Below are 45,684 nucleotides of genomic sequence, written 5' to 3'. Positions count from 1 at the left end.
TTGCTCATGCCTGAAGAAGCTTGCTCTTCTAAAAGTTGCGCCATCTCTTCGGCGCGGCCATTGTTTTTCATCTCTTGCCTTTTTCGACAAAGGTCGCGCTTGCGACTGGCGCAGGCAATACGGGGTTGCTCGGACGTTTACCCTGAAACGATTGAAATCTATGAAACTACCGGTATCACGCTCTAAAAAATAGGCCCCAAAAAATCCACCAACCCTTCTTTCCACTGCGGCTCACCGAGTGGTTTGACCATCAGGGAATGCTTGACCGAGTGGCGGGTGAGCCCCAAGGACTGCTCCCCGGTGATCATCATCCAAACGCAGGGGTTGCTGACCAGTTGGAAACCATTGTCGAGGTAAAGCTGATGCTGACTGGCCAGGAGGACGAGAAAGTCAATCCGATGAGCCTGCCCCAGGTCAGTGAGCTCGTCCAGCAGGTAGCTGGCAATGCGGCGGCGCTGGAAAAGCGGGTCTACGCAGAGGTCCATCACGCCAAAGACCGGGTACAACTGACCTGCATTGTGCAGCAGCCGGTGCTCCACAGCCATGTGGGCCATGAGTTGCTCCCCCTGAAAGCCCAGGTAGCGGAAATCCGGCAGCTGCCGGTAAAAGGTACGGTCCGGATAGCCCGGAAAAGCGGTCTTCAGCAGCTGTTGTATGCTGAGCTGCCGGTGCTCAGTCAGGGCAAATTCCTCCACCCGTTCCACATGAAGCCCCTCAGGTAATTTAGTAATACTCACTTAGTAAAGATTTCAGTTCCTGCTCATCAAGTTTGCGGCGAAGCTCGCCTTCTGCCGCAATGGATATATAGCCGGTCTCTTCAGATACAATAAAAGCCGCCACATTGGCCCGCTCGGTAATGCCTACTGCTGCCCGGTGGCGCAAACCGGCGCTGCTGGGCAGATTGGGGTTTTCAGAAACGGGCAGTACGCAGCTGGCGGATTGTATGCGCCCGTTGCTGATGATGACGGCCCCGTCGTGCAGAGGGCTGTGTTTATTAAAAATACTTTCCAACAGCGGCTCCGTGATGTCGGCGTCCATCGCTACCCCGGAGCTGACCAGCCCGTCGAGGTCCAGGTTGCCGGCCAGAACAATCAGGGCACCGGTTTGGCGCTTGCTCATGCGTACAATAGCCGACCGCAGTGCCCGCAATTGCCGGACCTTTTCTTCTGTGTTTTCCAGGTTGCGGTCCAGGATGCGCCCCAGGAAATTGGAACGCTGCCGCAGCGTGGTATTGCCCAGGAACAACAGGAAGCGCCGTACTTCCGGCTGGAAAATGATAATAATAATAATCACACCAACGCTTACAAACTGATCGAGCACGGCCGATAGCAGGTCCATCTCCAGTTGGTTCACCAGCCACCACACCACGTAGAGCGTCAGTACCCCCACAAAGATATTGAAGGCGATATTGCCACGCAGCAGCTTGTAAATCTGATACATGAGGTACCCGACAATGATGATGTCGAGTACATCCCAGATTCTGACCGGCAAAAAACCAATATCAAAAAGGTAGATCATGTATGCTGCGTTGGCTTTTAATACTCCCCTCGGTCACGAGAGGTGAAATTTTTGACGACTTTATTTTTGTGGCCTGCAAGGTAAAACCACGATGGCACTCGCTGTGCAGAGCAAAGTAGACGCGAAGCGAACCGCAGGCATAGCCCGGCTACGGGGAGCATTTTTAACGCCGCAGGGCGCAAAAAGAAAAAGTCAAAAATCACTTATTGTGCCCGAGGGGAGTATAATCCTTTACGGGCGTTTTCAAATGGTACAATAGAAACGCCATGACATCTGCTCCTGTTCTACCGAAGGGCTGTGCTTGTGGTACCGGATAGACGAGCACGGGGGCGTTGCCGCTTTGCTGATGTTGCAAGACTGCCCCCATTTTCCAGGTGTGCACGGGCATGACGGCATCGCTGCCCTGATGGGCCAGCAGCATCGTTGCCGGGTACTGGTCTGTCGTTAGTTTTTGCACAGGAGAGTAGGCGAAGATGTGGTCAAACTGCTTGGGGTCGGCGGGATCGCCAAACTCGGGCAGCCATTTCCAGCCGGAGCCTAACTCCGGATAGCGCAGCAGGTCGTACATGCCATCCGCCCCCGCTACCGCACCAAACAGGTCGGGGCGCTGCGCCAGGCTGGCTGCTGCAATCAGTGCGCCGTGCCCTTCTCCGTACACGGCAATCTTTGCGGCCTTGGTGTAATCATTGGCGATAAGGTATTCGGCGGCAGCCTGAAAGTCGTCAAAGGTGTTTTGCTTGTACTCCCGCTGACCTGCCCGCCGTTTGGCCGTTTGCAGTGCGCTGCCGCCCCGAAGAGCAGGGATCGCACAGATACCGCCCTGCTCCAGCATGAGCTGAGCCAACAGCCGCTCCGTGGTCTGATGCATGGGCGCAAATGGCCCGTCCTTACGCCCTCCGGCAAACAACAGGACCGGCTGTTTACCGTTGAGCTTGGTGCCTATTTTGCGGGCGATATACATGGAGAGCTCAGTCTCGTCGTAGCTCTTGAACTGTACCAGGCTGACCTTAAAGTTTTTGGGGTCCAGGGTGGTGACCGGGGTATGAAAAGCGGTCATCCGCTCTGCATTCAGGTCGAGGCGGTAGATCTGCGGCGGCTCCAGCAGGTGGCCATAGCTGATGAAGACATCCGGGGTGTCGTACCGGCTGCTGATGTCAAGGACGCACCCGTTGTCGGGCAGTTTGGGGCGCTTGAGCAATTTCCCCTTGGTATCGTATAGCGCCATGGCACTGCCCTGCGCTGTTTGGTAGACGGCGAGTATCTTACCGTCTGTCCAGTGCACGGACTGCAACGGGGCTTGCCCGGCTGGCAGGATGGTCTCCCAAAAAGAAGGGTCGGGCAGCTCCGGGTCTATCCGCACGAGGCGGCGGTTGGGCGCATCGAGGTTGGTAATGAGGTAAATACCGGTGGCATCGGCGCCCGCCCATTCAAACTGGAAGGCTGCATCTTCAGCAATGGTGGAAAAAGGGGCATCCGGCTGGTTCAGTGACCGGGCATAAACAGCTTGTCTGCCTTCTGAATTGGTGGCAAATAGGAGGAGATACCCCTGCTCCTGGCTCAGGTAAGTCTCAAAACGGTAGCGGGGGTCGCTGCGGTCTGCGTAGACAAGTTCGTCTTCCGACTGATCGGTGCCCGCACGGTGGTAGTACATCTGCTGGAAAAGGTAAGGCTCAAGGTTGTCGCCGGGCCGGGCGTAGCGGCTGTAGAAAAAGCCATCGCGGTACCAGGTGATGTTGCTGTGCCGTACAAACTGCAGGGTGTCCCGCAGGAAAGCTTCTTGCTTAAGGTCATAGATCAGAATGTCCTCCCATTCGGAATGGGCAACGGAGCGCTTCAGTGCCAGCAGCTCGCCATCGGCAGAGGCCGCCAGGCCGGTGATTTGAGAACTGGCCGCCCAGCCTTCCGCTTCCGGGTCGATTAGCTGGGTTTCCGGCCCCTGTATACTATCCCTGCGGTACAGCCCCTGGAGAACACCTTTCCCCGATTTCAGGAAATACCAGGCCCCGTTGATTAGCCGGGGAGGGGTGATGGACACATAGTCTTGTAATTGGTCGAGCTGCCGGCTCAGGGCTGCCTGGCCGGGCAACTGGCTGAGGTAAGTACCGGTCATTTGGGCTTGTTCGCTGATCCAGCCCTGTGCCATAGCCGAGTCGGTCTGCTCCAGCCAATGGTAGGGCGCAGAGACTTTGTAGCCGGCATAGCTGTCCGTGCGGGCGGTGTCCCGGGGTGTTTCCGGGTAAGAGACAGGAATATCAGGGAAGTCATAGGCTTGGTCAGATGCCCCCGATTGGCAGCCTGAAATACAGAAAGCGGCGCAGCATAAAAAAAACAGACCCTTGTTTCTCATGGTGTTCGTATTTTGATTTGTCCCTGATTTTTTGCCTTCTACCTCAATTTATGGCTATCTTGAGTTCAATTTCGGAAGAACGTTCAGCAAATTCATTGACGCCATGCAAATTAAAGCATTTTTCGCCATCCTGTTGTTTTGGGGCACAGTAATCAATAGCGCCCAGGCACAGAATGAGGATGTTTGGTATGATGAGAAGAACCGGCCTTATATGCTTGATGAGGAAGGGCAGCGTAAGTACGTGTTCTCTATTGGTGAAGGGGAACAGGCCGGCCCGGCTCATGCCATATTGGATGTGGAAGTGCTGCCACTGCCGGGAGAGACCATCGTTACCTTTGACGATCTGCGCCGGATTGCAGACCGTAAAGCCCAACTGGCACGGCAGGCTGCTGACATCGCTCAGCAACGGGCAGATGAGGCCCGGGAACGTACCCTGGCGCTGGAAAAAGAATTGGAGAATGCTAAAAAGAAAGAAGGTGATTCTAAAGAAAAACAGCAATTGCAGGAACGCCTGAAAAATGCCCGGGAAACCGAGTCTATCGCTGTCCGGGAAGCCAGAATGGCTAATAACGAAGCGCTAAATGCCCGTCAAATCCGTGACAATCGCAGTTATGTGGAAGCTTACCAAAAAGAACAGGCGCAGAAACGGCTCCAATTGCAGCAATTCGAAGGAGTGGATGTCCTTTCCTCGGACTCTTACGAAAGTGTGCTCCTTGATGATGATTTCCGCCCCTTCGGGCATAGCAATGAGGTCATTCAGTCCCCTCAGTATCAATGTGCCTTTGCGTATGAAGGGGTGAACTCCGCCGGTAAATACCAGGTCGACCAGGAGAAAGCGCTGCTGTTTACCCATACGCCCACCGAACGGCTCCGCCCAGTACTGCAAGGGCGGGAATACCTAACCTGCCGGGCTTCTTTCAATCAGATGGGCGGTTACCGCTATATTGCTTTGGACTTTACCTTCGCTATGGAAAATGCACAGGAAATCTACGGCGCTATCCAAAAAAATTCCTTCCTGGTCATGGTCACCCTCAATAAGCAGTTTGTTAAACTGCTGGCAGGGAAGGGGAGTAGCGGGGTGTTGAATGAACGGACCGGTGAATTGACCTACAGCGTCATCTATCCCATCGATCAGGGGCAGGTCAACCTCCTCAAGCGCTATGAGCTGGATAAAATCATCCTGGGCTGGAGCAGTGGGTACGAAGAGTACGAAACTTATCACCCGGGCTTGTTTATGCATCAGATCCAATGCCTGGAATCCCGCTGATTTGCTATATTTGCCAGTCCTTATAACCAATCCGCTACCCACTTATGGATGTAAGAACCCGCGATGAAGAACTGAAGGCCGTCCAAATGCTCGGCCTCAAATTGCCGACCGACCCCCGTTGGGTGAATCTGGCAGAGATAGAACTGGAAGAAATTCTGACCGACCACGCCTACTGCGAACAAAAAGCAGCGACAGCCTGTATTTCCCTCATTCAGGGCTACCCTGAGCATGAGGACCTGGTCCGGGAGCTGGCGCCTATCGTTACGGAAGAGTGGGGGCACTTCCGCATGGTGCTCAAAGAGCTGGACAAACGAGGGTTGAAGCTGGGGCGGCAGCGCAAAGACGAATACGTCAACAAACTGCTGGCTTTCCACAAAAAAGGCGGTAGCCGCGAAGAACGCCTGCTGGACAAACTGCTGACCTGTGCGCTGATCGAGGCGCGTAGCTGCGAGCGTTTCCGACTGCTTTCGCTCAATATCAGTGAGGAAGAACTGCGGGAATGGTACCATAAATTCATGGTCGCAGAGGCCGGTCATTACCGCTTGTTCATCGACCTGGCCAAACAGTACGGTGAGGAGGATAAAGTCCGGGCCCGCTGGAAGGAATTCCTCGAACGGGAAGCGGAAATTATGGATGAACTCGAACTGCGGGGCGATCGTATGCATTAGGGCGGATTGGTTATGAAAACCAAAGGGCATGCACAGGTTACCTTCCAAAACGCTATCCGAAACGTACTGCCCCAAAGTAATTTTTGAAGCGGCGCTTTACTTCTCTGCGGCCCACATTTCCATTTCTCAGCAGATATCCTTATTATCGCTTTTCCTACCAAATAAGACCAAATAGAGAAATTCGGTAACCACCTGCACAAAACAGACTGGCTTGCCGTTCCTTTCCCGAAGACCCGGATATCGCAAACCTCACTAACTTAGTTTTATGTCGCAGCAAAACACGATTGATCAGGACCCGCTATGGTTCAAGGACGCCATTATTTACGAATTGCACATCAAGGCATTTCAGGACAGTAACGCCGATGGGATCGGCGACTTCAACGGCCTGATCCAACGGCTGGACTATCTGCAGGATCTGGGCGTGACCGCCATCTGGCTGTTGCCCTTTTACCCTTCTCCTCAGCGGGACGGTGGCTACGACATCTCCGATTACTATTCCATCAACCCGGACTATGGAACGGTGCGGCAGTTCAAAACCCTGCTGGACGAGGCCCACAAAAGAGGCCTGAAAGTCATTACCGAGCTGGTGATCAACCATACCTCTGATCAGCACCCCTGGTTTCAGAAAGCCCGAAAAGCACCTCCGGGCAGCCCGGAGCGCGAATACTACGTCTGGAGCCAAACCACCGACCAGTACAAGGATGTCCGCATTATCTTCCAGGATTTTGAGAAATCCAACTGGACCTGGGACGAAGAAGCACAGGCCTACTACTGGCACCGGTTTTACAGCCACCAACCTGATTTGAATTTTGATAACCCTGCCGTACAGGGAGAGATCTTTAAGATGATCGATTTCTGGACGGATATGGGCGTGGATGGGTTCCGCCTCGATGCGATTCCCTACCTGTTTGAGCGCGATGGCACCAACTGTGAAAATTTGCCGGAAACTCACGTCTTCCTCAAAAAACTACGTGCGCACGTCGAGGCCCGAAACCCGAACGTCATGCTTTTGGCGGAAGCCAATATGTGGCCCGAAGACTCTGCCTCTTACTTCGGAGACGGGGACGAATGCCACATGAATTACCACTTCCCCATCATGCCGCGCATGTTTATGGCCATCAAGATGGAGGACCGCTATCCGATTATCGACATCATAGAGCAGACCCCGGAGATCCCGGAGAACTGTCAGTGGGGTATTTTTCTGCGTAACCACGACGAACTCACTCTGGAGATGGTGACCGACGAGGAGCGCGACTATATGTACCGTGCGTACAACAAAGACTCGGCTTCCCGTATCAACCTCGGTATTCGTCACCGGCTGGCACCTCTGCTGGACAACAACCGGCAGAAAATCGAGCTGATGAACTCCCTGCTCCTCAGCCTGCCCGGCACGCCTGTCCTCTACTACGGGGACGAAATCGGTATGGGCGACAACGTCCACCTGGGCGACCGCGACGGGGTGCGTACACCTATGCAGTGGAATGTAGACCGCAATGCAGGGTTCTCCAATACCCACCCGCACAAGCTCTACCTGCCCCTCATCAATGATCCGGAGTACCAGTATTCAACCATTAATGTGGAGGTGCAGCAGAACAATTCCTCTTCCTTGCTGTGGTGGATGCGGCGCATCATCAACGTGCGTCGGCGCTACCGGGCCTTTGGTCGTGGGGACATCAAATTCCTGTCGCCTGAGAATGCCAAAGTGCTCGCCTTTACCCGTTCTTTCGAAGAGGAGCACCTGCTGGTCATCGCCAACCTGTCGCGGCACGCACAGGCGGTAGACCTGGAGCTGCCGGAGTTCGAGCGCTATCAGCCGATTGAGACCTTTGGGCAGGCACAGTTCCCGCCCATCAACCGGGGGCAGAACCGCTTCACGATCGGGCCATTCGGATACTACTGGTTTGAATTGGAGCCCGCCTTCCAAAATGAAAGATCGAATGTGACCATCCCGGAGCTGCAATGGAAACCCGAGCAGTGGACGGACTTTGCGCAGGACAAAAAGTACCACCCCGAACTTCGGGAGGTGGTCCGCAAGTTTCTGAGCCGCACCCAAAAATACAACATCGACGGCCGCAAGCTGGACAGTGTGGAAATCATCAAAGTAGAGCCCCTGCGCTACGAGGGCGGGCGCTCTCTGCTGATGATCCTGCAGACCCACTACACAGAAGGCTTTCCGGAGCTGTACTTTATGCCGCTGGCTATGCGCAAAGGCGATTATCAGCGGCAGCCCAATGCGCCGGCTGCCAATCAGATTCTCTGCTGCCTGACGGGCACTAAGCAGGAAGGCTATCTCTTTGAAGCGGATGAAAGTACCGGATTCCGCAATTACTTGCTGCGGTACCTGCTCGAAGGGGAAACGGAACTGCCCGAGGGCTTTAGTTTCCAGCACAGCTCCCGTTTGAACGGAGTCCCTTCCAATCAGGCGCTGCCACCTGCCCGGGTCATCGCTACCCAAAGCAACCACCGGGCGCTGGCCTTTGGTGACCAATACTTCCTGAAGGTCTTCCGCCGGCTGGAGGATACCCCCAACCCGGAACTGGAGATCAACCGCTATGGGGACGATTCCCAGCTGCCTGTCCCGGGCTACCTGAGCCACCTGGAGTACAAAGACAAGAACAAGCACCCCTACGTTTTGGCAGCCCTGCAGCCCTATGTATCCAATCAGGGCACCGCCTGGACTTACTTTTACGACAACGCACGGCGCTTCCTGGAAGACATTAGCGTGGAACAGGAAGCCCTGCCGCCGCTCGATGAGGGCATTAAAGCCCGGTTTATTGGTGATATCTCGCTGAACCGGGCGCAGTTGCTCGGTCAGACGGTCGCAGAGTTCCACAAGGGGCTGACGGAAAATGACCTGCCGGACTTCCAGCCCGAAGCTTTTTCTCTGCACTACCAGCGTTCCCTGTTTTCGGCCTGGAATTCCCAGTTGCGGTCGAGCTTCCAGCGGATGAATAAATCGGACCGGATGTCTGATCATCAAAAAGCGGTGCTGACCGAACACAAAGAGCGCATTACTGACGAGCTGCGTAAAATCTACGACCACAAGCTGGATGCACTGAAGATTCGGGTGCACGGTGACCTGCAGCTGGAAAAAGTGTTGTTTACCGGCAATTCCTTTGTGCTCTTCAATTTCGAAGGCGACCGTACCCGTAGCTTCAGCGAGCTGCGCCTGCGGAAATCTCCGGTCCGTGATTTGGCCAGCCTGTCGAGCTCACTATACTACGCTGCAATGGGCGCACTGCTGACACAAATCAAGCCCAAACAGCCCAATGAGAGTGTACTGCTGCCGTATGCCGAGGCCTGGTATGATGCCATCCATAATGCTTTTCTGGAAGGCTACCTGCCGGTTGCCCGGGCCGCCGGTCTGCTGCCCGCCTCAGACGAAGACTGGGAGTTACTCATGCACACTTTCCAACTGGAGCGCCACCTTTACGAACTGGGCTTTGAGCTGCAGCAAACCCGGGAGTGGGAAGCAATCCCTTACTGTGGGCTGCTCCGGCGGATTGGGGTAAAAAGATAGGCCCGTGCAGGGTTTTTAGTGGAATTAGTGTAACTTTATTGGCGATAGCATTTCATTGTTTTGTTGACAACGCTACGTTATGCCGGATGAATTATTGCTTGCCTTACTCTTCTTGCTGATTGGATTGCTGGCTGGTGGGCTGGGTGGCTGGCTGATGGCCAAAATGCGGATGCAGCGCCACACCTTTTCCAGGGGAGAAGTAGAAGCCCGGTACGTGCACCGCAGCCTTTACCAGCAACTGGAGCAGCAGGCCGATGCACAGCGGGAAGACTTGTTTGAATTGCAGGAAACGTACCGCTTGACCTCGGAAAAAGCAGCCCGCCTGGAGCAGGCCAACCTGCAGTTGGAGGATACCCTGCGCCATCAGAAAGCAGAGGCTGCCGAACTGCAACAGCGGTTTCAGGCTGAGTTTGAGAACCTGGCCAACCGCCTGCTGGAAGAAAAAAGCAGCAAGTTTACCGCACAAAACCAACTATTGCTGGGCCAGTTGCTCAACCCGCTGAAAGAGCGGATCAAGGCTTTTGAGACGGGTATTGAGCAGCGCTTCCTGGAAGAGACCCGCGACCGCGTCAGCCTGAAAAAAGAAATCGAAGGGCTGCGCGCCCTCAATCAGCAACTGAGTGAGGATGCCAATAACCTGGCGAGTGCACTCAAAGGCGATAATAAGGCACAGGGCGACTGGGGGGAGGTGCAGCTGGAGCTGTTGCTCGAAAAAGCGGGCTTGCAGAAAAATGTACACTTTCAGGCGCAGCCTACATTCCGGGATGAAGATGGGAAAGCCAAACGGCCGGACTTTATCATCCACCTGCCGGAAGATAAAACCCTCATCATTGATTCCAAGGTGTCGCTAAAAGCCTATGACCGCTTCTACAGCACCGAAGATAAACAAGAACGGGAGCGCCATCTCAAAGCCCATACCGATAGCATCCGCCGGCATATCCGCGACCTCGGCAGTAAGCAGTACACCAATCTTTACCAGATTCAGACACCAGACTATCTTTTGCTTTATATTCCCATCGAGCCTGCTTTCGCTTTGGCCGTTCAGCAGGATCCGCAGCTTTTTATGGATGCCCTCGACGCTAACGTGGTGGTCGTTTCCAACTCCACGCTACTGGCTACGATGCGGACGGTAAGCTACATCTGGAAACAGGAGAAACAGAAATCCAGTGTGCTGGAAATTGCCCGGCAGAGCGGACTGCTTTACGATAAGTTCGTCAATTTTGTGGAAGACCTGAAAGAGGTGGGGCAGCGTGTTCAACAGGCCCAAAATGCCTACGATGGTGCCATGAACAAGCTCGTGGAGTCCAAAAAGTACGGAGATACGCTGGTCGGAAGAGCGGAGCGCATACGCGAGCTGGGAGCTCGGACCTCACGGCAGCTTCCGGAAGATATGGTGGAAGCTGCGCGGTCCTCAAAACTCGATGTGCCTAAATCTGACGATGATTGATCTCTGAGCCGTGGGGCCAGAAATAAATGGTCTTTTTGTGATAATTGATGGCAAAGCGGTAGCGGGCCAGAAAGTCAAGCCCCAGAATGCCATCTACGTCAGCGGAGATGGCCTTTTTTAGTTCTGTGAAAACGAACGTGGTGGGGTCGAAAGACCGGCCGCTGATTGTTAGATCAGATACCGGCGCTTTATCGAAATAGTCAGGCATATTGGCAAAATCCAGGAGTTGCTGCCGGGAAATCCTGCCTACGATTTCTCGGGGAAGGGTTTCGAGCAGGTGCTCCCGCATCAGGTTGTAGCGCCCACCGATGTCGAGCCCAAGGCGGTAGGTCCGCCCACCCATCTTTGTACGTAAAACCGGCAGCCCCTGTTCCAGCTCAAAGGGCAGGCTAAACTGTGGCCGGTGCTGCTCGTGCAGCCAGCTGCTCTTGCGGTCGTACAGCAAAACAACCTGATTGCGGAAATCAAACATCACCTCAACTTGCTGGAGGACCTCCGCACCGATAATGCCCATGATTTCCTGATTGGCTGTAGATTCCAGGTGGCTGATATTCATGGCAACAGCTTTCATATCCTGACGCTCCATGCCGGCCCATTCAAACTGATCCACACTAACGGGGACGCCACTGAATGCTGATTGCGCCTGCGGAGCCGGTACCCGCACCAAGCCTTCCACCTGATGGGGATTGACAACAGATAACGGGAAGCCGGTATCCAAAATGAAGTTGCCGGTCGTTCCGTTCATCCGGGCTTCCACAATCACCATATTATTGACAAGCCGAAAGGGTATTTTCTTGAAAGCGCTGTTTTGCGGCAAGGCGGAAGTGCTGCAAAAGACAGCGAGCAGTAGTATGGTGAGTAGCTTCTTCATCTCTTCTGGTCTTTTTTCACAGTACGGGCCTGCCCGGAAAATAAGAGCAGGTAACGTTCAATTAATGGTAAGTTAACATACAGTTAACATTAAACGTTTGTACCGCTTTATAAGTTTCCTGTTCGGCAATATTTCCCATCTTTGTGGGAATAACTCACTCACATGGGAAAGCGACTTGCAGCATTATTGCTTCGATTGTCCGGTTGGCGGCTCAACCCGGCAGTGCCGAAAGAAGTAGAGCATTGTGTGATCATAGCGGCACCACATACCTCCAATTGGGATATCTACTACGCCCGGTTAGCCTTCTACGTTATGGGCATACCCCTGAAATTCACCATCAAACGGGAGTGGATGCGTTTTCCGCTCGGCCTGATCATCGGCCCGCTCGGCGGTTTGGCTATTGACCGGCGCCCCAGGGGGGATTCCGGTGAGCGCCCAAGCTACACGCAGCTCATGGCAGAGTTGCTGGAATCGCAGGATAAAATGGCGATTATGGTGACGCCGGAGGGCACGCGTGGTAGGCGGGAAAAGTGGAAAACGGGTTTCTATTATGCTGCCCTGCAGGCAAAGGCCCCGATCTGCCTGGGTTACCTGGACTACACCAAAAAGGAAGCTGGCGTGGGGGCTTTCATCTATCCAACCGGAGATGTTGAGGCAGAACTAAAGCAAATCATGGACTTTTACAGGAACATCAAAGGCAAATACCCTGATCAGTTCGCCCTGGACCAGCGTTATGTTTCCTAACGCCGCGTAAAGAACGGTTTATCAGTGATGCAGGACCGGCTTACGGTACACCCGGCCGGCAATACGTGCCCGCAACAGGTACCACCCGGCGGGCAGTGCTTCAGGCAGCTGCAACCGAAGGGACTGGCCAGCACTCAGGTAGACTTCCTGCTCCAGGTGCACCTTACCATCAATACCGATCAATTGCACTGCGGCCTGATCATCAACAGAAGTGTGCTGCAGTTGCAGGGTTCGCCCAAATGGATTAGGCCAAACCCTTAGTGCCTCCTCCTCCTGAAGCGTGCTGGTCTGACTGGGGGTCAGCTGCTCCAGAATATCTACACAGTAGTCTTCTACTTCTCCAAAATGAATATGCGGTTCACAGGGCAGGGGTTTCATACTGCCAAATCCGGCCCATTTCAGGCTCACCCGCATCCGGGTAGTACCGGGCAGGGCATTTCCCGGGATGAGCAGGGTGGTGGACAGGCTGTCTTGAGCGGGCAGCAGCAAGGTGTCGAGCAGTAGCTCTGCTGTCGGAGCGAATTGCCCGTCCTGGTCCAGGTCTATCCAAACCCGGATGTACTCCGGGAATGCAATATGTTGAAAACCCGGCCGTATGCTAAGAGGCACGGTTTGCCCTCTCCCGACGGTAAAACCAGGGGTGGGGAAGAGGGGGGTGCCTTCATTCAGCCCACTGAGGTGGTATTGGTCCCCAAAAGTGACGGCGTCAATCCATTCGGTGCCAGAGGTGCCCCCGTAGGAAGTACAGTAGCTAAGGTCAGTGCAGCTACCGCAGCCTTCGGTCACAAATCGGAATTCAACGCTGTTGCTGTCTTCGTTTTGGCAAACCGGTGCAATCATAGCTTTGTAGGCCGTACAGGGCGATAAGCCACTCAGTTGAAGACTGCCGCCATGATGGGTGGTGTTAAAGATCCAACCGGTTTCATCTTGCACCTGAATCTGATAGAGTAGGGGCTCCCCGTTGGTGTCCCAGCTGAGTGTAGCGCCGGTATTGCCCAGGGCAGTAGCGGAAACGTTGCCAGGAGGCAGGCAGCAACCGCTGGTCCATACCTCAATCGTTGGTGAAAATGCGGTCTGGCTGTCCGCACATTGGCGGGCTATCTTAATCTCGTATCGGGTACAGGGCAAAAGGGCATGCAGGGCCACCGGTGGTATGGCTTCGGGCACCTCCTGCCACTCGTTAGCGCCTGCGGGCCTCCAAAGCAGGGTGTTGGCATCTTCCGGGCCGGTATTCGTCCAGGTCAGCAGTAGCTCCTGCTCGTCGGCTTCTTCAGCAGCAAGGTCAAGGACGGGCTGACAGGGGGTACAGTTCAGGGCGAGTTCTTCTAAGGCCCGGTAAGCATTCAGCCGCCCCCCGGTGACCGTCTGCCCGGCCATCCCGGGAGCAGGGTCTGTGGTGTTGAGGAGTAAAGCTTTGGCTTCGAGGGCTGCTGCGGCTGGGTCGTTGTGGGCCAGAGCGCCCAGATCAGAGCAGGCCGAACTGTACAGCAAGGCTACTGCGCCTGCTGCGATGGGGCTGGCGAAAGAGGTGCCAGAGCTCCACCCATAGATGCTGCCGGGGTGGGTGGTAAAGACCTCCCGGCCGGGTGCAGCGAGGTCAACGGCAACCGGACCGTAAGCGCCCGTGCATTCATCCATACGGTTGGACGCCGTAACCGTAAGGAGGTAGGGGCTGCTGCAGGCAGTAGGCATATCACCTACTTCGTCTATATTCCAGCTGGGATTGGCGGTAGCGGCGCAGTTGAGTATACCAGCGGCGCCCAGTTCATCATAAAACTGGCACCAGATCGGGGCTTCGGCGGGAGAAAGCCCGTTGATTCCCCAGGAGGTATTGGTGGCCACTACAAAAGCGCCCTGTGCGCCCTGGGTTTCGTTATAGCGCAGGCGCTGCTCCAATACGTAGGCGTAGGCGGCAATGGCATCGGCTTCGGTTTGGCTGCTCCCGGCTACCACCATAATTTTTATCTGGGGCGCAATACCCGTCCCACCCGTCCCATTTTGCCAGGCAGCAGCGATCATGCCAGCAACAGGCGTGCCGTGGTACCCCTGATGGATATGGTCGCTGCCCAGGGTGGGGTTCCAGCCCCGGTGGTCATCCACGTAGCCGTTTTGGTCATCGTCAATATGGTTGTTGGGGATCTCATGATGGTTGCGCCACAGGTTGGGCGCCAGGTCGGGATGATCGGCCTGAATGCCATCGTCCAGCACCGCGATGACGATGGTGTCCCCGAGGGCAGTAGTAGGGCCGAAAGAGGGCAGGCTCCAGGCCAAATCGGCGTCTACATCCGCATCTGGCAGGCTGTTTTGTTCGGAAAGGTTCAGCCATTGCCACTGCTGCGGGAATAGGGGATCGGTGGGGATGGTATCGCGCAGTTGCAGGCGGTGGTTGGGTTGGGCCAGGGCCACGCCGGGCTGCTGATTTAGCCTTTTTAGGGCATCCGGGAGGCTATAGCGCAGGGTATCATAGGACAATAGGTGGATTCGGGCGCTGCGGGACAGTGTTTCCCGGTAAGTAAAGCCAGGAGCCCTGAGGATTTGTTCCGGAGCCTTATCGGCCATTAGTTGTACCAGGACTTCACCGGGCACACTTTGGGCATTAGTGAGGGCAGCACAAGCCCAGCAAACCAGGAAAAGGTAAAATTTTATGCGCTTAGCGCCGCCCATAGACCCGTCAGATTTTTTGAACACAACAAATCAAAAAGGGTGGCCGTTATGCTGCTGTACGCTTTTCTGGTCAGAAACCCGTACTGTTGCTTAGGATGCGACATTTCAAAAAAGTGTTCAACAAAAGCAACGCATCAGAATATGGTACAAAATGAGATATTTAATTTTTCTTTACCTTTGGCTGAAGAGTTTTCGGTATCCTCAAATCCGAAATTGAAAACACACGACTATGAAACTATTGCTCAGCGCCCTTACGGCAGCGTTTTTTTTGACAGCTATACTGCCAGCTCAGGCACAATTGGGGCGGGCTAACAAAGATTATGAATTAGGCGCCTTCAACCTGGCAGTCCGTTCTTACCTTGAATTGCTGGAGAAGCGTCCGGCTAATTACGAAGCGATGGTCAAGCTGGCGGATTCTTACCGCTACCTTAACGAAATGGAAGAATCGCGCAGCTGGTTTGAGAAGGTCATCCGGGATCATCGCCTGGAGGGGGAACAGCTCTTTCAGTACGCGCAGGTACTGAAGGCCCTGGGGCAGTACGAAAAGGCAGAACAGTGGTTCCTGGCCTACGCCCGTGCCAATAAGGATGATCAGGAGCGGGGCAACCACTTTGCCCAAAGCTGCCGCTTTGCCCGTAATCAGATGGGGCAGTCCTCGCCTTATTTGGTGAGCAACGAGTTCATCAATTCCAATGCCTCCGATTTTGCGCCTGCTTTCTACGGCGATCAGGTGGTTTTTGCGTCTTCGCGCAATGAGCGTCAGCAGCCTGGCGCTTCCTGGACCGGGCGTTCCAACAATCAGCTCTACATGGCACGGCTGGGCAACAACGGCTTCCTGGAAGCAGAAGTCCCCCTCCAAAGCCGCCTGCGGGAGGGCTTCATCAACCTCGGTCCCCTGGGCTACAGTCCCAGCCTGCAGGAGGTGGTGTACACTAAGAATAGCTTTATCGATGGCACCCGCCATATCCCTAACGGCGGACTGGAGCTCAGCATGGCTATGTCGCCGATCAATCAGAATGGCGAATGGACGGAAGAGAAGCCTTTCCCATACAACGGGTCCGGTTTTTCAACGGGCTGGCCCAATATCTCACCGGATGGGAATACGCTTTACTTTGCTTCCGACCGGCCCGATGGCTTCGGTGGTTTTGATATTTATGTGTCTTACCGCATGGGCAACACCTGGAGCGCTCCGGAAAACCTGGGCCCGGTGGTGAATTCTCCGGGCGATGAGATTTCGCCCTTCCACGATGGCGACTACCTGTTTTTTTCCAGCAATTACCATCAGGGTATGGGGGGGTATGATATCTTCCGGGCTGAGCAGGCCAACGGGCGGTATGCCCGAATCTTTCACCTCGGCAACCTGATCAACAGCAGCCGGGATGACTACGGGTTTATCTACGATAGTTTCCGCAACCTGGGCTATCTGGTCTCCAACCGCTCCGGCGGCCGTGGGCATGAAGATATTTACAAAGTCTTCAAGTCGGCTGATAATATTGTCCTGAAAATCCGCAACGCTTCCGATGGCACGCCTATCCCCTATGCCAGTATCGATTTTGTCAATTGTGGTGAGGGGTTGTTCAAGGCAGATAGCCGCGGGCAGTACAGCTTTCAGGCGGTTGAAGGGCTGGATTGCGAAATTGTCGTCCGTGCGGATGGCTACTCCGATGCGGTGTTCCGGGTCTCGACCCTGGGCTTGCGCCAAAACCGGGAGCACGATATCATGCTGGCGAAGCAGGGAGAGCAATACACCGGGCAGGTGCTCAATTATCAGTCCCGTATGCCGGTCGCTGGCGTACAAGTGACCGCCACGAACCTGTCTACCAAAACAAGCATGGAAGCGCAGACCGACGGGAATGGGGAATATGCATTGGCGCTCAGCCCCAATGCGACCTACACCGTACGGTACTCCCGGCCGGGCTTCCGCGATATCAGCCGCAACATCAATACGAATGACGGTTTTGACCGGTCAATTCTGGGCATCATTTCCATACTGCCTATTGATTCAGCGCCCGCAGCGCCTTATCAGCCGGGCATTGATACCCGCCCGGGTACTCAGGCAGATGCTCCTGTTGATGCGGAGCCCACTATGAGTGGGTTTGCAGTACAGGTAGCCGCCCTTAGCAAACCCGGGTTGGAGCAGTTCAGTAAGCTTACTTCCATCGGGCAGGTGTACTCCAAAGTAGAGAATGGCGTTTATAAGATCCGGTTGGGGGTATTTTCTACCCGTCCGGAAGCGGATCAGGCACTGAAAGCGGCCAAAGCCGAGGGCTATAAGGAAGCCTTTATCGTAACGGAGCAGGGTACCGGTCAAAGTATCCGCCCTAAAGGGTACGATGCACCGGGCACGGGCTTTACGCCCAAGGGGGATGGCACACCGCAGTCATATGGGCAATACCCGGCTGCACAGGTTGCTGAAACCCGGCCGGCTACCGGCGACTACATGATACAACTGGCGGCTTATCAGGATGCCCGTTGGTTCGACCCGGCCACGGTCCGTGACCTTGGGGAAATCCGGCAAAATCAAAGAGAGGACGGCCTGACGGTGATGTACCTGTCGGGTTACGCGACTATGGAACAGGCGATCCGCGCCTGGCAACAAGTCCGGTCTAACGGGTACAATACGGCCTACGTAGTCCGGGATACCAACGGTAGCCTGGAGAAGGTCTATCCGTAAGTTTAGAAACTATCTGGTAATGCACCTAACAAGAGCTCCGGTGGAATGATCCCGCCGGGGCTCTTGTCGTTTGGTTTTAGAGCTTGTTGAGATTCTACACTTCGGGCTGTATACGTTCGTTCCAAAAGCAAAAGCCCAACAAGCTCTTACTCAAAATGCACTTTCACCCCCGCAAAGAAAGTCCTCGGCCGCACCGGTCCGTACACGTACCCGGCATCGCGGTCTGCCCCACGGTCAAAGTCTTCCTGAAAGCTGTTAAAGATGTTTTGAACACCTCCAAAAATATCAAGATGGAAACGGTCATCGAGTTTCAGCTCGTAAGTGACCTTGGAATTCAGCTCAAAAAAAGAAGGAGTGCTTTTCAGTACAGTAAACTCTGTCTCCGGGTCGATGATATGCGGGACGTCCATAGTGCCTGTGAAGACGCCGGACAGGGACAGCTGCAGGGGTTTTATTGGACTGTAATTGGCCATGAAATAGCCATAAACATTAGGGGTGCGCAGCAGGTTTTTAGAAGTGGCCACACTATCCTGGTTGGCGTCCGTAAGTACTTCCGGTGCCCAGATTTCTTCCGGAGTATCATACTGCGCGGTTTGCAGGGTACCGCCCATTTGAAGCATCCATTTGGGGCCAAAAGCAAGGTTGGCTTCAAAATTGGCTCCGGCTACAGTAGCACCATCACCGTTGCGCTTGGTCACGGTAGCGACCCCGCTGGGGAGTTCCGTTGCATTAGCCGTGATGAAAGGATTGTCCAGCCGGGTAAAAAAGCCATCCACTACAAAGTTGGATTCAAAGCTTCCCGCGCGGTAGGTGTAGTCCAGCGCTGCACTGTAGCTGTGCGAACGTTCCTCCTGAAGGTCAGGGGATAAACGGGTAAACAGGGCTGCTCCCCCTACGGTTTCAATATGCAGATCCTCGTCAAAAGCCTGCGGCGCCCGGTAGCCCTGAGCGTAGGAAAGCCGTAGTTTCAGGTCCGGATTGATGAAATACATAGCCGTCGCTCTGGGCACAAAAATGCTGAAGTCCTGGTCTGTCCTCAGGTCTTCCACGCCAAGGCGGTACATACCGTCAATTCGGAGGTTGTCATATCGCCCCCCCGCCAGCAGCGACCATTTGTCTGTAGGCTTCCATTCCACCTGAGCGTAAGTGCCCCAGGTGCTGACTTGTTGGTCTATCTCACGGTTGTAGCCGGGCATGGCGTCCAAAACATCATTGTATTGATACTCGGTTCCGGCGGTAAGCATCCATTCCGAACTGATGTTGTAGGTGTATTGCACGCCAGATGCCAGCGACAGATCCTCCGATTCGCCATAGGCATTGAGCGCCAGAATATCGCTTTCAGTCAGCGTATCCTGAGGCCCCAGCACCCGGCCCCCGCCACCGTAGTAGCTTTGCCGGTTGACGTGGGTGGCGGATCCGTAAAGTGCAAATTTGTGCCGTTTGTCTTTTGAAAACTGCTCATACGATAGCCCGCCCCCCAGAATTCGGTGGTCCAGCTGCTCTGTGATGTCTGTTTGGTGAGCTGGCAGGTCGAATTGGTTGCCTCCTCTCCGGAATTCGCTGATATTAAACAGGTTGACTTTGATTTTGCTCAGCTCCGCAGGGTTGTAGAAGGCATCGAACCCAAAGGTGGTGTTTTGTAGCTGCGTAATCTCGGAAAAGCCATCACCATTGGCATCCCAGGGTTCGCGGTTGCGGTTGAAGGCAAAAAAGCTCATGCCCTTTTTGAGTTGTTCGTCCACTATAGTCCCATTGGCAGATAGCGTATACTCAGGGGTTTCACCATTGATCAGCGCCAGGTTAGTGCCTGCTTCAAAGGTATTGTCTGTGGGGTCTTTGGTAATGATATTGACCGTGCCGGCAATCGCGTTGCCCCCAAATAAGGCGGAACCACCGCCCCGGACCACCTCTACCCGGTCAACCATATTGGAGGGGATCATCTCAAGCCCGTAAACGCCAGCGAGTGCGGAAAATACCGGGCGGCTGTTGATGAGAATTTGGGTGTACGGTCCATCCAACCCATTCATTCTTAATTGAGTAAAGCCACAGTTCTGGCAGTTGTTTTCCAGTCGCAGCCCGGGCGAAAAGCTCAGCCCTTCGGACAGGCTCAGCGATTGGGTTTGTTCAAAAATACGGTCATCGATGCGGTTGACCATCATGGGGGCCCGGTGAGCCGGCACGCCGTTACGGGTAGCCGAAACGACGATGTCTTCTAGTCGTAGGATGTCTTTTTCCAGCTCTACCGACAGGGATTGGTTTTGCCCTTTTTTCAGGAATAGCTCCACCTCTTTAGTACGGTAGCCCAGGTAGGAAAAGCGAAGGCGGACAGGACCGGCGTCCAGGTTATTTAGCTGGTAGTTGCCGTTTTCATCTGAAATAGTACCACTCGGGGTGCCCACTGCAAGAACCTGAACACCGGGAAGAGGGGTGCTATTAACCTCGACAGTACCCGATAATTCTATAGTTTGACCCATTGCCAGAACGCCAGTGTACAGTACTATGCCTAAACTAACTAGAAGTCGATTCATTGTTCTGCTTTTATTATTACTGAGGTGATACACTTGAAAAAGCAGGTTGGTTCGTGAAATTTAGACTTTTTTAATAGGCCTTAAAGTAAAAAAAATGAATTAACTAATAAAAATTTTAGATTAATCTAAAAAAAATGACAATACCTAACTTCTATTGATTCAGGCTCAGTCCTTTTCAGAGAGTCCACTATTTGTTATTTATTTTGCGCTGCTGCAAATCGTTGATATGATGATTGAGCAAAAGCCCCAAAAATTGATAGCCTTCTTTATTAAAATGTATGCCATCACGGAGTAGGAAATCCGAGGACTGCGATAGAGGAGTCTGAATATCGATGTATCTGATGCCTTGATCTCTGGCCACTTTTTTAAAAGCGTCGTTCAGAAAACGTACTCTTTCGGCGCTACCGTGGTACTTCTCTTTCAGTACCTGGTCTTCCCCGATTGGAGGAGGTGAAATCATGATGATTTCCGGACACTCGCTGTTTTGGTAATATGCTGTAATTGTATCGATCAATTGATTGTAAAAGCCCGGGACTTCTCTAAGCCGTTCATGAAAGACTTTTTTACAATCATTAGTACCAAGCATAATCAGAATCTTGTCCAGTCTGTCTTTGCCGGGGTCGTGTACTTCCAGATGACTAATGATATTCCTGAGTGTGTTTTTGGAAGGTAGGCCTGAGTTGTCAAATCCAATGGTATTTCCTGAAATACACGTATTGATCAGTACATCTTTAAACCAGTACGTCTGTAGTTGGTCTACCCAGCCACCTTTGTTCTCTCCGTTGGAGTCCCCAACGGCTAGTACGGTCTCTGACGGGATATGATTTAATGCGGCGGCGGTGAGCATTTCGTGATTGCCTTCAAAAATGATAATTTGAACTCTGCCCTCAAATGCCTTTTTCAGGTGGATATCCCTGCCCGAAATTTTTTCTTTCTTCTTACCAGGTAGAAAGCGGCCGGCAACGATTTGCTGAATGGTTTCACGGGAAATCATTGCATCGGCTGCTGTCGGGTTGAAGTCACTCACCACTTTGTTATACATCTCCAGGGAGTGAGTTACAGGTACGGACCCTTCATAGCCGTCATGAATACCAGCATAGATATAAAGTTTGCTGTTTTTTCTTTCTTCGAGTGGCGTCTTCAGGTATAGCGGGGACCTTCTCTGTGCTTCCTGTATGTCTACCTTCCAATCTACGCCCGTTGTAGCCAGGGCGATATGGCTCGCATATTTGCGGTTTCTTCCAAGCGATTCATAATACCATTTTGTGAGGTCAGAGACAGGCACCCATGCCGAAAAAGAACGGATATCATGTTTGGAGCGCATGTAGGATAATAGCGTAGCGTGGCCTCCTCCGCTTACTCCAATGATATGGATATTATCAGGGTCAACATTACTATTGTCCAGGGCATAAGTAATTGCATCGTCAATATCGCTGATTACGAGAGGGCTGCCACAAGCCTCGGGCGTGTTATTGGGGCCACGAAAGTTAGGATGAATGTAATTATAATCTTTGTTCAAGATATCTTTTAAAAGGGGGTCTTCTTGTTGATAGTTGTTGCTCCAGGTATGCAGGCTGACAATAAGTGGCATTGGTCTTTGGCGGCTCGTAGCATAAAAATAAGCCTGTTGGATTTTACCATCAGCCGAAGAAGGGATGGCTATTTCTTTACAAGCCTCCGGCCACAGAGGGCGGTCGGTGTCGTCCCACAGAGGGTCTTGTGCATTTGCACTGCCAAAAAACAGCATGAGCACAAAAGTGGCAGCTATGGATTTGGCTACCATAAGAATTGGTAGCCCTTGATACTGCAATTGGTTAGTTATCATTTGATTGGTACAGGCTTTTGAAAGCTCAATAGAGTCAGTCATTATGTTGTTCTATTTTTTTCAGCCAGTTATCTGCCCCGGGGCCTCCTCCGATGGCAATTCGGAATCCGAGGTCACCTTGCCGGTTGCCATGTCGTTGTTGTTGTCGTAAACTAAGACCGATGCTGTGTGGCATGCTGGACCACGCTCCACCCCTGGCAATTGGATAGGACAGTACTCTTTTGTCTCCGTTCGGAGTTGTAAAGTAGGCTCGTGATTCACCCGCTGAGGCGGTCCATTCCATAACACTTCCCACCAGGCCGTAGTAGCCTCCCAGGTTAGGTGTCAGGGTCTTTACAGGAAGTGGGCTAGGGTTTTCGGGGTCAATACTCAACGCATGAACAGATCCTGTTTCGGTGGGTGGTTGTGCATGCTGCTGACCGGAAACGGCAGCCGCAAGCAGCCACTCTTCCTCAAAGGGGAGCCGGGCAATCAGACCGGGGTGCTTCTGCTCAAGTTGCTCCAGCCAGTCTATGATTTGAAGGTAATTCACCATACTTACCGGATGTTCCTTTTCCGAATTCGAAAAATCAAAGTTTGGATTTGGCTCAATGGCCTGCCACTGCTCAATGGTCGTTTCTGTTTCAGCCAGCCAAAAACCGTTAGTAATGGTCAGGTTTTTAGTGAAGGGGGCTGTTTGCTTGTTTCTGAAGTACAAATGTTCCGGTAAGTGCCAATTGCCAGGCTCTACCCAACGGAGAAGAATATCTACGGTGTCATTCAAAGAAAGAGTGGCCCATTGTCCGTAAACATCAATACCCCCGGTACTTGCCCAGATAGGCATGTCAGTTGGTTGCTCTTCGCTTATGCGTTTAAAGGCACTTTCCAGCCTGGGGTCTTCAATAGTCTGCAGTATTTTTTTTGCTTTATCCGTGGATTCGGTGCGTAGGGCATTATTGGCTTCGTGGAGCAGGCTGAAAATTTGTTTTTCTCTTGCCGTTTCTTCTTTGGCTTTCTCTGCAATGCTATTGCTTCCGTTTGCAGCAGAGTCAAGGGAAAGTGCATTTTCAGCTGAATAAAGAGCATGGAACCATTCTCCCCTTTCCAAAGCATATTCTGCGGCTACTGTTTCCTGCCGGGCTAAGGTTTTCCTGGCTCTTTGTAATTGTTCCTGGTCATCGTGAGCCCAGCTTTCTCCAATCGGGTTCCACATTAAATCGCCATCATGAAGAATAATCCAATGACCGTGGGGGAGTGTGTGCCCTCCGTTTGTAGTATATTTCTGTACAAGGACCTCAACTGCAGCAAGTGGTTCTTGAATGTCATTCAGGAGCCTTACGGCAGAGGTAAGGTTTCGCTCTCTGTTCTCCTTTCGCAACTTTTGGCGTAAATGGGTCTTAAAGAATTCCGTTAATGACTGAAGGGGCCCAATAGCGCTATGGCCTCCGGGGACTATTTCTAACTGAGCATCACTGCCAAGGGCCTTCCATACTTCCACAGCCCGCTCGGCATCGGTGTGGTCACCGGCATAGTCGGAGGCCCCCCTGAGGACATACAACGGAGGCATATCCATGGAGAGGTGGGGTAAATGGCTACGGATGCGAATCCGGTGCCGGGCCGCATCGTCCCATGCCGGATGTTCGCCAAATAACAGACGGGGAACACTATAATTGCGGGGTTTGCCGAAAGCTGTCCACTGACTTGCAGTAGGCCAGTCCCAGGCTGAGCCTGCCCAAAGCCATATAGCTGCGAAGTTGACCGGGCTATTGCCCCATGGCAACCCCTGCCGGTGAAATTCATTTTGATCTGCGGTAGCGGTCAGTGCAGCGATACGGGCCCCCGCACTGTGACCAGCAATCCCAATAGAACGGGCATCAATTTTCCAATTTGGGGCATGCTTCGATAGAAAGCGCAGCCCGCATAGTACATCACTCACAGGAGCAGGCCAGCCGGCTTCCCGCGCCAGCCGGTAATCCATCGAAGCCACCGCAAAGCCCTCGTCCAGTAATGCCCGCATGGCGTTGCCGAAACGGCTCTTTGGGTCCAGGACCTTTATTTTGGAAGAGCCGCCAATGAATCCGCCCCCATGGACATAGGCAACAAGCGGGAATGAGGACACCACGTCTTCCGGAGGTAGTAGAAGTCTTACTGTAATATTCCTGGGGTCATCATTCCAGGTATTCAGCCGGGCTACAATCAGGTCATATTGGCGATAGCCCCCTTCGAGTATTTCCGGTTCCGTGTTGAGGGCGTCCAATAGCAGAGCCTCTTCATTTTGAGGAAGAGGAGGAGGTATCAGAGGAGTTATCTGAGCAGCAGGCGTTAGGGGGAAACTGTAAGCAGCCAGCAAAATTAGAATGGTTTGTTTCCACCTTTGAAATAGATATGATTTGATTCCTGGCATTTCTTCATGATTTGGGTGTAAGGTGCTAATTTAGGGGCCTCTTACAAGGTTTAAAGCCCAGGTAAAGTGACTTCAGAAATGGATGGCCAGCCAGTCTTGGTTACGAATTCAATATAGGTTTTGGCCCGCTCGGTATCCTTCATTTTGGGCCATTCAATTACGGGTTCATGCCAGGTCCATTGACCGCTTGGGACTTCGTAGGGATACTCCTCGATAGCTTTTATGGAAGACCTCAACTCCTCTACCCCTTCTGCGATTATGGGTTTGATTGTAGCTTTGTAGTGGCTGGTATCGGTTACATACAAGCGATACCCGAAATAAGCCTTATGGGCTGCACGGTGCATTTTTGCGGTAATAAGGGTGCGGTTGAAAGTCTCATATAAGTCCTTGTAGGCTTTCGCATCTTCCACCAATGTCTCTGCCTTTGCTATAGTATGGAGCGCCCACTGTGCTTTTTCAACGGCGTAGTTTTTCTGCGTGATTATATCATTCAGGTAGGTGATATTGATTTTTTCTTCAGGGGTGATCCAGTTTTTTTCAAAAACCTCTGGGTTTTCTCCGTAAAACCGGCTGCCGGTTTCTTTGTATTTTGCCGGGGATAAATGCTCAACTACGTCTTTAAAGTAGTGAAAGGTTTTGTTGACGTTGTGTCCAATATAAACAGTGGGTGGGTCGTACCAGCGACCCGCAATAAATCGGTTGTAACTGCTGATGTAGTCTATGTGAAGGGCCGAGTGGTTCGTAGTATTGGTGCCCAGTGTGTAAAAGCTGGCATTATTAATAGCTATAGCTGCTTTGAATGCCGGTTTAATGTAGGGGATGCTCTTTTTTCCATACGCTCGGGTTATGAATTCATCGCAAACCTGGTCTTCTGAGATAGTTGTATCTTCGGAGGCGCGTTTCAGGGCATGCAACAGCACCTCGGAAGGACGGTTAATGATGGCCGTAGTACCATAGCGGTCTGTCCGGGCTACATATCCAACTACGTTATCAAATCGCATGTAATATTTCCAGCGGTCCAGTATGAGCTGGGTAAAGGTATTGGCGACAATTCCCTGCCCATTGTACTCGTGAGCGGCATCGAATTCTATGATCACAGGATATGTTAAGTCTGCTATGTAGTCTTGTACAGGGTGGTAGTTGAAGAAGTCGTGCGGCGTTTCTTTGACCATTATTTTCAGGCCGGGGTGATTCATGAGGGCGATCGAGCCCATTATGACATCGCGGTCCCATTGATCGTGTACAAAAGTACGGATGTGCATTTTTTTATGAAGCTCAGCTATCACAATGTTTGCGACCGTATCTACCACCATTGCCATTTTCTCGTAGTCACTTAAAGTAGCCGAGTATTGATCCTGTATCCGGGAGCCAGTTTCAATAAAAGTGAATACAATACCGTCCACATTGGGCAGAAGTGTAAACATTTCCCGGTAGTCCTTTCTGAACCACCGCCAGAATTCAGGGTCATCAAGGTTGAGCCTTGGTCCTTTATCTGTATCGACCAGAAACTTTTCCGGATAATACTCCAATGGGTAAAAAGCACGATCCCATACAAAAACATCCTTGACCCCGGCATGATGTGCGCTATCGATAAGGCGCTCAGTCGTTTTCCGCCGCCAGTCTGTCCGCACGTGGCGCAAGTCCATTATCAGGTGGTGTGACAGTTCAAGGTGGTTGATCCCGTAGAACTGGCTTGCCTTTATTACTTCGCACCCATTCTCAAAATGGTCCGAAAGAATATTCCAACCCCTCACCTCAAACGGGGGTTCGTTTTTCGGGCTACAGGCCGCGGTTATCACAATCAGACAGATAAAAACGACGGATGGTCTCATGTAGTACTTTTTTGTCAGCAGCTGGCATCGTAAATGCTTCATCATTCCAAAGTCAGCGCAGTCAATACAGACTTGGGAAAACACAAAAGCAACACATTCAGGTCTTAATCATTAGTGATTTGTAACTGTTAAGCCTTTCAGGTAATAATTGCAAAAGGCTTACGGCTGCAGGAGGATTACGTCAAAGTGGCAAAGGATACAGTGTGCATATCTGCTGGCAGAGAAAAGTTGGGTAGGATGTGCTTGGTGGCGTAAAAAAGCCCGGCTTCTTATGGGAATCGGTCCTACGTTTACATGATGATCCCAGCAGGATTGGCTGCGCCCTTCCTTTGGGCTCCAAGGTCAAAAAGTATGCAGCCTGCTCGCTTCGCTCGTGTCGGCTTTTCCCATTTATCCGCTTGCGCAAAAGGGTTTTGCGACGCTCCTAAATGGAAAAAGCCTGTACCCTTTGGGGCACAGGCTGCGTACTTTCTCTGGTGATCCCAGCAGGCAGTGTCTAACGCGTTTAGGGTCAGGGTTTTAAGTGGAGCGGTAAAGGCTGTATTGGCTTCAGTACAACACAGTGTTGATGGAATAGGGGAGGAAGCGCACAGTCTGTTTTGAATAGACAGTACAATATGAGTAGACAAAAAAAGGGGCGGCCCGAATCTTACAAAAGGCCACCCCTGAGACAATATGACTATTCTTTAAGCTTCGTCAAAAGCCTTGTACCCTGGATTGCCAGACTGTAGCAATACCTTTTCCTGGAGGAAGAACTCTACAGTTTTCAGCCCTTTTGCATTCATAGCTTCCTTTACATCAATGAATGGGATCAGTTCCGGCCGGTTCTGCCGGATTCTCGCTTTTGTGATATTGGTGCAGTGGGCAAGGTTAGCCAGGTTGAGTAATGAGATTTCCGTCTGTAGCTTTTTCACCACCGGTGCCAGCTCCGGCCGAATTATCATCATAGTGTTTCGGCGCTCGATCTCGTTGCGTTCGGTTGCGCTGACCGGTACAGGCTTGAACTTTTGGGCGGTGTCTGACCAATACCGGCGTGGGTTTTCAGTGTTCAGCCGGTCTACGACTTCCCAGGCATCAACCAGGGCTTTGACTTCATCCGGAATGAAACCGAGTGCTTCCTCAGCGTATTCGGGTTTGATCTTCAACTTTCCTCCCTCCATTCTCAGCCATACGCCAAATGCATCGGTTTTGATTTTCTTGCGAAGTTTGTCTTCCTCCAGGAAGAAACCACCATCCCGGTGGCCACTAAATAGGAGGAACTGCTCTACATCTGGATAGACAACATCCTCTTTACGATAGAGCTTACATACAGCGTGGCGGAGAGCTTCCAGCGCATCGGCATTTTCGGCCCGGCGCTCTTCGAGTGCCTTTATCTGCCGGTCGGTATCGTCTTCGCGGACTTCAAATACGGTAGGTTCTAAAACGGACATATTGCTAAATTTTATAAATTATAAACATTTGTAATATCAAAGCAGCATGAAAAAATATGCTGCAAAGAAATTTTAAAAAAGACAACTCCTTTGTTGTCAGGTCTTTAGGTGGCTGTGGGCTGTAGCTGTAGCGAAGCAGTAAGAACGCAGATAGCATTAGATACCCGACTTTGCCTGTCGTGTTTTGCAATTGCAGGCCCTGGAGTCCAGGAAATATGCAGACAACCGGTTCCCCGGTCGCCTGCAATCGGATCATCAACAAAACATTAATGCCTGATCTCTCCCCTGGCTATCTTATCCCACTGCTGCATCGTCTGCCGGAATGCTTTGTCTGCTTCCCGCTGTTCTGCCGTGGGTGCTGCCTGGCTCTCGCCATTGACTGCCTTGAGGAAGTCGATCAATTTACTTTGTGCATCGGTATTCAGTTCGCTGAATTGCTGCAAAAGGTCTTTCACCATCTGCGCATCTTCCTGTTTCATTCTAGTGCCTTTGGGTAGGTTGCTCATGCCCTTAATTTTCATGGTCTTCTTTTTGGTGGTAGGTCTCCAGCTCTACAGATTGTAAGTGACGGTACGCCAAATACTGGATGTATGCGGATAAACTTAGTTCGGCATCGAACGCCATCCGCTTCAGTTTTGACTTAACATCTTTTTCGATCCGTACATTTAGTACAGCATCTTTCCGTCCTCCTTCTCTGGTTGGTGCGCCTACCATGGTTTAATAATTTGTTGTTAATACAAAGGTCAGACCTTGTGTGACAAAATGAAAGGACAAGGTTTTGCACCTACTTTTTACGCCATCGGCTGGGGATCAGTCGGCGCATCCAGGCGATGAGACGACCCCACCAATTGCGCTGTGGCTCCGGCTCTTCCGGTGGCTCTGGTATGGGTGCGGACGATCTCATCTGAAGGGGTGCTTCCGGCTGGGGGCGTGGGTGGTGTCGGTTCAATCCTAGTCCTAATCCTAGTCTCATTTTTTTCACAATTTTAGGTTACACAATCATTGATGGAGGACAACAGGGAGAGAGTTTTTTTATACTCTCTAAGTTTTGCCGTTTTATCTTGTGACGTTGTGACACGCCATATTTTATAGGGGTTACAGCCCGGTTTCGATCTTGTGACACAAGTTGTGACAGGGGCTTTATCTTGTGACATTTTTGTTAAATTCTTAATATGTCACAACTTGTCACAACTTGTCACAACTTGTCACAAGATTGATTTTTTTGATCTTGTGACACTTAACACGTTGATGCTCTTAGTATTTATGAGGTGTCACAACTTGTCACAACTTCTTTTAGGGAAAACTAAAAAATTAGAAAGGCTCTTCTTCTTGTTGTCCTTCTTTTCCATTCACAATTTGGTTGACTTCTTCATCTGTGCGTTCAATCATGGCATAAACCCAAATGCGGCTTTTCCCATCCCGCTTTTGGAATTGTTCAAACCCATTTGCCTTTAATGCCTCCCCTAACTTTTTCTTGGATAGTCTGGCTGATGTTCTGACCTGGAGGAAGTTTAGCACATGAGATATTTTAAGGTGCCTGACTCCTTCCCCATTACGATTATCGGGTTTCACATAGTAGGTGGTAAGCATTTCCGCTTCAGTAGTCTGTACTTCGTATTGGCTATTATGCTCGTTCAGCTCCTTAACTTCCTCTTGGGTCAACCAATACTGAAACCCTGACTTATACAGGTGGTAAGCTTCGGCCCAAACTTTATCTATATCCATTGCCTGGGCTTCATCAATGCGGATATTGTTTATCTCAAACGGCACAAATCGCCGATTACCGGTGGGGTCGTGTAGAAAACTCTGCTCATTACTGGATGCAATGAAACTACATATCTTTGGTAGTTCTTCAGTATAACGAGCATAGGCCCGGCGGCCCTCAACCGTGTTACGGGTGATAAAGGCTTTCAGGCTATTAATCTTCTTTTTGGTAATATCGGCAAAGTAGTCATCTAGGTTGTAGATGAAATTTGATGCAGTTGCAAACAGGTGATCTTTATTGTCTGGGTCGAGTCGATCTTCCAAGTAATATTTCTTCAGTTTCGGGGGGCATAGATTGGCTATCCATGAAGATTTGAATTTCGCTTGTTCGCCTGAAACCAGGATAAAACAGATATGGTTGGCGCATTTATGTTTGATGAAGACGTTAGCTACAGCACCAACGGCCCACTTCCTAAAGTAGCGTTCTACCATTTCCGTGGTATCGCTCCCATCTACTCTGGTTGGCTCAAGTGTTTGGCAGAGTTGGCGGATATGGTCTTCCCCATCGTAAACGAGTTCTGAAAAATATTCTTCAATAGGATTAATAGGTCTTGCAAAGCTACTTTCTATGGTTTCCGCAACTTTGGTGCGGCTCACTTTGTCAACACCTCTATGCCTTAGCTCTCTCGTGATTGAATTCAGCTCATAATCATTAACGGGTTCAAAGTCTTTATTGCAATCGACTTTTCGGAATTCCGGCATACGGGAAATGGTATTAAATCGAAATTCCCATATTTCTTTTAGTGCTTCCTCAAACTTGCCTTGACCACTTGTCTTGTTTTCAAAGTCTTCTTTTTCCTCCTCCGGCTCCTCTACCGTCACCGGTGCAGCTGGAGGTGCAGGAGCGGGTGCCGGTGCATCCAGAGGAAACAGCTGGTTGAGTTCTCGCACATGGTCACTCCAACGGATACCGTGTAAATCACAGATTTCGTAAAAGGTGGCAATATGGACTGATCCATCGTGTTTTTGACTTACCCGGTCAAACTCTCGATCCGTTTCCAATTGGTTATAGTCGTTATGGAAATAGCTAACTCTTTGGAACATATCTCTGGCAGATGCTCCAAACTCACTGAATAACGCACAACCTACTTTGAACCAGTTTTCAGTGCCTTGAGTAATGCCTATCCCCTTTTCCTCAATCTTGCGAATCATCAATTCCACCTTTTGAGCATGGGTGTGACGATGCTTATTCTGTTCCGCTGGTTTGGTGGGTGCCGGTGGCGTGCTGCTCTCCCCCCTGTTGTCCTTTTTCGGCATGGTGAAGACGTGCAGCTGAGGGGCGATGTAAATAAGGTCATGCGGTACAGCGGTGAAGAACCATAGCCTGGCAAGGTCGCCCACTGTACTATCAATGTAGGCTTTGCCCTGGGAATCAAACTTGCCATCTGTTTTGTGTCCAATCTGTAGGGCTTCTGCGATCCGGCTACAAACTTCGTGGTAGTAGCTCTGCCGGGTCTCTGGTGTGCAATCGGTGTAAACAAATACGCGAATCCCCTGCATACTTGGAGACGGAAATGCAGAAAGGACAAACGGTATCTTTTTCAGCTCCTCTAGGTCAAAGTGAAGGAGGTCTTCCTCTACATCGTCAATGTCGAGTCCCAATATTTGCGGATGCTCTTCGATGCTTTGATTATTCCGCTTGGTGGCTTTGCCTGAGACTACAGCGGGAAGATTTTTTTGGCGGTATGCAACGTACGCGTCTTTGTCGTCCTGTTTGGATGGGAGTTTGTCAGTAATTGCTTTCAGCTTATCAGATGGGTTCAACATCTTTTGCAGGAAGTCTGCAAAACTGCCTGTGTCTACTGGCTTGGTATTGATTGCACCCTTAAAATAGGTCACAGGGTGATCCTGTAGGCGCTTATCATTGATTACCGTGGTTTTTTGTTCTATCTTTACCATTGATAAATTTTTTAGTTAAAGCCCGCCATTGCTCAGTCTGCCATGTTGCGGGCTTTTTTAATGAACAAATGTCAATTACCTTTCAAAGGTCTGACGTTGTGTTACAAAATGAAAGGACAAGGTTTGAACCCTTGATTTTACTGGCTTTCTGCTCTTTTCGATCAATCCTGAATTGATAGTCATTCAATCCTAAATTGAAAATGCCCCGGCCCTATTACAGGGCGCGGGGCGGTCGTTCGGCTTAGGAATTTTCCCGGTAGTAATTTTCCCGCCACAAATCAAAATCGAAATGGTATTGTAGCGCGAGAATGTACTCCTTCTTCGCCTTATGCCATTCTTCGCCAATGCCATCTGTGTTAGCCAGTGCAATGCGTTTCCGCTCTACATCTTCCCATCGTTTCCCGCCGGTGAGGTGGTACAGGTCTTGGATAAATCGTTGTGCGCTCGGCTCGAAAATGTCCATGCTCATAAGGTCATTGAATGCGGGTATCGGTGGGCGCTCGATATAGCAGGCCCGGAAATAGTCAAAGTCTGCCGGGTCAACCGGTTTGCCCTTGTATTGGGTGCTTACCCGGTATTTCAATTTCATTATGAGCATATCGTCACCGTGCTTGATCTCGGTCACGTCCCGGCATATCTCAACCGGAATGCCGGTTTCCTGCTTAATGAGTTCGGCGTTCTGCTCATAGCCGATCCAGCTTTTCAGCTGGTTACGATTGTAGGCCGTTACAACTCCCTGGAAAAACTCTGGTGCGCTTATGGCCCGCAGGTGGTAATATCCTTCCGCTGGCATCATGGCACTGTTTAGGATGTGGGTTGTCATATTGTAGCTTCTTTGAGTTCGGTAATAAGATTATTCAGGGTATAAGCAGCCCTATAATTTCAAGGTCAGTCCCTCCTTGTCTTCCTCTGTAGGCGTTTTTTCCCGCATTATCCTTCTGAGGTTTTCCCTGATTTCTGCGATTAGCTTCAATACTTCATTTCCCTGTTCCATTTTCGGTTGATTTGCAGGGTCATTCTCTCGCTTGATCTCTTTTCCGCAATTATGGCAATTCATAGACAATAAGAGTTTAGTGCCGGGAGTGATCAATACTCCCGGCATGGTGGTAGAAAATAAAGTGTACTGCATTCACTTACAGGGCCGTGGCTGGCTCATTACGCCGGTTGCGGTAGTACGTATTCTTACATCGTTTAGAACAGAACTTCCGGTTCGGCGTACTCTCCAGCATAGCCGAATGACACTGTTTGCAATGCTTTTGTGGCACAACGGCCACAGGCTTTATTGGGTGCCGTTGCTGTAGGCTGGCACCTGGTGCCCGTTGCTGGATGCTGCCGGACGGCTTGACCGGCGCTGTGGGTTTCCCAGGCTTGTGTTTTGACTGGTGAGGATCAACCGGATTTCCAGTATCAGACCAACCAGGATGAAGAACACAAACCAACCTTTGTAGACGCTGACATCTGCAATCTGACTTCCGGCCCATAGCTCGGCTACGTGCGTGGCGGTAGTGATCTCATGCCAGACTAAAGCCACTGAAGCGATCAGGCCCAACCAACCGTTACCTTTCTTATTGTCGCTGAAGTCGCGGATAGAGGAAATGAGCAATGCCAGGCGAACACCTTCCTCGATGAATGCGGCAAAAACGGCCATGGCCATAGCAGCCCAGGGTTCAAACCGGACTTCAAATAAATGACTGTAGTAGTCGGTGCGGAAGATGCCAATAATCACAAAGGTGCCGATTGCCATAATGAGTAGGGCAAAGGGTGCATACTCGCTGATCTTGTTCATAATGGGAGTTACGTCGAAATTCCTTAAATTTGTCATAGTCATTTACAATTTTAAATTGTGAATAGCCCGCTTCGAGTGTCCGCTCGGAGTGGGCTTTTTTAATGATGGTTACGAATTGCGCAATACTTGCTTTAGCTCTGACCGTAGCCAGTAAATCTGTTTGCCCTTCCGGTAGGAGGGTTCCAGCTTGCCGTCTTTGTGGTATCGCCGTACTGTTGGCATAGAAACCTGCAATATGTCGCACATTTCTTCCATGACGACAATTTCGGTGACTGGCTTGCCTTGCTTGTTGGCGTCTTCGATCACGGCCTCCAATTCCGTTAGGTCTGCCGTCACCGCTGCCAGCTTTTCGCGGGCTTGCCTGACGGCTTTTGAAAGGTTGACATTCATACATCGTACTGTTTTAGTGATAAGAAAAAATAGGGTTAATGAATCCGCTTTCGTTATCAAATATACAACTTGTACGTTTAGTGTGCGTAATTTTATACGCACATTTTTGATAAAAAAACATCTACCGAATTACTGTCATTGATACCCATTTGATAATCAAAGGAATATCTGCTTTTCCCACATCGAAAAAAAACAGGCATTGCCATACGATAGACTTCGCGGATTCATTTTTGAAGAACCCTAATCCCCGTTTTTGCGCATCGGTCACAATAGGGGTGTGGTTGAGTAAGAACTCAGAAAAGTGTTGAGCTAAAGGCGTGGTAAACCAATCTAGTGCAGTTGTCACCGGTGCATCTTCCTGCCATTCTCTGCCGGTGTAGCCCGACAAATAGACAAAAGCCTTCAGGCTTATTTGCAGGTCATCTGGTAAACTGGATAGGAACTGAAGTACATCTTCTTTGCCTAATATTTCCAGTATGGCCCAAAGAGAGTACCAATCCGGGGCAATCGTTTCTGTGGCTTCGCCAAATTCGATTACAGCACGTTTCAACTGATTTTCCAGTAAGACAAATAGGGGGGAATCGTAATGGTACAAGTCATCGGCAAACCCTTTGAGGGTAAACCGGTCTTTGTAATGCTTGTACTCAATTCGAATGACCTTCCGGGCCTTATCCTCAAATAGCTGAAGTTGGTTCGCTACTTCAGGCAAGGTGGCTAATTCAGTCGCTTGTAAGAACTCCTGCTTTGTCAAAGTTCCACCTTTATAGATTAGTGGGACGTTGCACTGGATGTTTTTCCTGTTAAATGTGATCTGACAATACACAGGAAAGGTTTCTTTTCCAGCGATCATTTTAGGCTTCAGCCGGTCATTCAGATAGAATCGAATCCCTATTTTCTTTTCCTTAGCCATCTACTGCCATTCAATTTTTTCGAGTTCCCGTTCCACCTGCGAGTTAGCCAGGCGAATGTAAATCTTAGTCATATCCAGCGTGGAATGATTAAGCAGCCGTTGCAGCACTGGCATCTGTACCCGTGGTGCCATCTGCGTTGCAAAGGTGCGCCGGCTGACGTGAAAACTCAGCTGCTTATCTATCCCGGCAAGCCCTGCCAGCTCCTTCAGGCAACGGTTGGTGTATTGGTTGGTGAGCTTGAACAGCGGGAAGGCTTGTAAGTCCTTCCGGTTGTCGAGTCTCTGCTCTGCCAGGCGGTCACGAATGATCTGTTCCGGCTTGCTCCATTGGATGCTGTCCCGCTTGAATAGCAGCCACAGCGGTATGGTGTGTTTGTTGCGGGTCTTCTCGATCCGCATCGTGATCTGCATTCCCTTTGCCGTCTCTTCAATATGCTTCCGGGCCAGCTTCACCACATCCCCGAATCTTAGCCCGGTATAACAGGCAAATAAGAACATGTTCCGGATCTTCTCCAGGTACTTGAAACCGGAGGGGATCTCCAGCTGCTCCAGGAGGTGCAACTCGGCTTCGGTCAGGTACTCGCGGTGGGGTTCTTCCTGCCGTGGCTTGAACTTCCGGTACGGGTTGCCATCTATAGGCAGATAGTCGTGCTTGATAGCCAGGTTGATGTAAGTGCGCAAGCACTTATGGTGCCGGAACGCGGTATTCAATCCCATGGGGTGGGAGAGTAGGTATTTGTTGAAGGACGACAGGAAGGAATACTTCAAATCTGAGAACAGCACGTTCGCCTGGAACCGCTTGAGGTATCGCAGCGTTACCCGGTGCTGACGCTTGGTGCTTTCCTGAAGTTCCGGGCGCTCGATCTCCCGCTCAAAAAACTCCGTGAATGTCAGATAGGGATTAAGGTCGGGCGCATCCTCAGCTGCGGGATTTTCCAACAGTCGCAGCGGTGCCGCTCCAAACCGTTGAAGGAGTTCCAACTCCCGTTTTTTGTAGCCCTTAATTTGTTCGTGGATCAGGTCGTTTAGGTGCAGCTCGGAAATGTGGCTTTCTGATACCCGGCGGTGAGTGGTGTCCCAGTGGTCCGGCTCGATGTAGATGCCGGTAGAGAAAAACCGGGTGCGCTGCTCTGCTGGAGAGTAGGCCCGGACCTGAATGAGGGCTTCCCCATCCTGGTTTAAGATGTTGTTCCGATTGTAGACCACTGAGAATTTGATCTTTTTGAAATGCGTTGCCATGACTGATTAAGTTGAAAGGTTAAGTAATTGCGGATCAATAACCCTTTCAATACAAAAACCAGTACAAAAGCAGACTATCCGTTGATAGTCAAAAGTTGCGTTTTCGCGCTCAATCCGTTGATTGTAGGTAAGTTGTGGTTGTCATTTGACAACCAACAACCTACGTTCGTGATCCCAGCAGGATTCGAACCTGCGACCGCCTCATTAGAAGTGAGGTGCTCTATCCAGCTGAGCTATGGGACCGTTTTTTGCGATTGCAAAGATACTGTTTTTTTCCTTATCGGTCAACAAGTTCTAAAGGGGAGAACCATCGCCCCGGCTTTCCTGTTTAAAGAGAAGTTATTAAGTTTTACTGCAATACACTAGGTTTTAATCGATAATCCCGTGAAGAAAATTGTAAAAAAGAAAAGAATATATTTCTCATTCGCCTTTTTCCTACTGCTTATTTATGGCTACAACTTCATGGAAATGAGGATTAGCACGCCTACTTATGAGCGGATACTGGCAGACAACCCTCTTGGTCTGAATGCAGAGTTTGGTACCCTGATAACAGAAGACCGGGAGCTGCGTTACCTGGAAATCGGGCGGGATTCCATGCCTTTGATTGTTTTCATACATGGTGCGCCGAGCTCTTCTTCCTTTTGGCGGACTTTCCTGAGGGATAGCAGCTTGCTGGGCAAAGCCAAACTCATGGCGGTGGACCGGCCAGGCTATGGCTACTCTGGCTATGGGTCGCCTGAGATTTCCGTTAAAAAGCAAGCGGCTTTGATTGCCGAAGTGATTCGGCAAAAACGGGGGCAGCACCCTTCTGTTATTTTGCATGGATCGAGCTATGGAGGGACCGTTGCAGCCCGCATTGCGATGGACTTCCCCGACCTGGTGGACGGCCTCCTTTTGCAGTCGGCTTCTCTCATGCCGGGCAAAGAGAAAACCTTCCTGTTTACGCACATCACTAAACACTGGCCTTTCCAGTGGCTGTTGCCGGGGTCGATACATGTAGCTAATATGGAGAAACTGAGCCACAAAATGCAGCTTGACTCCATGGCAGGGCTCTGGGGCCGTATCAAGAGTGCGGCCATCGTACTGCACGGGGACTCCGATAACCTGATCTATCCTGAAAATGCTATATTCGCCAAAGAGCGGTTGGTGAATGCTTCGTTTTTGGAGCTCAAACTGCTGGATGGGCGTAAGCATGACCTGCTTTGGACCAAACGGCAATTACTGGAACAGTCGCTGGAGAAACTACTCCAAATAACAACCGGGCATTATACCGGCGCTGATGGCTTCTCCTCCGTTCAATACTAGGTGCGTTTGGGAGCTTGCTCTTGTTCCAAACCAGGGCTTATGAACGCCTCATTATCGCATCAAGGCTATTCGCCTTTGATCTGCATAATGAATGTGCTCCAGAATGCTTTAATAAACGATCTGTCAATCGCATGAGCCAAGTCAAAATTGAAGAAAGCTGGAAAGCGGTGCTCGCTCAGGAGTTTGAGCAGCCGTACTTCCAAAGCATTGCTACCTTCCTGAAAAAAGAAAAAGCAGCTGGAAAGCAAATCTACCCACCCGGTTCCCTCATATTCAATGCGTTCAATACGACCCCCTTCGATCAGGTCAAAGTGGTGGTGCTTGGACAAGACCCCTACCACAATCCCGGGGAAGCCATGGGGCTTTCGTTTTCGGTGCCCAAAGGGGTGCGGGTGCCGCCATCACTGCGCAATATTTATAAAGAACTACAGTCTGACCTCGGGTTGTCCCCTCCTGACCACGGCGACCTCACGCAATGGGCTGAACAAGGCGTCTTTCTACTCAATGCCATGCTGACCGTAGAGCATAAATCCGCCGGGTCTCACCGAAAAATTGGCTGGCAGGATTTCACGGACGCCGTTATCCGAAAGTTATCAGAACAGCGCGAGGGTTTGGTCTTTATGCTGTGGGGCGGTTTCGCCCGCCGGAAAAAAAGCCTCATCGACCGCAAAAAACATTTGATCCTTGAGGCCGCTCATCCCTCTCCTTTGGCCGGCGGCGCCTATTTTGGCAGCGCGCACTTCTCTAAAGCTAATGTTTACTTGCAGGAACAGGGTCAGACAGCCATCAATTGGCAGCTCACCTAACAATGCATTTCCCGAGCGCTGAACGCAAATATTGATAATTCATAGCCCGGTATTTGCATTATTAAAAGCCAATACATAAATTTGATACGCAAACGTGCAACTTCCTACCTGAATTTCAGGTCTGTACTCTGAATAATCTCTGGTTTTCCAGTCCTTCTAACAGAAAATACAAGATCGTATAGCTGAGTCGGTATGGCTTGGTCTCTAAAGTTATGTCCGACAGAAAGAATTTTAATCATCCATTAACCCTATTGAAATTATGAAAAAGCTTGTTTTACCCATTCTTGTCTTAGTAGTGGCGTTCCTGTCGGTTCAGCCAGCCCACGCGTTCGTGGTAAAGGTGACCGATCAGGATAAAATCCAGACCTCTGCCGAAGCTGCTGGCCTGGAAATGAACGGTTTGGAAAGCCTCACTATTGACGAGTTCCTGGACCTGACCCCAAAGCAAATCCGCCAGGAAACAGGCGAAAAGCTGAACCTCAAGGAAATTGTTGCGCTGAAAGCGGCTCAGAAAGCCGTGAAGAAAGAGTTGCGCAAAGGCAATAAAGAGGGCAAGCCGAAAAGTCAGCTAGTGGCATTGCTGCTCGTTCTTTTAGTTGGAGGTATTGGCATCCACCGGTTCTATCTGGGCTACACTACCATTGGTATTATTCAGCTCTTGACGCTGGGTGGCTGTGGTGTTTGGGCGCTAATCGATCTTATCCGTATTGTAATGGGCGATCTTGGCCCTGCAGATGGAAGTGCTTATGACCCAACCCTCTAAGCAAAAATTATTCGCAAAGGTAAGGCTGGCAGCAATGCTGGCCTTACCCATTGTGCTTTGGATCCTGCCCGCCGATTTCTTCGACGACGGGCAATCCGTTTGTGTCTCCCGCCTGCTTTTTGATGTGGAATGCTATGCCTGTGGGCTCACCCGGGCGGTCATGCACCTGATGCACCTCGACTTTGCGGAGGCTTTTTACTACAATACACTCGTAGTGGTGGTGATGCCGCTGCTCATTTTGCTCTGGGGGATTTGGGTCCGGCAGGATTTACGTACACTTGGGCTTTTCCCCAAATCATCTTCAGCCCCTGCCGGCGAATCTACGGCTTGATACCCGTCAGCCGGTAAACCGTTTCCCGTTCGAGTTCCTTCACCCCACCAATGGGCAACTTCAGACTTTCGAGGCTAAGCTGTTGTATCTTGGTACGTACCAACCGCAGTACAGGATAGCCTATCGCCGCGCACATGTGCCGTACCTGACGGTTTTTGCCTTCGGTCAGTTGGATGGTAAGCCAGCTGTCGGGCACCGTTTTCCGGAAGCGGACGGGCGGGTCACGCTCGGGTAGGGGAGGAGGTGAGGCAAAAAGGGTGACAACCGCCGGACGGGTCTGATACGTTTGCTTTTTTACCCGGATAGATACGCCCTTGCGCAGCTGTTTTAAGGCTTCCGGAGTAGGAGTCCCTTCTACCTGTACCCAGTAAGTCCGGGGGTGGGCAAATGAAGGGTTGAGCAGCTGATGCGTTAGGGATTTATCATTGGTAATCAGGAGCAGGCCTTCACTGTCTTTGTCCAGCCGCCCCACCGGGTAAACATCCTTCGGGAAATTATACACATCGCCCAGCACACGGTGGTCAGGGTGCTCCCGCGTAAACTGACTGAGCACCCCATAGGGTTTATTGATGATGTAGTATTGGAGTTCCGGCATTATACGTTGAAACGGAAGTGCATGACATCACCATCGGTGACAATATATTCTTTGCCTTCTACCGCCATTTTCCCCGCTTCTTTGACGGCTTGCTCTGAGCCCAGCTTGACGTAGTCGTTGTACTTGATTACCTCTGCACGGATAAAGCCTTTCTCAAAGTCGGTGTGGATCACACCGGCTGCCTGTGGTGCTTTCCAGCCATCCTGAATGGTCCAGGCGCGGACTTCTTTCTCTCCGGCTGTGAAGTAGGTAATGAGGTTGAGCAACTTATAGGTGGCACGGATGACCCGGTTGACGCCCGGCTCTTCCAGCCCCATGTCATTCAGGAACTCCATGCGTTCCTCTTTGGTCTCCAGCTCCGCAATATCAGCTTCGATAGCGGCACTCACCAGGATCACCTCAGCGGGCTCGCCTGCCACAGCGGCTTTGAAGCGCTCGGCGTGGGCATTGCCACTATTCACGGCATCTTCTTCTACGTTGCAGACATACAGGATCGGCTTGGCGGTCAGCAAAAACATTTCCCTAAGCAGGGCTTGTCCGGCTTCATCCAGCTCAATCGAACGGGCGGGCTTTTCGTCTTCCAGGTGGGCCATGATTTTCTGGCTGATCTCCAGGTTTTTCAGGTCCTCCTTGTTATTGCTCTTGGCCTGCCGCTTTAAGCGATCGACCTGCTTCTCAACCGTCTCAATGTCCTTGAGGAGCAGTTCGGTATCGATGGTTTCTTTATCGCGTACCGGATCAACGTTGCCGTCAACGTGCACCACATTCCCTTCATCAAAACAGCGCACCACGTGCACGATAGCATCAACCTCCCGGATATTGGCCAGGAATTGATTGCCGAGCCCTTCCCCCTGACTGGCCCCTTTGATCAGACCGGCGATATCGACGATCTCGATCGTAGTGGGCTGCACCTTTTGGGGGTTTACCAGCTCCGAGAGTTTATCCAGCCGCGGGTCAGGAACGGTAATCACGCCAACGTTGGGGTCTTTCGTTGCGAATGGATAGTTAGCCGCCAGTGCTTTGGCAGAGGTCAGTGCATTAAAAAGGGTGGATTTTCCGACGTTGGGAAGCCCTACGATACCCGCCTTAAGTGCCATATAGAGTATTTGATTGAAAGTAACGTAATCGACAGGCGGCAACTGCGCCACCTGTCAAATGCCTGATAAGGCCGCAAAGGTAAGGAATTGGTTAGAATAAACCGTGCAGCTCTACATTAACCTGATTAATGATACCGCCCAGGTCTTCCGGATTGTGCATGAAGTCTACGTGGTCGGCATTGATGATGAGCAGTTTGCCATCCTTATAGCCGCTGATCCAGTTTTCGTAACGCTCATTGAGCCGCTTGAGGTAGTCCAGGCTCATGTTGCCTTCATAGTCGCGCCCCCTTTCCTGAATATGCTCCACCAGGGTCGGAATGCTGGCCTTAAGGTAGATCAGCAAGTCAGGGGGCTGAATCTGGGAAGACATGGTCTTGAATAGTTCGAAGTAGTTTTGAAAATCGCGGGTAGACATCAGCCCCATATCGTGCAGGTTGGGCGCAAAAATATAAGCATCCTCATATATGGTGCGGTCTTGTACCACCGTCCGGTCGCCCGCCAGGATTTTCAGGACTTGCTGGTAACGGTTGTTGAGGAAGAAGACCTGCAGGTTGAATGACCAACGTTGCATATCTTCGTAAAAGTCGCTCAGGTAAGGGTTGTCATTGGCTGATTCATAGTGGACATCCCAACCGAATTGATGGCCGAGTTTTTCCGAAAGCGTGGTTTTGCCTGCTCCGATGTTTCCGGCTATAGCAATATGTTTTATATTTGGCGGCGGCTTCGCGCTGTTTTCGCTCATTTTCTTCAGGATTTCCTGCGAAAATATAAAAGAAAGCGGAAATAATCCGGTTCAATCGGCTACTGTTAGGGGCGAAAAAGAAATAAAAAGTAGCACTTTGGGCTTCTTAAAGTCAGACAAGCCACTGATGTAAAGGCAGTTGTGGCTAAATCCGGAAAAGCCCCGGAGCCAAATTGGAGCCTGGTTTTTCCGTCAAACATGCTCTTAGAGCATAAAGAGTTGTTTACCGATGAATTAGGGTCAACCATCTAATAATTTTTTATGAAAATTGACGAGTCCTTAATATTGAAGCTGGAACAATTGTCCCGCCTGCAACTTTCTGCCTCCGAGCGCTCCGGTATCCGCGAAGACCTCAACCGTATTCTGGAGATGGTCGAGCAACTGGAGGAGCTGGATACAGAGGGCGTTGCCCCGCTGACTTACATCAACGAAGATGTTAATGTGATGCGGGAAGACACCATCCGCGGGCAAACGGACCGGACCGCTGCCTTGAAAAACGCTCCTGATCAGGATGGAGCTTACTTCCGGGTACCCAAAGTAATTCCGTCAAAGACGGCAAAAAAATAATCATTTATGCAGCCCATCATAGCAGTTAAGGGACTTACGAAAACCTACACCATGGGTACCACTAAGGTACATGCTTTGAGCGGAATTGACCTGGAGATCCAACCCAACGAATACCTGGCTCTAATGGGCCCATCGGGCTCGGGGAAGTCCACGCTGATGAACCTCCTGGGCTGTTTGGATACCCCAACGAGTGGCGAGTACTGGCTCAACAGCGTCAACGTCTCTACTATGGAGGATGACGACCTGGCAGAGGTCCGGAACAAGGAAATTGGCTTTGTCTTCCAAACCTTCAACCTGCTCCCGCGCCTTTCCGCACTGGAAAATGTCGCCTTGCCTCTGGTTTACGCCGGGCAGTCGAAGTCGGCCCGCCTCGAACGGGCCCGCGCGGTGCTCACGGAAGTGGGCCTGGGCGACCGGGTGGACCACAAACCTAATGAGCTATCGGGCGGGCAGCGGCAACGGGTGGCTATCGCCCGGGCGCTGGTGAATAAGCCTTCTATTATTCTGGCGGATGAGCCGACCGGTAACCTCGATACCAAAACTTCCATTGAGATTATGGGGATTCTTGAGCGCATTCACGAAATGGGCAATACCGTAATTCTGGTGACGCACGAGCCGGATATTGCTGAGCATTGCCACCGTATGGTCCGGCTCCGGGATGGTGCCGTGGAAGTCGACGAGCGCAATGATAACGTGGTCAAAGCCAGTGACCCCACCCACCGTTACAATCAGGATTAAGAGGGTGTGGGGGGCTTTATGAACCGGCCGCCCAACCAGCCTTATACGCTTCCAGGCCTTCTTTTTTAGAACCTCCTGCCCGGCCCGCTTGTTGATCCATGAAAACGACAACCAATCATGGGATTTAAAATCTATACCAAAACCGGCGATGCGGGCACCACGGGGCTTTTCGGCGGCAAACGCCTGCCCAAAAGCCACCTGCGTATTGAGTCTTACGGTACCGTTGATGAGCTGAATGCCCACATCGGCATGGTGCGCGATCAGTTCACAGAACCAACAGTGCGCGCCTTGCTAAAAGCCATTCAGGACCGCCTGTTTACCATCGGTTCCAATCTGGCCTCTGACCCGGATAAGGATATGATAGTACCGGATATTCAACCCGAAGACATCGAAGCTCTGGAAGCCGCCATGGACGAGATGGACAAGACTCTGCCGGAACTGAAGAACTTCATCCTCCCGGGCGGGCATCCGGCAGTTTCCAGTGCGCATATCGCCCGTTGCGTATGCCGCCGGGCGGAGCGGTTGGTTGTTGCTCTGGACCAGGAGTCCCGTGTGGCACCGGTCGTGTTGCAGTACCTCAACCGCCTTTCTGATTACCTGTTTATACTGGCCCGCTTCATTGGCTACTCCAAAGGTGTGGAGGAAGTCGTCTGGGCACCTCGTAAACAGTAATAAGGCACTGTTGCTGCCTGGTCAGCGAATTGCTCCAAAGAGTGCCGCGCCAACAAGTTCTAAATCCGTATCTTTACGCCTATGAGTGCATGGAAATCGACGATAGAGGGGCTGCCCACACTAGTCAAATACCTGATGGTGGCTGGTGTGGTGGCGATCATCAGCTTCCTGTTCCCGAATAATGTGAAGTTCAAATATGAATTTGACAAGGGGCAGCGTTGGCGCTATGAGGACCTGCGGGCACCCTTTGATTTCGCGATCCTCAAGCCCGAACAGGAAATCGAGGAGGAACGCGCCAGGATCCGGGATAACTTTTCGCCCTATTACGAGGTGCTCCCAAGCATTACGGAAGAACAAATCGCTGGCTTCCAGCAACGGTTTGATGCCCAACTCTCGGAAGTCAAAGCGGAGCAGTTCCCGGATGTGACCAAGCACCCGGATGATTACCGGTCCTTCGGCAAAACCCTGCTGCAGGGGCTTTATGATTCGGGCATAACGGAGCTGGCCCCCGTGCACAAGGACAAGCCGAACGACTTCGTGGTGAATGTGCTACAGGGCAATACTACCCACCCTCAAACTTTAGAGAACCTGACGACGGTGCCGGAGGCTGCGGCTTCCCTTGCAGAATCCCTGCCCTACAGCAAATTAGCGGAATCCGACTTCCTGTACGGGTTGTTGGAAGCCTCCATTGCGCCCAATATGTTTTTCAATGACACCCTGAGCGAGCGTTTGCTGTCGGAGGAGCTCAGTCAGGTGGGGCTTTACCGCGGGCGGGTCTCCAAGGGGGATCTCATCGTCACCGAAAACGGCTACATCACAGAAGAGATTTACCTTAAACTGGCGTCTTTCAAATCGAAATACCGGGAGGAAGTCACCGATGAACAGTCTTACACAGGGGTATTGGCAGGGTATGCCCTGCTGACGACGCTCATCATCGGTATTTTTCTGCTGTACGTACGCCTGTATGCGCAAGCCGTCTTTTCCCGGTTCAATAAGCTGGTATTCATTATGCTTTGGTTGGTGGCCTTTAGCTATCTGGTGTATGCCGTTGAGCAGGTGGCGCTGCTGAGCACCTACATGATCCCATTTTGTATTGTCCCTATTGTCATCAAGAACTTCTACGATGAGCAACTCGCGCTATTCACCCACCTGGTGGTGATACTGCTGGCCAGTTTCCTGTCTTCCCTGGGGTATGAATTCACGTTCCTGCAAATCCTGGCAGGCATCGTAGTGCTGCTGAGTGATGTGGATACCCGCGACTGGACGCGATTTTTCTACTCCATACTATATATTTTCGTGGTCTACTTCCTGGGGTACGCCGGGCTTTCCCTCATTCAGGAAGGCAGCTATGAAGACATTGACCTGTCAGTGCTGTCCTGGCTGGGCATTAGTGCTTTTATGACCTTGCTGGCTTATCCGCTCATTCCACTTTTGGAGCGCTTTTTTGGCTTTACTTCCGCCATTTCTCTGGTGGAATTATCGGATATGAACCGGCCACTGCTCCGGCAGCTGGCGAATAAAGCACCGGGTACGTTGCAGCATTCCCTGCAGGTGGCGAACCTCTCTGAGGAGGCCGCCCGGGCCGTCGGTGCCAATCACCTGCTCGTAAAGGTAGCCGCGCTTTACCACGATGTTGGCAAAACCCTGCAACCGGATTTTTTCATCGAGAACCAGAGTGTTAAAAGCCCCCACCTGAATATTTCAGACAAGGAAAGCGCTAAGATCATCATCAGCCACGTCCCGGAAGGGGTGAAAATGGCAAAGAAAGCCCGGCTGCCGAATCTCCTCATCGACTTCATTAAGTCCCACCACGGGACTACCCGGGTTGAGTATTTCTACCGCAACTACATCAAGGACCATCCTGAAGAGGAGGTCGACGAGCAGGAGTTCCGTTATCCTGGCCCTAAGCCGGTCACGAAAGAAGAAACCATTCTCATGTTGGCCGATAGCATAGAGGCGGCCTGCAAGAGCCTGAAAAACCCCACAGAGGCTGCCCTGCTGGAGCTGATTGACAAGATTATTACCGGGAAGATTGCGATGGGGCAGTTGGAAGACTCCGAGTTGACGTTCTCTGAGCTGGAAACCTGCAAAACGGTTTTTCAGCAGCTCATGCGCAGTGTGCATCATGTGCGTATTGAATACCCGGAAGAGGAAAAGTCGGAAGAGTAACTCCTTATTTACCTTTCTCCCAACTTTTGCACCATTAGCATGCAGCTGGATTTTTAGAGCTTGTTGGGAAATTTCATTGGGTAAAAAACGAATATCCCGAATGAAAGAAAATAAAAGGGTTGATGCTTCCTTATTTTCAAGGATTTAAGAACCTGACGTCGAAATTAAACCTTCACTTAGCCCGCTAAGCTCA

35 protein-coding genes and 1 tRNA gene are annotated in these 45,684 nt (G+C 51.3%); 15 read left to right on the top strand and 21 right to left on the bottom strand.

Annotation, left to right across the window (positions count from 1 at the left end):
* Window positions 1-193: hypothetical protein (locus tag RIC19_RS23190; protein WP_350180772.1), on the top strand; the 193-nt coding region annotated here is incomplete at its 5' end.
* On the opposite strand, the gene RIC19_RS23185 is transcribed toward RIC19_RS23190, so the two are convergent.
* From RIC19_RS23185 to RIC19_RS23175, 3 genes are all read right to left on the bottom strand, one after another.
* Window positions 183-737: a GNAT family N-acetyltransferase gene (locus RIC19_RS23185; RefSeq protein WP_350180771.1), complete on the bottom strand. Its 555-nt coding sequence runs from the start codon at window positions 735-737 to the stop codon at window positions 183-185. The two genes, RIC19_RS23190 and RIC19_RS23185, sit on opposite strands and share 11 nt — an antisense overlap.
* Window positions 724-1,518 (bottom strand): diadenylate cyclase CdaA, encoded by a 795-nt coding sequence (gene cdaA, locus RIC19_RS23180; protein WP_350180770.1) that lies wholly within the window; start codon window positions 1,516-1,518, stop codon window positions 724-726. The genes RIC19_RS23185 and cdaA overlap by 14 nt, the downstream gene beginning before the upstream one ends.
* Before the next feature lie 199 nt (window positions 1,519-1,717).
* The gene (locus RIC19_RS23175) at window positions 1,718-3,865 is read right to left on the bottom strand and encodes a prolyl oligopeptidase family serine peptidase (RefSeq protein ID WP_350180769.1); all 2,148 of its coding nucleotides are present in this window, start codon (window positions 3,863-3,865) and stop codon (window positions 1,718-1,720) included.
* A gap of 103 nt (window positions 3,866-3,968) precedes the next feature.
* Between RIC19_RS23175 and RIC19_RS23170 the strand changes: the two genes are divergently transcribed.
* From RIC19_RS23170 to RIC19_RS23155, 4 genes are all read left to right on the top strand, one after another.
* Window positions 3,969-5,132 carry a hypothetical protein gene (locus RIC19_RS23170; protein ID WP_350180768.1) on the top strand — a complete coding sequence of 388 codons (1,164 nt, stop codon included), beginning with the start codon at window positions 3,969-3,971 and terminating at the stop codon, window positions 5,130-5,132.
* Window positions 5,133-5,176: 44 nt separating this feature from the next.
* Window positions 5,177-5,800 carry a MiaE family protein gene (locus RIC19_RS23165; protein ID WP_350180767.1) on the top strand — a complete coding sequence of 208 codons (624 nt, stop codon included), beginning with the start codon at window positions 5,177-5,179 and terminating at the stop codon, window positions 5,798-5,800.
* Window positions 5,801-6,065: 265 nt separating this feature from the next.
* Window positions 6,066-9,320, top strand: a complete 3,255-nt coding sequence (gene treS / locus RIC19_RS23160; protein ID WP_350180766.1) for a maltose alpha-D-glucosyltransferase — start codon at window positions 6,066-6,068, stop codon at window positions 9,318-9,320.
* A gap of 79 nt (window positions 9,321-9,399) precedes the next feature.
* A complete protein-coding gene (locus tag RIC19_RS23155) occupies window positions 9,400-10,767 on the top strand; it encodes a DNA recombination protein RmuC (protein WP_350180765.1) in 1,368 nt (455 codons plus the stop codon).
* On the opposite strand, the gene RIC19_RS23150 is transcribed toward RIC19_RS23155, so the two are convergent.
* Complete coding sequence (locus RIC19_RS23150; RefSeq protein ID WP_350180764.1) at window positions 10,748-11,638, bottom strand: aspartyl protease family protein; 891 nt, start codon at window positions 11,636-11,638, stop codon at window positions 10,748-10,750. The two genes, RIC19_RS23155 and RIC19_RS23150, sit on opposite strands and share 20 nt — an antisense overlap.
* Window positions 11,639-11,800: 162 nt before the next feature.
* On the opposite strand from RIC19_RS23150, the gene RIC19_RS23145 reads away from it, so the two are divergent.
* Window positions 11,801-12,382 (top strand): 1-acyl-sn-glycerol-3-phosphate acyltransferase, encoded by a 582-nt coding sequence (locus RIC19_RS23145; RefSeq protein WP_350180763.1) that lies wholly within the window; start codon window positions 11,801-11,803, stop codon window positions 12,380-12,382.
* Between the two features lie 21 nt (window positions 12,383-12,403).
* Here RIC19_RS23145 and RIC19_RS23140 read toward each other — a convergent pair whose 3' ends face one another.
* A complete protein-coding gene (locus RIC19_RS23140; protein WP_350180762.1) occupies window positions 12,404-15,046 on the bottom strand; it encodes a S8 family serine peptidase in 2,643 nt (880 codons plus the stop codon).
* Between the two features lie 229 nt (window positions 15,047-15,275).
* On the opposite strand from RIC19_RS23140, the gene RIC19_RS23135 reads away from it, so the two are divergent.
* Complete coding sequence (locus tag RIC19_RS23135; protein ID WP_350180761.1) at window positions 15,276-17,720, top strand: carboxypeptidase regulatory-like domain-containing protein; 2,445 nt, start codon at window positions 15,276-15,278, stop codon at window positions 17,718-17,720.
* Window positions 17,721-17,866: 146 nt separating this feature from the next.
* On the opposite strand, the gene RIC19_RS23130 is transcribed toward RIC19_RS23135, so the two are convergent.
* The 13 genes from RIC19_RS23130 to RIC19_RS23070 form a co-directional block, all read right to left on the bottom strand.
* Window positions 17,867-20,248 carry a TonB-dependent receptor gene (locus RIC19_RS23130; protein ID WP_350180760.1) on the bottom strand — a complete coding sequence of 794 codons (2,382 nt, stop codon included), beginning with the start codon at window positions 20,246-20,248 and terminating at the stop codon, window positions 17,867-17,869.
* 187 nt (window positions 20,249-20,435) lie between these two features.
* On the bottom strand, window positions 20,436-22,115 hold the full coding sequence (locus RIC19_RS23125) for an SGNH/GDSL hydrolase family protein (protein WP_350180759.1): 1,680 nt from the start codon (window positions 22,113-22,115) through the stop codon (window positions 20,436-20,438).
* Window positions 22,108-24,402 (bottom strand): SUMF1/EgtB/PvdO family nonheme iron enzyme, encoded by a 2,295-nt coding sequence (locus RIC19_RS23120; protein WP_350180758.1) that lies wholly within the window; start codon window positions 24,400-24,402, stop codon window positions 22,108-22,110. The genes RIC19_RS23125 and RIC19_RS23120 overlap by 8 nt, the downstream gene beginning before the upstream one ends.
* A 104-nt stretch (window positions 24,403-24,506) precedes the next feature.
* A complete protein-coding gene (locus tag RIC19_RS23115) occupies window positions 24,507-26,288 on the bottom strand; it encodes a hypothetical protein (protein ID WP_350180757.1) in 1,782 nt (593 codons plus the stop codon).
* 686 nt (window positions 26,289-26,974) lie between these two features.
* On the bottom strand, window positions 26,975-27,718 hold the full coding sequence (locus tag RIC19_RS23110) for a hypothetical protein (protein ID WP_350180756.1): 744 nt from the start codon (window positions 27,716-27,718) through the stop codon (window positions 26,975-26,977).
* Window positions 27,719-27,984: 266 nt separating this feature from the next.
* Window positions 27,985-28,239 carry a hypothetical protein gene (locus RIC19_RS23105; protein ID WP_350180755.1) on the bottom strand — a complete coding sequence of 85 codons (255 nt, stop codon included), beginning with the start codon at window positions 28,237-28,239 and terminating at the stop codon, window positions 27,985-27,987.
* Between the two features lie 790 nt (window positions 28,240-29,029).
* Window positions 29,030-31,381 (bottom strand): VapE domain-containing protein, encoded by a 2,352-nt coding sequence (locus RIC19_RS23100; RefSeq protein WP_350180754.1) that lies wholly within the window; start codon window positions 31,379-31,381, stop codon window positions 29,030-29,032.
* 241 nt (window positions 31,382-31,622) lie between these two features.
* Complete coding sequence (locus RIC19_RS23095; protein WP_350180753.1) at window positions 31,623-32,204, bottom strand: STIV orfB116 family protein; 582 nt, start codon at window positions 32,202-32,204, stop codon at window positions 31,623-31,625.
* Between the two features lie 456 nt (window positions 32,205-32,660).
* Window positions 32,661-33,203 (bottom strand): hypothetical protein, encoded by a 543-nt coding sequence (locus tag RIC19_RS23090; protein ID WP_350180752.1) that lies wholly within the window; start codon window positions 33,201-33,203, stop codon window positions 32,661-32,663.
* 72 nt (window positions 33,204-33,275) lie between these two features.
* Complete coding sequence (locus RIC19_RS23085) at window positions 33,276-33,557, bottom strand: helix-turn-helix domain-containing protein (RefSeq protein WP_350180751.1); 282 nt, start codon at window positions 33,555-33,557, stop codon at window positions 33,276-33,278.
* Between the two features lie 121 nt (window positions 33,558-33,678).
* Window positions 33,679-34,467 (bottom strand): hypothetical protein, encoded by a 789-nt coding sequence (locus tag RIC19_RS23080; protein ID WP_350180750.1) that lies wholly within the window; start codon window positions 34,465-34,467, stop codon window positions 33,679-33,681.
* Window positions 34,468-35,706: a tyrosine-type recombinase/integrase gene (locus tag RIC19_RS23075; protein WP_350180749.1), complete on the bottom strand. Its 1,239-nt coding sequence runs from the start codon at window positions 35,704-35,706 to the stop codon at window positions 34,468-34,470.
* A 169-nt stretch (window positions 35,707-35,875) separates the two neighbouring features.
* A tRNA-Arg gene (locus RIC19_RS23070) sits at window positions 35,876-35,949 on the bottom strand.
* Between the two features lie 225 nt (window positions 35,950-36,174).
* On the opposite strand from RIC19_RS23070, the gene RIC19_RS23065 reads away from it, so the two are divergent.
* From RIC19_RS23065 to RIC19_RS23050, 4 genes are all read left to right on the top strand, one after another.
* On the top strand, window positions 36,175-37,011 hold the full coding sequence (locus RIC19_RS23065) for an alpha/beta fold hydrolase (protein ID WP_350180748.1): 837 nt from the start codon (window positions 36,175-36,177) through the stop codon (window positions 37,009-37,011).
* Window positions 37,012-37,142: 131 nt separating this feature from the next.
* Entirely contained in the window at window positions 37,143-37,817 is a 675-nt protein-coding gene (gene ung, locus RIC19_RS23060; protein WP_350180747.1) for a uracil-DNA glycosylase, read from the top strand.
* A gap of 259 nt (window positions 37,818-38,076) precedes the next feature.
* Window positions 38,077-38,580 (top strand): TM2 domain-containing protein, encoded by a 504-nt coding sequence (locus RIC19_RS23055; RefSeq protein ID WP_350180746.1) that lies wholly within the window; start codon window positions 38,077-38,079, stop codon window positions 38,578-38,580.
* Window positions 38,581-38,614: 34 nt separating this feature from the next.
* A complete protein-coding gene (locus RIC19_RS23050; protein ID WP_350180745.1) occupies window positions 38,615-38,911 on the top strand; it encodes a DUF2752 domain-containing protein in 297 nt (98 codons plus the stop codon).
* Here the strand turns inward: RIC19_RS23050 and RIC19_RS23045 are convergent.
* The 3 genes from RIC19_RS23045 to RIC19_RS23035 all read right to left on the bottom strand — a co-directional run bounded on the left by RIC19_RS23045 (window position 38,901) and on the right by RIC19_RS23035 (window position 41,345).
* Window positions 38,901-39,506 carry a pseudouridine synthase gene (locus tag RIC19_RS23045; RefSeq protein ID WP_350180744.1) on the bottom strand — a complete coding sequence of 202 codons (606 nt, stop codon included), beginning with the start codon at window positions 39,504-39,506 and terminating at the stop codon, window positions 38,901-38,903. The genes RIC19_RS23050 and RIC19_RS23045 overlap by 11 nt on opposite strands.
* The gene (gene ychF, locus RIC19_RS23040) at window positions 39,506-40,603 is read right to left on the bottom strand and encodes a redox-regulated ATPase YchF (RefSeq protein WP_350180743.1); all 1,098 of its coding nucleotides are present in this window, start codon (window positions 40,601-40,603) and stop codon (window positions 39,506-39,508) included. The genes RIC19_RS23045 and ychF overlap by 1 nt, the downstream gene beginning before the upstream one ends.
* Before the next feature lie 91 nt (window positions 40,604-40,694).
* Window positions 40,695-41,345, bottom strand: a complete 651-nt coding sequence (locus RIC19_RS23035; protein WP_350180742.1) for a deoxynucleoside kinase — start codon at window positions 41,343-41,345, stop codon at window positions 40,695-40,697.
* 261 nt (window positions 41,346-41,606) lie between these two features.
* On the opposite strand from RIC19_RS23035, the gene gatC reads away from it, so the two are divergent.
* The 4 genes from gatC to RIC19_RS23015 all read left to right on the top strand — a co-directional run bounded on the left by gatC (window position 41,607) and on the right by RIC19_RS23015 (window position 45,491).
* Window positions 41,607-41,912, top strand: a complete 306-nt coding sequence (gene gatC / locus RIC19_RS23030) for an Asp-tRNA(Asn)/Glu-tRNA(Gln) amidotransferase subunit GatC (RefSeq protein WP_350180741.1) — start codon at window positions 41,607-41,609, stop codon at window positions 41,910-41,912.
* A 6-nt stretch (window positions 41,913-41,918) separates the two neighbouring features.
* Entirely contained in the window at window positions 41,919-42,650 is a 732-nt protein-coding gene (locus RIC19_RS23025; RefSeq protein ID WP_350180740.1) for an ABC transporter ATP-binding protein, read from the top strand.
* A gap of 117 nt (window positions 42,651-42,767) precedes the next feature.
* Window positions 42,768-43,322, top strand: coding sequence for a cob(I)yrinic acid a,c-diamide adenosyltransferase (locus RIC19_RS23020; protein ID WP_350180739.1), 555 nt, complete (start codon window positions 42,768-42,770; stop codon window positions 43,320-43,322).
* Between the two features lie 81 nt (window positions 43,323-43,403).
* Window positions 43,404-45,491, top strand: a complete 2,088-nt coding sequence (locus tag RIC19_RS23015; RefSeq protein WP_350180738.1) for an HD family phosphohydrolase — start codon at window positions 43,404-43,406, stop codon at window positions 45,489-45,491.
* Window positions 45,492-45,684: the final 193 nt, after the last annotated feature.

The sequence above is a fragment of the Phaeodactylibacter sp. genome (assembly GCF_040219495.1).
GTDB lineage: Bacteria > Bacteroidota > Bacteroidia > Chitinophagales > Saprospiraceae > Phaeodactylibacter.
The sequence above is the reverse complement of the archived record's forward strand: the minus strand, read 5'-3'. Positions and strand labels throughout refer to the sequence as shown.

Bases quoted from the DNA above. Each gene is read 5' to 3' on its own strand.
- cdaA (WP_350180770.1), bottom strand. From the start codon at position 1,518: ATGATCTACCTTTTTGATATTGGTTTTTTGCCGGTCAGAATCTGGGAT.
- RIC19_RS23175 (WP_350180769.1), bottom strand. From the start codon at position 3,865: ATGAGAAACAAGGGTCTGTTTTTTTTATGCTGCGCCGCTTTCTGTATT.
- RIC19_RS23170 (WP_350180768.1), top strand. From the start codon at position 3,969: ATGCAAATTAAAGCATTTTTCGCCATCCTGTTGTTTTGGGGCACAGTA.
- RIC19_RS23165 (WP_350180767.1), top strand. From the start codon at position 5,177: ATGGATGTAAGAACCCGCGATGAAGAACTGAAGGCCGTCCAAATGCTC.
- treS (WP_350180766.1), top strand. From the start codon at position 6,066: ATGTCGCAGCAAAACACGATTGATCAGGACCCGCTATGGTTCAAGGAC.
- RIC19_RS23155 (WP_350180765.1), top strand. From the start codon at position 9,400: ATGCCGGATGAATTATTGCTTGCCTTACTCTTCTTGCTGATTGGATTG.
- RIC19_RS23150 (WP_350180764.1), bottom strand. From the start codon at position 11,638: ATGAAGAAGCTACTCACCATACTACTGCTCGCTGTCTTTTGCAGCACT.
- RIC19_RS23145 (WP_350180763.1), top strand. From the start codon at position 11,801: ATGGGAAAGCGACTTGCAGCATTATTGCTTCGATTGTCCGGTTGGCGG.
- RIC19_RS23140 (WP_350180762.1), bottom strand. From the start codon at position 15,046: ATGGGCGGCGCTAAGCGCATAAAATTTTACCTTTTCCTGGTTTGCTGG.
- RIC19_RS23135 (WP_350180761.1), top strand. From the start codon at position 15,276: ATGAAACTATTGCTCAGCGCCCTTACGGCAGCGTTTTTTTTGACAGCT.
- RIC19_RS23130 (WP_350180760.1), bottom strand. From the start codon at position 20,248: ATGAATCGACTTCTAGTTAGTTTAGGCATAGTACTGTACACTGGCGTT.
- RIC19_RS23125 (WP_350180759.1), bottom strand. From the start codon at position 22,115: ATGACTGACTCTATTGAGCTTTCAAAAGCCTGTACCAATCAAATGATA.
- RIC19_RS23115 (WP_350180757.1), bottom strand. From the start codon at position 26,288: ATGAGACCATCCGTCGTTTTTATCTGTCTGATTGTGATAACCGCGGCC.
- RIC19_RS23110 (WP_350180756.1), bottom strand. From the start codon at position 27,718: ATGTCCGTTTTAGAACCTACCGTATTTGAAGTCCGCGAAGACGATACC.
- RIC19_RS23105 (WP_350180755.1), bottom strand. From the start codon at position 28,239: ATGAAAATTAAGGGCATGAGCAACCTACCCAAAGGCACTAGAATGAAA.
- RIC19_RS23100 (WP_350180754.1), bottom strand. From the start codon at position 31,381: ATGGTAAAGATAGAACAAAAAACCACGGTAATCAATGATAAGCGCCTA.
- RIC19_RS23095 (WP_350180753.1), bottom strand. From the start codon at position 32,204: ATGACAACCCACATCCTAAACAGTGCCATGATGCCAGCGGAAGGATAT.
- RIC19_RS23090 (WP_350180752.1), bottom strand. From the start codon at position 33,203: ATGACAAATTTAAGGAATTTCGACGTAACTCCCATTATGAACAAGATC.
- RIC19_RS23085 (WP_350180751.1), bottom strand. From the start codon at position 33,557: ATGAATGTCAACCTTTCAAAAGCCGTCAGGCAAGCCCGCGAAAAGCTG.
- RIC19_RS23080 (WP_350180750.1), bottom strand. From the start codon at position 34,467: ATGGCTAAGGAAAAGAAAATAGGGATTCGATTCTATCTGAATGACCGG.
- RIC19_RS23075 (WP_350180749.1), bottom strand. From the start codon at position 35,706: ATGGCAACGCATTTCAAAAAGATCAAATTCTCAGTGGTCTACAATCGG.
- RIC19_RS23065 (WP_350180748.1), top strand. From the start codon at position 36,175: ATGAGGATTAGCACGCCTACTTATGAGCGGATACTGGCAGACAACCCT.
- ung (WP_350180747.1), top strand. From the start codon at position 37,143: ATGAGCCAAGTCAAAATTGAAGAAAGCTGGAAAGCGGTGCTCGCTCAG.
- RIC19_RS23055 (WP_350180746.1), top strand. From the start codon at position 38,077: ATGAAAAAGCTTGTTTTACCCATTCTTGTCTTAGTAGTGGCGTTCCTG.
- RIC19_RS23050 (WP_350180745.1), top strand. From the start codon at position 38,615: ATGCTGGCCTTACCCATTGTGCTTTGGATCCTGCCCGCCGATTTCTTC.
- RIC19_RS23045 (WP_350180744.1), bottom strand. From the start codon at position 39,506: ATGCCGGAACTCCAATACTACATCATCAATAAACCCTATGGGGTGCTC.
- ychF (WP_350180743.1), bottom strand. From the start codon at position 40,603: ATGGCACTTAAGGCGGGTATCGTAGGGCTTCCCAACGTCGGAAAATCC.
- RIC19_RS23035 (WP_350180742.1), bottom strand. From the start codon at position 41,345: ATGAGCGAAAACAGCGCGAAGCCGCCGCCAAATATAAAACATATTGCT.
- gatC (WP_350180741.1), top strand. From the start codon at position 41,607: ATGAAAATTGACGAGTCCTTAATATTGAAGCTGGAACAATTGTCCCGC.
- RIC19_RS23025 (WP_350180740.1), top strand. From the start codon at position 41,919: ATGCAGCCCATCATAGCAGTTAAGGGACTTACGAAAACCTACACCATG.
- RIC19_RS23020 (WP_350180739.1), top strand. From the start codon at position 42,768: ATGGGATTTAAAATCTATACCAAAACCGGCGATGCGGGCACCACGGGG.
- RIC19_RS23015 (WP_350180738.1), top strand. From the start codon at position 43,404: ATGAGTGCATGGAAATCGACGATAGAGGGGCTGCCCACACTAGTCAAA.